Below are 57,671 nucleotides of genomic sequence, written 5' to 3'. Positions count from 1 at the left end.
TTTTCAGTTACCTGATGTCGGTTTAATTATTCGTAATGCTGGTGAAGGTTTTAACCTTGGTTCGTCATTCTTAGAGCCTGTAAAAGTTGATAACTACGAACTCGGCTGGAAAGGTAACTTTAATAACTTCTCGTCAAGCTTAGCGGTATTCCACTCTACTTCTGACTTAGGTGCTGTGCAATCATTCAACAATGGTTTAGTCCTCGCCCGAACCAAAGAGAAAGTTACTGGGGTTGAAGCAACGCTTGACTATCTTGATGATGCTAATGTTTGGGGAACTGGCGGTAGTGTTACGTGGATGAAAGGCCGTGAAAAACCTCAAAACGGTTCTGAACAAGACATGACAGGTTTCCGTATTCCACCATTAAAACTCACAGCTTATGTTTCTTATAGTCCAACTGAAACTTGGACGAACCGATTACAAGCAACTTACTTCGGTTCAGAAGATTACCGTCTAAATGGTGTAAATAGTTTTGGTCGCTACGATGTAAAATCTTATACCACAGCAGATTTGATCAGCAGCTTTGCGCTGAACAAGAAAGACACCATGACCATTGGTTTAGAAAACATGTTTAACCGCAAGTACTACCCGCTTTATAGCCAATTACTAAGAACGAGCGATAACACTAGCCACTTACTTGCAAATGGTATAACGCTTAAAGTGACTTATAGCCATAAGTGGTAAGAACTTTGGTTAGACCCTAATACAGTAAAAGCCCCAACTTCGGGGCTTTTATTATCTTGAGTATTTTATAAAAACATCGCTATAAAATATTGGAATTGCTTGTCTCTTTCATCTACATCGGTATGACTCTGCCTTTGAATAATAGCACCTTCAATCATCTGTAAAAATAGTTTAGCTTCATCATACGAAGTATATGCTTTAAGCATTCTTAGCTGACTATAGATTTCATTGGTGAGCCACATTCTATATCTCACCGCAGTTTGATAAGCGTTTGGATAATTATTTTTAGTTTCAAAAATGGTTTTCAATAACAGGTAATACGGCCCTTCTAAGTCAGTATGCAAGTCATAAAGTATTTTGAGTTTGTCTCTCACACTTGAGTCTTGGTCATATTCCACCGTTGCAACGACTTTGTCTTGAAGACGTTGTTTTTGCACAAGTAGACAGATTTCAATAAACCGCGCTTTGGACTGAAAGTAATGATAAAACGTCATTTTTGTAATTCCAGACTCTTTCACTATTCTGTCAACACCAACAAGGTGAAATCCGTATTGATGGAATAAATGAATTGCCTGATTCACAACTTTTAAAGCACGTGTAGAAAGTACTAAAGGTGACATATTTGTACCGTTTAAAATAATTTTTTGTTGTATGTAAAAGAGATAGAAATGCCGTCACTCTTAAATTGAGTGCTAAAAACGGGCATGCAGAAGCAGCACAATAAAGGTATGCTCGCCTATCTCGGGTTTATTGTTGCTATGATTTTTGAGTCGTAACGATTCTTAAGGTGCAGAAAACCTAGAGTCGATTAAACCGATTTCGAGAGTATTTAAATGGTATAAATAGAGAGAGTTTGGCAAAGGCCAATAAATGAGAAGAATTAGTACGCATAGCGGACTCCTAGATGAAATAGAAGTTCTACCAGATCACTGCTAAATGATTATGGTGGCAGAACGAAGAAGGGTTAGCAGACCAGTCATCTAGGAACTGGCACGCCCGAAGGCGTCCCTCCTCCGTCCTACCGCTACGAAGGGAGACGAACGAGTTCACCACCAAAAAATTACTTTTTTGATGATCTAGATGAAAACGGTCTGCTAAAACCGACTGGCAATGTAGGCCAGCCCGCAAAGGATAGTATTCGCTTTTGTTATCGTCAAGCGTAGGAAATGACAATCGTATTAAAGTAGAGCGGTTGTGGAATAAAAAAGCCATTACTAAATTGTAATGGCTTAGAAGATAAATAGTTTTCAATTACAATACTTTATTTAAGATAAATTTAATAATTATAACTTTATGTATATATTGCCTGATTTTTCTCTTTCCGCTCTCTTAAATTCGCCAACATTTGTTCCTCTGATAAATTTTTAGCCCATAATGGTCTTAATTGAAAATGAGGTTGATCAACAATTGTTTTCCAATTACCTCCCCATTCAAGACCTAACTGCATTCCTAAAGCTCCAACAGCTTTATACTTAGGAGAATCCTTTAAGTACTCTTTGCCTTCGAATACTCCTATATCAAATGCTATACCAAAATTATGATTCGAATGACCTCCTTTTGCCTTAGTTACTATGCCATCTTCTATATTTTCAGTTCGCCCTTGTGCATAAAGCTTATCTTGTTCCGCATATGTTCTTAATCCGCTAATAACTCTAATATCTATACCAACCTCTTTCGCTTTATGAATAAGAGCTCTAGCATATACTTGTACTTCTGGCTGTAGTGTAGCAATAACTTTTTCACTTTTTGCATCTACTTGATCTGTGGGAGACAGTGGCAATTCTTTTTTGAGAATATGTGTATAAATTGCTGACCATGTTTGAGGCCCTGCTAAGCCATCCACTTCAATACCTAATTTTTGCTGTATTTCCTTAATCATTTCTATGTTTTTCATTTTTCATGTCCTTATTAAATAAAGTTTTAATAATTTAATTACTGATTCGGCTTTTTACCTGTTCCACGAATATTAACAAAGCTTTTTAAAAGATCGAACCAGAACGGAGCACCAAATAAAACTGAACAAGCCGTTATAAAACAACCCATTATGAAACAAAAGAAACTTCGAGTGCTACTTATCACACTAATCCATGACCTCCCATCTTCACCCCATCCGATAGGTAACTTACTTAAGTTTCCGAAGTTATCTTGGACATTTTTTACTACATCCGCTGGTAACGAAGGTGGTGCATGTCCAGATGTATTAAGCAAAAGGTCAAGTTGGGATGAAGATAGATTCCAATAAATCTGACTTAGATTGAAAGTATCAACATTTAAAGCAAGAGCTATAACAAATGCTAGAAAAAAACTCCAAAACTGCATGCTTCGTTTATATTTACCAGATAATCGATTCATTGATACGTCAAACCATAGCATTAAATTCTTTTGTGCAGAGTCTGTCTTTTCATCAATATCACTAACTAAAGAATCTAAAAATGCTTTAACTGGGTTACCTTCTGGTAAATCTTCTAACAATTTATTAAGTTTTAACTCTCTTATATTCTTATTTGAAAGAATTTCATGTAATGCTTTCACAAAACATTTTGGATCAATATAAGATGGTATCTTATTTGGTTTATCATAGTTGATAGGATTAATTAGAGGATGTTGATATAAGTCATTTACCAGACCCTCTATTTGGAGATGATCTAACATTTTAGTTAAGCCGCTTCTTAGAGTCTTAGCTCTTATACTAAAAATGGTTGATATAGCTTCAATCAACGAACTAACAAATGCAGTTATTAATGCATATGTCAAAATTAAACCTATAATTGAATTAAAAACTGGCGAATTAAACATAATACACCTCTCAATTCCTAGAGAAACTTTCCAATTTATTATCAATCGCAAATCATTTTAAATACCTTTTTCAAATAAAATCTGAAATTTATTATCTTATTGGCAATAAAAAATACCATCAACAATAAATTGATTAAATTTATAAAATTAAACACTTTTAATATTCATTTAATTCCATAATATATTAAAATTAGAAGTGTTCAATTCTAAAAACCTCCACACATCTTAAATTTCATTTATTTTACCTAAACAAACCCCTTATTTATTAATTAAAAATTTCAATTAACAAAATCATTATATAAATACATATTATTAATTTATTCTCAAAAAAAATAATGTTAAATCCAAATCCGACAAACGGTAAAATATTTTTATACACACATTCTGAATTAATATTTTTAAGTTCTTTTTTTATTTTAAGTAAAAAAATAAAACAATTATTAAATAATAATTAAAAATACGATTCATTTATATTCTGACTAAAAACTAATGAGGAAAAATGACTCCAGCTTTCCCTAATCCATCAACTTTTTACGGCGATACAATCCACAATCCCCTGAAAATAGCGCTGCCAATAAACAAGTAATAATGGCGTAAGTGGCAACATTCATTCCAAATAGCTCTATGGCTAAAATAATAGACGTTAACGGTGCCTTACTTGCCCCTGAAAACAAACTGACCAACCCTAAGCCTGCAAGCAGTGAAATGGGTAGGTTTAAAACTGCACCTAAAGCATTACCCAATGTCGCACCAACATAAAACAATGGCGTAATTTCACCACCTTTAAAGCCTGAACCTAAAGTGATGGCGGTAAAAACAGTCTTGTTAAAAAAGTCGTAAAACTCAATCGGTACATAAAAAGATGCAATGATTTTATCTGTACCTAAACCGTTGTACTGCTGATGTGCAGTAAACAGCGTAAGTAGCATAATAATAATACCGCCAACCATTGTTCTTAATGGCAAATAGCGAATGTATTTATAAAATAGATCACTTGCCAAATGAATGGCAGCAATAAAGAAACGTGCAGCAAAGCCAAATACTAACCCCGCTGCAATTAAGCTCATGAGCGTGCCAAAATGAATGGCTGGAAACTCACTTATGACGTAAAAAACATGTGGATGAACAATATCGAATAGCTCAGGAATGGTCGAAGCAATCAGAGCTGACACAAAACATGGAAAAATAGCTGAGTATCTTAAATTACCTAAAGCGGTAATTTCTAAACCATAAATTGCACCAGCCATAGGCAAACCAAACACGCCAGCAAAACCAGCACCAATACTGGCGATTAAACAGATTTTGCGATTGTCTTCCGAGATTTTTAAAATATGGCTTAAGTGGTCAATTAAAGCACCCGAAAGCTGAACCGCTGGTGCCTCACGCCCTGCCGAACCACCAAATAACTGCGTTAAAATTGATGTAATAAAAATGATGGGGCTCATTCGTTTTGGAATGAAGGACTTGGGTTGATGAATCTCATCTATGAGTAAATGTGTTCCGCGTTCAATGGGCGATCCATATTTTTTAATGAGATAACCGATACCAAAACCCACAAAAGGCAAAAAGTAGATGAGCCAATGATGCAAACTTCTGACTTTATTTGAAATATCAAAAGCCACAAAAATTGAGGTCGATGCCAGCCCCGCGACGACTCCAATCACAATGGATATGACGAGCCAATAAACACTGTATTTTAGAATTTGATCATATTCAGATGAAGGTAGAATTTTCATTCGCTTTCTTCAATTCGCCTTTGAGTGAGTGCCAAATTCTCAAATTATTTTTTATGCAGCCAGCTCATTAAGTGAGAAATGCTTAAACTGGGCTAAAAATTAAAGCTCGCATAAGCGAGCTTTAAATACAGTGATCAATATTTATATCACTTAACTGTGATAAATATCTCATAACCAGTACAGGCTTTCAAGTTGAAATTGGTTAATGAAAGGTTAAAACCATCGACTCAATTAATTAATAAACAATCAATAAAGTAAATAATTAATTAATACTCGCAATCACGGTTTCAGCATGGCAGGTCGCACCCTTCTCTGCGCTAATCTGAATCACACCACTACGGTGTGCCAGTACCTGCACTTCCATTTTCATGGCTTCCATAATGGCAACCACTTGGCCTTCTGTTACTTGCTCCCCATTTTCGACTTTCCAAGCGCTAATCACACCATTAATAGGCGCAAGTAAATGCTCGGCACTTACTTCTGGCTCGGCTGTTTGCGCTTGAACTGCCGTTGCTGGGCCTTGTGCAAACATACCCACAGGTAAACCTAGACGGTGCAATTTGCCATCAATTTCAATGTAGCTCAGCAACATCGGTTGTTGATGGTTTGGAATACCGCGTTTAGTCGGCTTTAACTCTTGTTTAAAGTCATTTTCGATCCAACGCGTATGTACATTAAATTCTTTGGTAAAGTCAGGTTCATTGAGTACTGCACGGTGAAAGTCTAAAACTGATGCCACGCCTTCAATTTTAAATTGCTTCAAGGCACGTTTAGCACGAGCAATTGCAACTTCACGAGTTGGACCCGTCACAATCAGCTTTGCCATGAGTGAGTCAAAGTGACTAGATACCAATGAACCCGTGCAAACACCTGTGTCCACGCGTACTCCGTTACCAAACGGCGCTTCAAACAAACTCAACACCCCAAAGGCCGGAATAAACCCACGTGCTGGGTCTTCGGCATTAATACGAAATTCAATAGCATGACCTTGAGCTTTCGGTGTTTCTTTAATAGAAAGCTCATGGCCCTGTGCAACACGAATTTGTTCCACTACCAAATCGACTTTTGAAGTTTCTTCAGTCACTGGGTGTTCAACTTGCAAACGCGTATTTACTTCTAAGAATGAAAGCTTGCCATCACGACTAAGTAAGTATTCAACTGTTCCTGCACCCACGTAGTTTGCAGCCTGACAAATGTTTTTTGCCGAAGTTAAAATTTGCTGGTAAATCTCATCGCTAATAAATGGCGCTGGTGCTTCTTCGACTAACTTTTGGTTACGGCGTTGTAACGAGCAATCACGTGTACCCAGTACCACAATGTTGCCATGTTGGTCGGCTATGACTTGTGCCTCTACATGGCGCGGTTTATCAAGATATTGCTCGACAAAACATTCACCACGGCCAAAGGCAGCTTTTGCCTCTCGTACTGCCGACTCATAAAGCTCTTTGACTTCTTCGAGTTTCCAAGCGACTTTTAAGCCACGGCCACCACCGCCGAACGCAGCTTTAATGGCAATCGGTAAACCAAACTGTTTAGCAAACTCTAAAGCTTCATCTGCATTGTTGAGTGGATCTTGCGTACCTTGAACTAATGGCGCACCGACCGAAGCAGCAATTTTACGCGCTTCGATTTTATCACCCAGTTTTTCAATAGCACTTGGTGATGGCCCTACCCATTTTAAGCCTGCATCAATAACGGCTTGGGCAAACTCAGCACGTTCAGATAAAAAGCCATAACCGGGATGTACCATCGTCGCTTTTGATTTCTTAGCAACTTCAATAATGGCAGGAATATTTAGGTAGGTTTCACTGGCAGTCGCACCAGCCAAGCCCCATGCTTCATCTGCAAGTTCGACATGCATGCTGCCAATGTCATCATCTGCATATAACGCGATCGATGAAATGCCCATATCACGGCAAGCATGAATAATACGAACGGCAATTTCGCCACGGTTAGCAATCAATAATTTTTCTGTATTCATCATTCATTCTCAAAATCTGTAAATTCGGCAATTTTTTTAAATTTGATGCGGCAACCTGCCGGAATCTGTGCCACCAAGTCCCAATGGTGTTTAGCAACAGAGGCAATGACCGGATATCCGCCCGTTAAAGGGTGATCATTCATAAACAAAACGGGCTGCCCACTCGGTGGAATCTGCAAAGCACCAATGCATGTGCCTTCACTTTCTAACTCGTAGGTAATTTTGCGAGTTAAAGCCTGCTCACCTGAAAGTCTTAGTCCGACGCGGTTGCTTTCATTGCTTACCAGCCATTCTTGCTGACAGAGTAGTTCAATACTTTCTTGTTCAAACCAGTCTGTACGTGGGCCCATCACAATGTCTAGCTCGACTACTTCGCCAGCTTTTGGCAAATCACTTTTGCCCACTTCATTTACGCTAATGTTGGCTGTCTTCACCTTTCCTTGGTAAATGGTATCTCCAAGCTTTAAAGGCTCTGGCCCTAACACTGCCAAGCTGTCAAACGAAGCACTATTGAGTACTGGTTCAACGTCAATACCACCACGAACTGCCAGATAGTTTCTTAAACCTGCTGTTGGTGGCTGAATTTGAAATTCATCGCCTTCATCTAAATCAATCGGTTGATAGCTTGCAAAGTCTGCGGTTTGACCATCGGTAAATTTCACACGAATGTTTGAAATAGCCCCAGCCGCCGCAATAACGCCAGCATGCTGCATTTTGGCTTTTAAGCCGCCATTTAAAACTTCAATAACGGGTGTATTGGTTGGATTACCCACAATACGGTTAGCACTATGCATGGCAGACAAGTCCATTGCACCTGCACCCCCAACCCCAATATTGGTCTGGTTTAGGCGTCCTTCATCTTGAATGAGCATCTGTAAACTTGGCGCAGTGATCTTAAACAGTGGCACCGATTGTTTAGGTTCAACATTACGCGTAATTTGCTGCGGTACGGTCACTGTTATTGGGTTATGTGTAACATCCTCAAAATGTACAGTCATGCCCGGTAACAACAATGCAGGATTTTTACGCTCTAAATCCCACATTTTTTCCGATGTGGTTCCAATCAGCTGCCAGCCACCCGGACTGTCTTTTGGATAAATACCCGAGTATTTTCCAGCCAACCCCAACGAGCCTGATGGTATTTTTTTACGAGGAACAGTTAAACGTGGAATATCGGTAAAAGGCTTATTGGGACTGCTCATATAAGCAAAGCCTGGCGCAAAGCCAATAAAAGCCACATTCCATACGCTTTCGTGGTGTTTTCTAATTACATCAGCCACAGACAAACCTTGGAACTCAGCAACCTGCGCAAGGTCTTCGCCGTTATAGCAAATCGGCACAATCACTTCTTGGCCACTACGCTCAAATCCAGAATCAATTTTAAGGCTCTGAATTGAGGCAACCAGCGTTTTAAAGTTGGTTTGAATCTCGTTGAAAAAAACCAAAATTGTTTTGGCAGCAGGGACTAAGTCTTTAATTCCATTCAATTGCGTATTTTGCAATTTATTGTATAACGCCAAAGTTTCTTCTAGGCTCGCAAGCTCAATCAAGAAACAATCGGCGTTTACCGATAAAAAACGCATTTGCTTATCCTTTTAATTCTTCTTTAGTCCAATTAGCCAATCCAAGCGCGGTCAGGAATGTCGGTAATAAACATATGACCAGGTGCATGGCTAATCGCAAAAGGAATTTTCGAGTTCATCACCGCAGCTTGCGGTGTTACCCCACACGCCCAAAACACGGGAATTTCACCTGCTTCAATACGAGAAGCATCGCCAAAGTCTGGCTTATTTACATCCAAAATTCCTAAGCTTTCAGGGTGCCCAATATGTACAGGTGCCCCATGTACACTTGGCATACGTGCAGTAATTTTTACTGCTTCACTAATTTGATGAGAAGGAATTGGTCGCATGGAAACCACCATATTTCCTGAAATACGCCCTGCCGGTTCGCACTTTATATTGCTTAGATACATTGGCACATTGGTATCGTCATGAATATGACGAACTTCAATACCCGCTTCTTGCAAAGCTGTTTCAAACGAAAAGCTACAACCAATTAAGAAAGTCACCAAATCAGGATGCGCGTTATAAATTTCTCTTGCATCTGTCACTTCATCGACCATTTCGCCATCTTTCCAAATGCGATAACGCGGAAAGTCGGTTCGAATGTCTGAGTCTGCGGCAAGCTTAGTTGCATAAATACCTTCTTCGAGCACATCATGCACTGGGCAGCTTTGCGGATTGCGATGTGCATAAAGAAGGAAATCGTAAGCCCACTCTTTTGGCACCGAAATCATGTTGACCTGCGTCATGCCCGCAGCCATGCCCGCTGTTGGTTTATCGAAACCTGCACGGATTTTTAAACGCGCATCTAATGCGGCTTCAAGCTGAGCTGGGTCGACTTTAATATCCTTATACATGGTGCTCATCCTTATGCTTTGTTTACAAACGGGCGGATTTCAATATTGTTTTTTACAAGCTCGGCTTTAATTGCAGCCGACATCTCAAGCGCACCGTCGGTGTCGCCATGTAAGCAAATAGTGTCGGCTTGAATTGGGGTAAATACGCCATCAATTGACTCAACCCCACCATTTTTAAGCATAGACACCACACGGCTTGCTACAAATGCCGAGTCGTGTAAAACTGCACCTTCTAGACGGCGAGATACCAATGAGCCATCACTGTTATAAGCACGATCCGCAAATGCTTCAGACACAACCTTTAAACCCGCAGCTCGTGCCTGCTCGACTAAGTTTGACCCAGCCAAAGCCACTAAAACCAATTCAGGGTTATACAGTTTAATCGCATCAATTACTGCCGCTGCCTGTGCTTGGTCATGTGCAATCGTGTTATAAAGCGCGCCATGCGGTTTAACGTATTGCACTTTTGAGCCTGCCACTTTTGCCAAGCCATCTAGTGCAGAAATTTGGTAAAGCACATCGGCAATCAGTTCGTCACGTGACAAATCCATATTACGGCGGCCAAAACCTACAAGGTCTGGATAAGACACGTGAGCGCCAATAGTCACGCCAAGTTCAACTGCTTTACGAACCGTTTTTAAAATGCCAAGCGGGTCGCCAGCATGGAAGCCACAAGCAATATTGGCACTGGTCACGACTGGTAAAATCTGGTCATCATTACCCATTTTCCATGATCCAAAGCTTTCACCCAAATCACTATTTAAATCTACAAACATGGCATTATTCCTTTATTACTTTACACAGTCTGACTTAAAGCTTGGTCAAATAGTTAAACACTGTCGTAAATGACATATAGCCCATCCACCACGTCAACAGACATGTTAAACCACCCAAAATAAGTAACCATTTTGGATAGTTGTAATTACCCATTAAATCTTTACGGCATGCAGCAACGTACACAAAAATTGTAAGACCAATTGGCAACACCAAACCGTTAAAACCACCGACAAAAATGAGTAGACCTGCTGGAGTTGCACCCAATAACACATACAGCAATAAAGCCAATGCGATAAAGGTAATGGTCGTATAGTTGGTTTGTTTTGGAGTTAAATTCTTTTTAAATGCAGTAAAGAATGAAACCGAAGTATATGCTGCGCCGATGGTGCTACTAATACCTGCTGCCCAGAAAATTAAACCAAATAATTTAAAACCAAATGTACCCGCTGCATATTGGAATGCTTGAGCTGCCGGATTGGCATCATGGCTGGCTAAATCAATAGTTGCACCGCTCACTACTACACCTAAAAACGCTAAGAACAGCACATAGCGCATGATACCGACAACAATAATGCCCTTGGTCGCAGCTTTTGCAACTTCATCAATATTTTCAGGGCCAACCGCGCCTTTATCGAGTAAACGATGTGCGCCTGCATAGCAGATATAGCCACCAACCGTACCGCCAACAATAGTGGTAATAATGGCAAAGTCGATATGATCTGGAGCAAAAGTTTGATGTACAGCTTGCCCAACTGGAGGCATTACAATGACAGCAACAATAATAATCAGCAGGATTTTAAGCAATCCCAACACGATCATGCTTTTATCCATGGCAAGCGTTGCTTTTCTTGATGCAAAAATCAAAATCGCTAATGCACCACTTAAAATACCGCCCCACTTTGTGTCTAGGCCAAAAAGCGCATTTAAACCTAAAGCCGCACCCGCAATGTTACCGACACTAAAGAAAAAACCGCCCAAAATCACCAGAAATGCCAGTAAATAACCACTACCCGGCAATGCTTTATTGGCAATATCTGATGCACGCATTTGAGTCAGTGTCACTACTCGCCAAATGTTTTGTTGAACAACATAATCAATCAGAATGGAAACTAAAATTGCAAAGCCAAATGCAGCGCCTAACTTCACTGTAAATACAGCAGTTTGGGTTAAAAATCCTGGCCCCATTGCAGAGGTCGCCATCATAAAGATTGAGGCAACAATGGCCCATTGACGATCTGATAAAAAAGAAGATTTCAGTAAAGACATATTAATGCGTTCCTCATCCATTTGAGCTTAACAACGCTATTTTCAAGTTGAACCAAGAACATCATTTTTTGTCCCAAACGATATTCTTTAATCCTTTAAAATGACAAAGATTCCCTATTCCCCAATCAACTTAATCGGTGATCAAATCTTGTATCTCAAATAAAAACATAGCTCATCCCTACGGACAATAAGACTTTTTACATAAATTAAAATTTATAAGTATTTAATTTTTATTATTTTTTAATTTAATTAAAACTCAGGATAAATTTTACTTATCGAAGCACATAAGCTGCTTTTATGACTTTGCATACAAGCAGCGATAATTTAGAGAAGAAAAATGAGATGAAAAGATTACCAACTCTGCTTATTTTTTAATTTGCTCATTCAACCTTTTCATGGCACTCGCCGAGACTTTAACAGCGACCTCAGTTAATTTTTCTTTCAAGGCAACGTCATTTCCGTGAATATAAATAGACGTGAAATGAAAGGTTTTTAAGCGAATAGGTGTATCTAATATCTCCAATCGTCCGTCTGTAATTTCCTTTAAAGCCGTTAAAGTCGGTACGACTGCAATACCTAAACCTTGCTCAGCAAGACGCAATAAAGTCGCTAATGAATAACTGGTAATTGAAAGCGGCTCATCAATGCCCTGTTCTTTCATTTTGGCCTTTAATTCTTTATAGGGATAGGTAATTTTTGGATAAGTTAAAATGGTATGCGACATTAAGGCTTTAAAAGACATTTGCCCAATTCCACCTTTAAACGATGGTGCTGCCAAGAAACTCAGTTCAAAGTTACAAAGGGACTGCTCAATACATTCAAAAGCCAAGGTTGGGCCAAGTAAAAAGGCCATATCCAAGTCACCTGTACGAACGCCTTCTTGTAAATTAGGTGTCAGGTCAACCACAATTTCGACCGAAACTTTTGGAAATTCTTGTTGAACTTTTTCGATATATTCAACGAGCCACGTATACACAATAGTTTCGGAAACGCCTAAACGTATGGTTCCCGTCAGATGCTGGTTTTCGGTAAGCTCTGCGACCAGATCAGTTTCTAAACGCATAAACTTTTCAGCATATTTAAATAAGGTCATGCCTTTATGGGTCAGTTTAAACTGCCGCAAGCTTCGGTCTAAAACCTTAAAACCTAATTCATTTTCAAGAGATGTGATTTTTTGAGAGACAGCAGGCTGTGTCGTTTGTAATTTAATTGCCGCCTTATTGAAGCTATTTAACGTCACAACCCAATAAAATGCTTCAAGATTCTTTAAATTCACGTTTCATCCTGTCTTAAAAATTCCTTTACTTTTATAGTATGTAAGCTTTTAGCGTGTTAAGGCCAGCAATAAATAAATTTTTAACTAAAGTTAGTTATCCAAATTTTTAAATGCCTTGGAAAGCTGACTAATTGTTTTGATCTGCTTTGCATAACGGCGGCATGATCGGCATGCCAACAAATGCAGTTGTAAACTACTTTGCTCACGTAAAAAAAGCGGTCTATCTTGTTTTTCAGACAACAGTTGAGTGGCTTGTCGACATGTCAACATGAACAATCCTCCTTCAGTAACCATTTATTTTCTAAGCATTCCCGTAAACGGGTACGACTTCGATACATCAACACATTAAAATTTGAAATAGATAACTCCAGCTTGCTACAAATTTCGTTAGAACTCAGTTCCACCACTTCTCTCATCATAAAAACCTGAGCATATTTGGCAGGCAAATGATCTAAACAGGCTTCAAAAATTATCCAAAAATCTGACTGTTCCATCATTTCTTCAGGACTTTGCCATACTTGAGGTGCTTCATATTTATGCCAGTGTCCTGAAGCATCAAACAATTCATCAACACTGAGTTCGCTTTCCTCATCTTTAAATAATTCAGACATGGCAACCAAACGTGACTTTTGCCGAACCACATCAATAATTTTATTTTTTAAAATAGCGAATACCCATGTTTTGAACGCAGCCCGCCCTTTAAATGAATCTAAGTTTTGAAAAGCACTGGTTAAAGCCTCTTGCACTACATCTTCAGCTTGCGGAAGTGAGGATAACTGTAAAAAAGCAAATTTAATCATTTGCTGCCTTAAGTCTTGTAAAAAGGCTGGGTTATGCAGTTGATCCCCTAAGTCGTCATGACGTGATGCCGCGGCTGAAGTCATGCTTGTGCCTCTGTAAAATCATGGAGAGTTTGGATTAATTGTAGTCGAGATAAGAGGTTTTTGAGTTCTTGAATTTGCAGATAAATTTCAGACTCAGACAAGTTAGCGAGTATAGATTGAATAAGGGTGAAAATATCATGGTCAGTTAAGGTTATATTTTGCGTTAACTGTTCAATCAGCATAGCAAACAGTGGAGAGAGTTGTTCAATACATACTTTATCTTGTTCATCGCGCCAGACCATTACAGCGCCTGGTGCAAGTTCTACTTGTTCTGGAGTCATTAAAGTCGTCCACGTATAAACGGGATATTGATAAACCAATACCCATACTTTGGTGGTTAACTGCCAAGCATAATTTTCATGTAAAACAACATTTTCAATTTCAACAGTGTCTAAATATAATTCTAGCCATTCAAACTGTAATAACTCAGCCAACCAAGGATACTCTTGTAATATCGGATGCTGTTGCTCTGTTAAATACTCTCTAAACTCTAAAGAGATATCATTGTATAAAGGTGAGCGGCTTTTAGCTTTTTGAAAAAACTCTAACAGCAATTGTTGCCACTTTAACTCTGACAACATGGCACGAGCTACTGGATAAACTAAGTCAATAAATGAGCTGACATTATTAAAAAGTAAATCCCGATAAATTTGCATTCTTTGAGGAGGAAGTGCTTGAGGTCGTTCCAAATCAGGATTACGAATCCATTCACAAAACTGTTGCTGCATAGTTTGGAAGGATATTTGATTTCCCTTCATAGCCAGTCTCCTGTTGTTGAATGAGTTTGATTTTGGCGAGTTCCTCTTCTAATTCTTGCCATGATGGAATATTAAAATCGCGTTCTAATAATGTCGGTTTTATTCCGCATACTTGATAGGTATATCTCAACAACTCCCAAACACGGTCACAAACTTCCGCACCATGGGTATCGATTAATAAGTTCTTCTGAACTTTTTCATGTCCAGCAATATGTAAGTAACGAATTCGTTCCTTTGGCATGTTCTGAATAAATCCGAATGCATCACTACCATGATTGATACTGTTGACATAGACATTATTTACATCAAGAAGCAAATCACAGTCAGCATATTGAATCACTTCACGAATAAATTCAGCTTCACTCATTTCGGCATTCGGCATGACGTAAGTAGAAACATTCTCTATGACTAATCTTTTCCCTAAAATATCCTGTACACGCAAAATGCGTTCAGCCACATATTTAACAGCGGCTTCCGTCATGGGTATTGGCAACAAATCATATAAATAGCCGCCATCATTTGTATAACTTAAATGTTCAGAATAAATTGGTACTTCGTATTGTTCTAAAAAGCTTTTTACTTTACTTATAAATTCGAGATTAAGTGGATGCGGTCCTCCAATAGATAATGACAAGCCATGACAAATTAACGGTGCTTTTTCAGCACACTGTGCAAGTAATTTTGCATGTCGACCACCAAAACCTAGCCAATTTTCTGGGGCAACCTCAATAAAGTCGGGATATGTTTTTGCCGTTAGAAACGCATCTATAAAGTCACGTCTTAAACCAAGCCCTACACCATTCAACTGCATCATGGTGACTTCTCCTTTTGGAAATGATGCCGACACTTAATAGAAGGCCGACATCATCCATGATCAGATGGTTTACTTAGCGCCACACTTGCCATCAGCAACTTTTTTATCTGCACCGCACTTACCGTCCGCTGCTTTTTTAGTTGCACCACATTTACCATCTGCTGCTTTTTTAGCTGCTCCACATTTTGCTTCCGCAGATTTTTCATGTTTTTTCATTTTGTTAGCTCCGCATTTCGCTTCACCACATTTACCATCAGCTGCTTTAGTTGCATGTACTTCAGTTGTTGTATTGGTTGCTGCTACAGCCATTTGCGTAGCACCTGCAACTGAAAGTGCTAATAATGCTGCCACTGAAGTCATTGAGTTGAGTTTGTTCATTTTCGTATTCCTTTAATGCTAATTTCTCGGTTTGTACACATGTACATAAAGTTAGACGGACCAAATCCTTTTTTATTACACCGTAAATAAAAAAATTTTTTATGTAAGAAATACAGTTTCCATCCGACTAATTATTATTCAATCGCATTGGATGTGAAATTATCATGAAGAACTTTATTTATGGCTTATCTCAATATTATCAAAATCTCGGTAAGTCTTTACAACATATTGATGGCATTGCAGCACTTGCTCTTCGATTGTACCTCGTCCCTATATTTTGGATGGCGGGTACAAATAAATTGATGCACTTTAATGACATTGTAGAATGGTTTGGCAGTTCAGATGGAGGATTGGGACTTCCTTTCCCCTATTTAATGGCTGTGCTTGCAACGTCAACTGAACTGGTAGGTGCAATACTCTTAACACTGGGTTTGTTTACCCGTTTAATTAGTATTCCACTCATTATTACCATGTTGGTTGCAATATTTGCTGTACACCTCCCAAATGGATGGCAAGCAATCGCAGACCCGCATGCTCCCTTCGCGAACATGCAAGTATTGGCTTCCGCTGAAAAGTTAGATAAAGCTCGAGAAATTTTACAGAACTATGGCAACTATGACTGGCTTACATCGAGCGGCTCGTTTGTTATTTTAAATAACGGAATTGAATTTGCCGCGACCTATATGATTATGCTACTTGCCCTGCTTGTACTTGGAGGTGGCCGTTACTTTAGTTTAGATTATTGGATTAGAAATAAATTACGCTAATCAATTATTGCACCAGCAGTCATGTTTACAACCGTTGCGGTCATTGAGTTCGCATGTTCCGAGGCAAGAAAAGCAACGGTTTCTGCAACTTGTGAAAGTGTCGGTAGTCGTTTTAGCATGGTGCTCTGAGCAGCACCTTCAAGCTATTGCCCTATGCTGAGCCCCATGGCCTGTGCTTTAGACTCAAACAATTCGCGCGTATAAGAACCCGCTTGAACAGCATCAATGATTGCATGTGAGCGCACACCGAGTACCCGTATATTCTTAGGGCCTAGCTCACTGGCAAGCGCTTTAATAAATGTCTCAATACCAGCACAGCCCACAATATGTCCTAAATGTCCCGGTATTGCCATTCGTGCTGAAGGTGCCACAATTGAAATGATGGCTCCACCGCGCTCACCGCCCATAAAAGGCACCACAGCTTTAGAGATATTAAACTGCGCCGTTAGAAATGGATTTATTCCCCCGACAAACTCATCAAGGTTTAACTCTAAAATTTCTTTGCCTTGATTATGAATAAAACTGGTCGCATTGATGACGATATCTAAACCGTTCGCCTCTTGAGCAATTTGAGCAACTGCCTCACTGGTTGCTTGGCTATCTAGCACATCAACACTAACGCTATGTACCGCGCCTTCGTATTTTTGCAGATGTGTCGCAATGTTTTGCAGTTTATTTAAATCCCTTGCGCATAAATAAACATGTGCTCCTTCACGAAGAAAAACCTGCGCAATCGCAGTGCCAATTGCACCGCTGCCTCCAAAAATTACTGCTACTTTTCCCTTGAGCAACATACGGCATCCTCTTGTTATTGTGCGCCATAGTTAGGTTATGACACACAATCAAAAGTGATGCAATTTTATACAGTTTAAAGTTTGTATGAGCTTATGGCAGATGAACAAAAATAACGTCTAAGTCTTGTTTTGGTACAAACTTGGTTTTGGTCATTTGAAATTGAGTCGGACTAATTTTGTTAACTTTGCCATCCCAACAAAATGACACTAATTCGCCTTTATCACGTTCAATCGTTAACTTAAAGTTTTCAATAGGCTTTGCCCAGTTTGCACCTGTCGTCAAAATATAACCTAATGCACTAAACGGCGAATGTTCTGCCTGAGCTTTTTTAAGACCCTGCTTAAATTGTTTATCCATACAAAATTGCTTGCTATCTTCGTCTGGTGTGAGACCTACAGACCCGCCAACTAAAGGTTTATATTCATGGTGAATTTTAGTTAAGCCATTTGCTTTAAAGGTTTGCTTCCAGCTATAAATAACTTGAGATGACCACGGGATCACATCATCTTTTTCAAATTGAGCTAAAATTTTCTGCATTTGTGGTTTATTACATTTGTTTAGCTTATCTTGATAATTCAAATAATCATAGTTACTACGAATCCATGGATTCAGCATGTCTTTTTCAGTAAAGCCACATTGCTTAAACTCTTCGGTTACATCCATTAAAGGTGATTTTTCATCTTTTTGAATAAACGTTCTGACATGCATTTCGGGTTTTATATTTTGACCATCCACTACAATTTTAAAGCTTTTTAAAAGTGCTTCAGTATTTGCAAAATCTGCTTCAAAAAAGTTATCTACACGTGGTAGTGGAAACAAAACAGTTTCAGTGACATCCTTGTTGCTTAAATTTTTATATAGATAATCAACTCTAATTATCTTTTTACTAATAAATAAATCTTCACTTTGCATCGCAACTTGTGCGTTTTTTAAATACTGAATGCCACCTGTACCGACATAACCCGTCGAGTCATTGGCGAAGCTATAGCCTGAGAGTGGAACCAAAACAGCTAAAGTCATTGCAAGCTTTTTCATTTTAAAGTCTCTATATCGTTTTTCATTATGGAGTATCAATCTCATATAAATAATAACGGTTTAGCTGTGCCGCAGTAAGCATTACATAATGTTATTTAAGAAAAATAAGTAATGGATAAGAACGTCTTTATTCATATATAACTAGATTGCTTATTTTGAAGCTTTTTTTAATTTTCAATTTATTAACTTCAGAAACAATAAAAACCGCCATACACTCATAATGCTTATTAGCATCACACTAACATTCGCAAATATTAGTTACGGGTGTTACGACGGTTTTAAGAATAATTGATTAAAGTTTATTTTGTGGCGACTTCTTCATGACTATGGCTCTCTTCTTCATCTTTAGCCAAGAAGCAAACACCAGCAAAAATAAGAATAGCGCCAGTAACTTTTGTAAATGTTAGCGGTTCATTAAACAGCCAAATCGACAAAAACATCACCGTGATGAGTTCTAAATGTGAAGCTGCAAAAGCAGGCCCAATAGGCGCATGCTTTAACAAATTCATCCAGATAAAAAAGGCACCTATATATCCAATAAAAGCCCCATAAATCCAAGGATGCCCAAAAACTCTGATTAACCAGTGTACATCAAAAGTTAAAGGCATCGCATGAATGGAAGCTAGCTTAAAACTGATCTGAGCCAAAGTATCGAAGAGCATTAATATTAAAAAACCAATAATATAAAATTTTTTCATGCCCCAATCCCAACAATAGTGACACCAATCGCTATCAGAACTACACCAATTAATCGATTTCGAGTTAATTTTTCATTAAAAAACAAGCGTCCAGCAAGCATAATCACAACAATGTTGATACAACCTAACATGACCCCAACAGAAAGTGGAACCAGCGAGAGGAAAGCAAGCCAAACGACAAACTCAAAGATATAACAAAAAATACCGAGCCATATCCATGGACGTTTCGCCATGAACCACCAATGCTCAAGCCCTTCATTGGTTTTACTTTCGTGAGCAGCGGCCTTAAAAGCCAACTGCCCAACAGTATCAATCAAAATGGTTAGCATCCATACACTGAACACTACAATATTCATAAAAGCTCACCAATTTTTTCAGGTGAAGTTCTACGTTCTTGACGAGTTGATGGATGCTCTAACTGCTTTTTTGGATGTTGGTACTGTTCAATAAATCGAATGGATTCATCAATCACTTGTTTTCGATCATTATCAATCGTGATCATGTGATAACTGTTATAAAGCCAGATTAAGGTCTTAGGCCCCTTCACTTTGGCATAAATTAACTCACTATTTCTTCGGTGAGCAATATCATCATCATAGGCATGTAATAACAGACATGGAGCCGTAATATTTGAGAGATTTTTACGAACATTCCGCGAAAGACGCTGTAACTGGAACAATGAATGCCACGGGTTACCCGGCAAACCAGCTTCACTACTTTCGCCGCTGTTCATCGCCTGAACAATGCGCGAACGCAATACCTTATTTTTGATGCCATAAGGTTCAGCTTCGTCAAAAGTATTGTTACGACAAATATTTAAATAATGAACACTCGGCAGAACAATAGGTGCAAGCACTTTTGACCACAAAGGAATGCTCCAACCGTCGTATTGGAAAGTCGGACTATAGGCAATAACGCCAGCAACTGGATATGCCGATGCATATTTTAATGCCAGCAAAGAACCCATTGATAAACCGGCAACAAACATCTCATCTGTATGTTCTTTTAGCCTTTCTGCGGCTGCAACGACACTATTAAACCAATCTTCCCATTGGCTATTTACCAAATCTTCGACATCACCACAGTGTCCAGCCAACTGCACACCATATACGCTATATCCTGCCTGATGAAGTACTCGTGCAATTCCTCTCATTTCATTCGGTGTGCCCGTCAAACCATGAATGAGTAAAATACCAGTTCGGTTTCCCGATAAAAAAAATGAATTGTCTTTTATCATGTAATCACCGTTACTGGAGTATCTATTCCAAAATCACTACTGAGTAGCTTAGCCAAGGGTTGGCAAATTTCTACAAAGTTTTCAAACTTTGTGTGGAAAATCTGGTTTTCTTTGCAATGGTCTATTAGAGATTTCTTTGCAAAAACATAGTCTGCATTTCCCGCTAGACAATAATCTGAACGTCCATCGCCAATCAAGATAATATGCTTTTGAGGTTTTTGATTTGCAACCTTACATTTGCATGTTCCACTTTGACTTACGCAACTCGCTTCTTGATTTGGAAACTCTAATTTCCATGACCTTTCATCTGCCTGAATCAAATGATTTGCAATAATAGGTAAATGGTCTAACTGATATTTTTTTAAAATATGGCGAATAACAAAATCGAGCCCATCACTCACAATAGTCAACGGAATTTTATACTGAGCAGTGATCTTCACTAATTCGATGAAGCCAAGGTCAATTTCAATTTGATCAAGGCAATCACGCAGCTCATCAATAGAGACATCCAAGAGTTCAATCTGTTTTTGCATACAGACTTTGGAACCAATTTTCCCTTGCTCCCACTCTTCCTCAATTTCTTCCCAACCAGCTTTTGCATAAGTTTCAAGCAAATAGTCCGTTGTATCTTTTAAACTGATTGTTCCATCAAAGTCACATAAAATATGCCAAGGTACAGTGTGATCTGTATAGTAATGCTGGTCGACCATGAACATAAAATGCCTCACACGAATAATTTAAGAATTTTTATAAAAATCACGGTCTGACTTTAGGCGGGAAATCTTAAAAATTTCTTTAATTAGGAGTATTCAAAAAAATTTTGAATCCAGTATTATAAGATTCAACCAATTACAAAAGCATAAATAGTGAACAAATGAATTAGAAATTCAAAAATTCCATTTTTTAAATTTAATTTATTATTAATCAATTAATTAAAATAATTTTTTAATGAAATAAATATTTAATCCCCTTCACATAGACTATTTTTTATTCAAAATTAGAAGAATTTGACAGGAAAATACAAAATTAAGATTTTTTTAATTTTTTATTAAGATTTGTATAAGAATTAACTTTTATATTCAAAAAAATTTTGAACAGAACACAACCAAAAAACGATTATTTTTCACCCTACAAAGCTAGAAAAACTGAATATGATTAAACCATTGAAAAGAATCTCCATAGTAATAGTAATAAGCAGTAGCTGTTTTTACTGCTCTGCTTATGCACAAGAAAGCTCATCGCCAGATTTAACAATGGGTTTTAACTATTCTGTAAATTTTCAAGCTTATAAAGGTCATAAAACCTCTCAAACGCTTTTACCTGTTTTTTTCTATGACAATGACAAGTTTTATATTGAAGGCGATGATGCCGGTTATTACCTATTCAAAGATGACAAAAATCAATTACGACTCGATGCTCACTATGACGGCAACACTTATGATCCAAGCGGCGAACTCTATTTATTAGATAAACGCAAATGGTCTGTCCTAGCAGGTGCAAGTTATATGCGAATTACACCTTATGGTGGTTTTAAAGCACGGCTTAATACCGATACTTTATCCCGTAGTAAAGGAACCATTTTAAGAGCTTCTTACCTTGCTGAATTGGACAAAGGTAATTTAACCGTCTATCCAGAAGCTGGTTTTCAGTGGAACAACGCAAAATATAACCAATATTACTATGGCGTCAGTGATGCTGAAAGTAAACGTAGTGGTATCGCAGCATATGAAGCGGGCCAAAGTATATCGCCTTTTGTAAGCATGACAGCCAACTACAAACTTTCCAAACATGTGAATGCTTTTAGTTCTGTTGAATTTAATTATCTATCAAACGAACAGTTTAAAAGTCCGATGGTAAAAAAACACACAGATATTACACCAGCTGTGGGGCTTACCTTTACCTTTTAAACATGACAACTCTTTTCACTCAGCCTCTGTATCTAAAACATACATACTGAAAATACCAACCGTAAAAGGAATAGAAGTATGAACAACAATCATACATTCAAACAAGAACGCACTTCTGCAACTAGTTCTAATAACCGCGTTCCACTAGATGAAGCGCAACTTTTAGCAGATGAGGCAAAGTATTGTTCACACGGCGATACAGTACACTATGTAAACCCACCTAAAATTTTTACGGATTGTCAGGGTAGCTATATTTTTGATGACCAGAATATCCCATATCTAGACTTACAAATGTGGTATTCAGCGGTCAACTTTGGTTATAAAAACCCACGTTTAGATCAAGCGCTTATCGACCAAATTCATAAACTTCCTCAAATTGCCAGCCAATATTTACATCCAACTAAAATTGAACTCAGTAAAGTGATTGCTGAAGACATACTCAAAAAGACGGGTGTACAAGGTCGCGTTCACTACAACGTTGGTGGTTCTCAAGCAATTGAAGACTCTCTAAAAGTTGTACGTAACTTTACTAAAGGCAAAAGCCGTATGTTCGCTTTCGAGGGCGGTTATCATGGCCGTACTTTAGGTGCATCTTCAATTACTTCAAGCTATCGCTACCGTCGCCGTTATGGTCATTTTGGTGAGCGTGCCCAATTCATTCCATTCCCATATCCTTTCCGTCGTCCTAAAGGTATGACACCAGAAGAATATGCAGATAAGTTAGTTGCCGAATTTGCACGTCTTTTTGAAAATGAATACCACGGCGTTTGGGACCCTAAAGTTCGTGAAAGTGAATTTGCTGCTTTCTATATCGAAACAATTCAGGGTACTGGCGGTTATGTTATTCCACCGAAGAACTTCTACAAAGGTTTGAAAAAAGTTCTAGATGACCATGGTATTTTATTGGTTGTAGATGAAATTCAAATGGGCTTCTACCGTACCGGTAAACTTTGGTCTTTCGAACATTTCGATATTACGCCAGACGTTGTTGCATTTGGTAAAGCGTTGACCAACGGATTAAATCCTCTTGCTGGTATTTGGGCAAAAGAAGAAATGATTAATCCTGAAATTTTCCCAGTGGGTTCAACTCACTCGACGTTTGCGTCTAACCCGCTTGGTACTGCAGTAGGCCTTGAAGTCATGAACATGTTGGCTGAAAAAGACTATGAAAAACAAATCATGGAAAGTGGTGCTTATTTCCTAGAAGGTCTAAAAGAATTGCAATCACGTCATCCAGAAATTGGTGATGTTGATGGATTAGGACTAGCATTACGTGCAGAAATTTGTCAGGCTGATGGCTTTACTCCAAACAAAGAATTGTTGGATAAAATGGTTGATATCGGTCTTTCAGGTACTCTTGAGTACCAAGGTCAACAATGTGGTTTGGTGTTAGATGTAGGCGGTTATTACAAGAACGTAATTACTTTCGCACCTTCACTAGAGATATCAAGAGCCGAAATCGATCAAGCGATGGTATTACTTGACCAATTATTAGTTCGAGCTAAACGGGAAATATAAAATTACTTTATGACTATAAACCTGAATCAGTTAGAACCTCAGGCAGTGGTGGATGCTTTTTTAAAGCATCCACCTTTAAGTTTTCAGGTTCATTCGCCTAGCGATTTTTTACCTTATTTTTATACAGAGTTTGATTTATTAACGACTCTAGATACAGACCTTCTTAAAAAAATTAAAGCATTGCCAGGATATTCAACCTGGGGGAAAATTCTTCATTTTAAAACATGTTTTATCGGGACAACGGTCACAGAATACAGCTTATTACCTAGTGAACTTCCTCTAGACTCAATAGCAGATTTTTTAAAGAATAATGATCAAAACATTAAGTTAGGTATTATTAAAGATCTTCCGTTAGATTCACCTTTACTCAGCGAACTTGAAAATAATTACAGTCACAATTTTATTCAAGAAGCAGAAAAAAAAGGTTTTCTATCTGTAGAAGGACAAGCTTTAGCTTATGTCCCTATCGATTTTTCAAGCCGTGAAGAGTATCTCTCTAGATTATCTAGACCACGCCGTAAAAACTTCAAACGTAAACTCAAAAGTTTAAATGAATTAAACATTGAACAACTGTCTACGGGGGATGAACGCTTTAATGATCCTGAGTTTAGAACATATTTATATGAACTCTATCTGGCTGTTTATCACCAAAGTGAAATACATTTTGACCTACTCAGTCCTGAGTTTTTTTCTGAAATTCTTCAAGATGTGCACAGTGGCGGTAAAGTCTTTTTATATTGGGCAGATACAACCCTAGTTGGCTATAACATTTGTTATGAATACAAAGACAATCTGGTTGATAAATATATTGGGCTCAATTACCCGCTCGCAAAAGAATACAATTTATATTTTATTAGCTGGTTCGTAAATTTAGACTATGCATTAGCTAACAACCTTAAGTTCTACATTGCAGGTTGGACAGACCCTGAAGTCAAAGCTCAACTGGGTGCTAAATTTACATTTACCCGACATCTGGTATGGATACATTCACCTGCCTTACGTTTTATTTTAAAGAAATTACGTCCTTTATTTGAAGCAGATCATCAGTGGCATGTTAAACAGGAAACACGATCATGAGTTCAGTAAATAACAGAACACCTATCGTTTTAAACTTTGATGATTCTGCTGGTGATCCTGATGATGCAGTACGCGTTGATCTCACCTCATGGCAAGAAGTAATTCGCTTTGGTTGTAAATTAAAAGAGTTCGACGAGTTACGTACACATCTAAACCAACATTTACCTTCAAAGTTGGGTTGTGTCCTCTTAGGTAGTGGTGATTATCACCATGTTACCCAGCTTTTACTGGAAAGATTGCCATCTGCTGAGCCAATTCATCTGATTGTCTGTGATAACCACCCTGACAATATGCGTTACCCTTTTGGTATTCACTGTGGCTCCTGGGTGTATTGGGCAAGTAAGCTTCCACAAGTTGCCAGAATAGATGTACTTGGAATTAGCTCAAGTGATATTGGATGGCTACATGCAGTAGAAAACCATTGGTCACCGCTATATAAAGGAAAGCTGCACTACTGGAGCATCCAGCAAAATGCTTCATGGGTACGTTTTACAGGCAAAAAGAATGCATGGCAAAACTTCGATCATCCAGATGAGTTACTAACTGCATTTCTCACAGAAATAAAAGCATCGAACTTACCTGTTTATTTATCGATTGATAAGGATGTGCTTTCAAGCGAAGTCGTCATGACAAACTGGGATCAAGGTAAGTTTCTAGAGAAGCACTTACAGAGCTTAATTGAAGCATGCAAGGGCCGATTAGTAGCAGCTGATATTACAGGTGACGTTTCTGCCTATCATTATAAAAACTACTTTAAACGGTTTTTAGCAGCTTCAGATGGGCAACAAGAACCGACTGCCGAAGAACTCTCAAATTGGCAATTAGAACAGAAAGCACTGAACCTACGGTTAATTCATGCCATAGATTCAGCTTGGTCAAATCAATAAGAAAAAACCCACAAGCTGTGGGTTTTCTTTTAATTACTTCGCTGCGTTTACGCCAACAATAAATTGGCTACAATTCGAGCCTTCAGAAGCATTGCCTAATTGCTTTTCAGAAAACTTAAATTTTGTTGCCACAGAAGCATAATCTTTCTTAAGGGTTTGACCTGTAAGCTCACCTAACTCTTTTACTTGTTCAGGCTTTAAAATTCCGTGTTCAACTGCTTGATTGACCATTACACATGCTGTGGTCATCGCATCATAACGTGCGGCAGTTTTAGAATAACCTAGAGCACCGATCACACCACCAACAATTAAACCGACTACTACAGCCAAAGTTACATGCATTTTATTCATTTTAAATACCTAAAAATTTAACGAAAAGACGAGCACCTTAAGAGTTTGTGCTCAATTAGAATTAAGATAACTGCTTTTATTTGATACAAAAAGTTAGATTCTGTCAGTTTTATTGATAGTTGAGGTATCTGTTGAGTTTCAAAAACTTGTTGGGATTGCTTTGAGCTAACGTCAAGACTATATAGTGCTTTTAAAAAATAAAAGCCTAGTTAAACTACTAAGCTTTTAAATTAATTTTCATCCTAATATTCGATAAATTTTTTCTTAAAAAAATTAAGCCACTCATGATCTTCTTTTAGATCAGTTTCATAATCTACTGTTAAAAGAAAGACTTTTAACCTTAAAAAAATATAATATTTATCTTCTTTATAATTATAACTATCTATCTCCTTCCAATTACTTTCATTAAGTTCATTAAATACATTTAATATTTCTTTTTTATCAGAAACATTAAATAGTTTTTCACTCATTAAATCTAAAAAACTATTGATATAAATTTCCAAATTTTGATAACAACTTAAAAAATTTAATACTTCATAGTTACTATAATTACTTGTTAACTCCAATATTTTTAAGGATTTTTCTATTATATCTACATTTCTCATTTGACCACTCACTAAAGCTATATCAGCTGCATCTTTTACATAGTGGACACCTAATTCTAAGCGTTTATTTAATCCTAAAGGATTAATTCAACCTATTGGATTAGGTGTATAAACATAACCATTGTCCCCCAATAAACCAACAAAGTCTTTGAAAAAAAACGCCCTGCATACGGTGAATAATAACGATGATGGTTGTAATATAAGCCCTATTCCTACTCTACATATAATTCTATAATTTTTTAGTCTTCTGTTAAATAAGTATATAATTCATTCAACCATTAAAATAAATCATTTTCATCTTTAAAGTAAACATTTGACAATTTCGAAATATAATCTTTGTCAATATTTTTTATCTGTAAAATTATATTCATTTCGCGAATTAAAGAAGCTAATCTTTCAGATTTAGAAACTTTTTTATATTCATTAATTATTTCTTGATCGTTTAAATCTTCATAATCAGCATCACTAAACCAAGCTCCTAACAATTGATATGTTAAGGGGAAATGAATTTTAAAGTTTTCTTGCATTAATAAATTCCTATTCTAGGAGTGAAGTCAAAATTGTATATTTACCATTACCTGTAGTTGTCAGCACAAATTGGCATCATATTTATCACTTATAGTTGTTTACGTTCTATCAAGCCCCTCACCAGTCACATCTATTCCATTTCCTATTACCTTTTTATTACCAGAATACAATTTATTTAAAAATATTATTTGTCATTTCATCAATAATCATAAATTAACTATCTCCTTTAGGTTTAAAGTATTGTAATACCCATATCTTAGGAGGATGGATATTTAATTGATAATTAAAGTTGATTTCTAATTTTTTCGAGAATTCTATTGGATGATTAAAGATAACTTTCACAAGAGTTCTAATAATTACCTCAGATTTTCAATAGAATTTATTTTTGCTATAATCTCATCTTTAGTAAGTGAAAATTCCCCCTCTTCGCCAGTATCCATGCCAATCAATTCATCAATAAAATTTTGTAAATCCTCACTAAGTTCTAAATAATCCATATCAAGACGAATTAAATATGCTTCTTTAGTAACTATTCTATAATCGAACATTTCATTTTCTAGAATTAAATAAAGCTTATCTAATACTATTTTATCAATATTACGCAACATTATAGATGTATATCCTTTTTATAGCTCGTCTGTTTTATTTCGCTTTACTTTAATATATTTAATTTTATTAGTGGATATAGCTTCAACAAAACGATCATGAGCTATACCAACCAATCTGCATAGAAATGAGATATTTTTCTAAATATCTTATAAGTTAAAAAAAATATCTCAACTTAATTATTAATAGTAAAATAGAATTCATTTCAAAAACACACATACTTTTAAAATTTATATTTTATTTTACCACCCCAAATTTATTTAAAAGAAGTTGTTACTTTATTTTCAAACTTATTAAGTGTTTTAGATTTAAAAAAAAGCCATCTACATTTATAACATAGATGACTTTCAAAAAATTAAACTATAAAATTAAATTACTCATACATTGTAGCCGCTAATAAAATTTTGCCCAAAATTTTCCAGTCTAATTGATTATTTTTTATTTTTTCCAAAGCCTCATAATCTCTTACATTTTCAAAATATCCATCCATATCATCCACCCAACTATTAATCCCCTCAAGATAATCGGCTAAATTATCATTTTCCCATTGATTTGTTGAAAGATCACTCACTAACAATTGTACAAATTCCAAAAAATCTTCTTTAGTATTGATTTTTTGGAATTTCTCATTCAATTTATTCACTATTTTACCACCGTAGATTGTCCATTGCCTAATTTTAACCTCATTGAGGTCCCACCATTTTTGATTGGCATTTTTCAAATTTTTGGGTCCACTTCTTGAGCATAAGCTCTGTTTTTGCTCTACACATATTCTATAATTATTTAATCTTCAATTAAATAATTATATATTTCACTGAGCCATTTCTAGGTCTTGACCATTCACTATTAAACTTTGTAAATGACCGCTACCATATGAAATACTATGTTTTGGTATCCCAAGAAATTTATTTCAAGTTCAAATTTATTAACAGTATCTACAATTTTTTGTTTACTACGTAGATATAAGTTTTATCAGTATCTCTAACAATATAATTAGACAAGTAGATTTTTTAAGAGCTCAGAAATCACCTTATTAAGCATCTTATTTTAAAGTAGTACTTCAAATATATAGAAGTACTACTTTTAATTTTGGAATACCCTTTATACCTTAATCATAAAAAAATTCTAAAAAATAGTCTACATCCAATACTACATTCTCTTTTATAAGGGTTTTCTTTAGTTCGTCTAAGAAACCTGTTTTATATCCTCCATTTTCACCTCTAGGGTTAGAGTCATATAGATCAATAATTAAATTCTGCACAATATTAATTTGCGAAAAAAATTCAAATAAATTTTTAGCAATGATATGTAACTCATCGCCTGAAATACATGCTCCTATCTCGCCACTATTATGATTTATGTATACGACATTTACATCATGCTGTGTTAAGAATACTGTAGCACTTTCCCCATCAAATATATCTTCAAACATATATTGAATATTTTCTAACGAATCTTTTCCTAAAAAATCATTTATATTTCCTCCTAGATCAATATTAAAATCATTTTCAGGAATATAATTTAAATAGCTTTTAAATAGACCATCATTAACAGAATTATCCCGACTAATAAGGAATCTTTCACCATAAATTATTTCATTACATTCATCAATTTTCTCTATTAATTTCTCAAAATAAACTTGCACTATTAAGAGCCCTTATTTAACATAATTAAATACTATCAAATATTTTATCTAAAAATACTCAAAACTTTATACAATTAAAAATATTCAAATGGATATCTTTCATATAAACCTTCATTAATAGAATTAACTAATTTCTTAAATTGATCTTGTTCAACTTTATTAAGCTCTTCGTGCATATCCAATTCTTCCTCAAGTTTTTGATAAGCGAATGCCATTTTAAGAAGCTCTTCAAAATTAATTTTCATATCTAAAAACTGATTAATATTCAAATACTCCCCTTGGTTATGATCATAAAACAAGATATTATTTTTTTCCTTACCTATAAACCATTCATCACCTTGACCGGTACGACCAATTATCCAAACTTTCTCACTAATTTCAGGATAATTTTCATGAAGATATTGATTTTCTTTTAATGCTGTTTCATATCCAAAAATTATAATATCGGGTGTAATTTCTATTTCTTTAAATTTACCTAAAAAAGATAAATAATTACCATCAAGCTGAGGTAGTTTGCTAAATTTCGTTATTTCGCTACTTCTTTCAATTAATTTCGCTTTAATTTCTTGATCTGTCATTAATTTATCGAACATTTCATATACCTTTTAACTTACTGTAATTGACAAAAGTTTGCACCCTTAACAGCTGTAGCATTGTGCTTTCCAATACGCTCTTTCCTTGCTAATGCTCTCAAGCGTTGTTCCAAAATTTCCTTCGATTCAGCTTGTGATAAATTCATAGCTTCAACTTGGTTTAAAATTCCTCCCCAAGTTTTATTCCAATTCTGACCAGTACGCGAACTGTTAGTATGAATACCAGGAGATTTAGTATGCTTTTCTTTTGGAAGATTATAATAAAAAGCCTCATTTGTTTAATAATGAGGCTTTATTTACGTCTTGAGAATTACTTCACAATACTATTCATTAGAAAAAACAACCAACCTTCCTTCTGGCAAATGGCCATCCCAACCACAGGGAAACCCATCATTTAAATATACTTCTAGAATATCTTTCCAAATTTTAGGAAAATAATCATTTGCATAGCATTGAAAAATTATTTCTATATCTCGATACATTAACTCAATTAATAAACAAGACTCATCATATTCCCATTTTTCGACTGCTCCATTAAAGTCTTTTTCATGAAAGCCAAAAAAGTTATTTTTTTCTAATTTAGCTGAAATTCTTTGGCTCCATTCAAAGCTTTCTGGAAAAACTTCATATGAATTTGAAACAGTTTCCCACTCATCAAAACTATCAAAGTCATCATTCGTAGCATAATTGATACCAACCTTAGCATCAGTAATGATTTTATAATCTCCACTCATCTGAAATGGTTTATTAAAGAAATTTCCTTGTACTAAGAATGAAATAAAATCATTAGCCTCTTTAGTCACTTGATCCCAAGTCTTCATTTATTTTCCTTTCATATGGTCTCTTATCGTATTAGTGCCTTCATTCCTCTTCAAGAATATCAAATGAATGTAAATTTATATTATCCAAACTCGCTAATTGTTTTTTCATAAATTCATACTTACTATTCTTTTCTTTATTTTTTCCATTTAAAAAGCCCAATTTCAAAATAGTTTCTATTCCACCGTCATTTATTTGTAGATCACCATCAGGTAACTTATTTTGCAATATTTTAAAATTATCACACAATAATCCCTCATAAGAGTAATAATTTCCCAAATAATCACTGCTATGCTCAACAAAAGAAATATCAAATTTTTTTTTCAAAAATTCGAACTAAATCAATTGGATTTAAGTTTGTCGTATATGCTAAAAAAAAACTCTTTTTCATTTTACACCTTACATACAGTTTGCTGGAATTCGTGTACCTTCCGCTTTAGTTTTGGCACTTTCTGGACTATCAAATATCATAACATTTACATCCCGTCCTCCCACGAGTTTTGACATCTTTTGAAGTACGCCATTAATACCTAATTTATTTGCTTCGACTGAGTTTATCTCAATAGGTAATGTACGATTACCTTTTGCTATACCCATTTTTTTGCTTTTTCAAATAATTCTGGTTGAACCACAGCTATGTCAAAATCACTTACTCTTCCATCATCAAAAGTTTTACCCGTCTCAAAACTTCTACCACTATGTGCACTTCCTTGCATATACATCGTCGCACCTTTAAATCCTAATTTAGAAAACCCTGCCTGCATCGCTTGTCCAAACTGCTTTAATTGGCCAAAGCTTTTAAAGCCTTTAGGTATTTTTTGACAGTTTAATCCTAGTGGATCCACCCATTCTGTAGGACTTGGGGCATAAGCATAATTATTACTCTCCCCAGCAACCCTATTGGATCTTTACTTACAAACCTACCTACATATGGGGAATAATAACGATAACGGTTGTAATGAAGCCCTGTTTCTTGATCAAAATACTGGCCTTGAAAACGGATATTATTTGAAATAATTTCACTATTTTCGAAGAAATTCGACTTGGCTTTCTCTGTTTTACACTAGCCCCATGCTTTATATTCGGCTTTCCAAATAATTGCACCTGTATGGTCAGTCATTTCTTGCGGTGTGCCTAAATGGTCGCAGTGATAGAACCATACATCATCAAATTCTTTACCTTGTTTTTCAGTTTTCCAAAGCGGGTCACGGTGTATGTTATAAGGTCGATTTGACCAATCTGGAGTTTGGTGCAATTCTATTGGACTTAAATAAACAGCTTGTAGCATCGGTACAAAACTGTCTTTTTCATAGATGTAATGCTTGGTCAACTGCTCTGTGGACTCATAAGCAAGCGTATCGCCATCCCATCCATAAATGATGTTCTGCTCTTGACCTGTATGGTGATGCTTACTCCGCTTTTGAATACGGCGGCCTAATGCATCATAGCGATATTCTGCCATATATTGACTATTACGGCTCTTCACCATACGGCTATAAACATCCCACTCAAGGTTTAAATCACCTTGGCTCGTTTTTTGTCTTACGAGTTGTCCATAAGCATCATATAAAAAATTATTAATTTTAGTATTCCAAGAAATTCATTTTGAATTTAAGTTTATTAACAACATCTACAAATTGTTTGCTCACTACGTAGACATAAGGTTTATCAGTATCTCTAACAATAAAAAAGTCATCTATTACAAGATCATTTTTTATAAAGTCATCTTCATCTAATAAATTATTTTTTCTTTTAATATACATCGCATAAATATCTGCTTCTTGATTTCTTACATAACATTGATAGAAATCACATTCATCTGCAAGAACTTCCTTCATTTTATTAAAAAATCTTTTTGAAAAAAGTAAAATTCCTGAAGATGAATAATAAAAATCTGTCTCCAACATTTCATTCAATTGATCAGAAAAAATATTGTCATAATCTAAATTTATTCTAGGATTTTTTAAAAATTGATTACTTAAGTCAAATTTAAAATAATCAACAATAACTTCTTGCTTCCCTTTCAAATCAAAAGAAAAATCTCTATCAATATACTCAGACGGATAAATTTTATAAAAATTCACAAACCTACCTTTAAAAACACCTTATTTAAAAGTAGCACTTCGAAATAAATATATAGAAGTACTACTTATTCTTTGAATAGCACTTACACTTTAACTGTGGATTTTATAGCCTTACTGGTGTTCACGTACTAAATTATAGGCCAAACCAACTCATTTATTTCTTCATCACTCAAATACAAAGAATTAAATAAATCATCTGGATCACGCCATTTTTCTATATCTAACAAATATTCTTTTTCATATGAGAGAGATATCTACTAAATTGGCCATACAAATTTATTCACCTCATCTTCGCTCAAAAACATAAAACTGAAATCATCAGAATCTCTCCATTGAGCCAAAGTAAGTTCAAAAATATTTATACCTTGATATTTATTTTTTTCAATTTCTTTTTTAACGAACTCACTGATAAAAAAAGTATCTTGAGCAGAATCCATATTATCAATTTTCAATATATCAATATCTAAATCACTTAAAAACTCTGCCTTTTCTAAAACTAAAAAATCATTATCCAATCTATAAGTTGACTTATTTAAATCTAAGACATTTTTAAAATCAAAAATTTGATTAAATCTAAAAATATAATAATTTTTGTTATTTATTTTTTCCAAACTCTCACTCAACACTTCAACCCTTATAAAATCAGAATTAATATATTTTCCAAAAATATTTTTAAAAATATCATCAACAACATATATATTTTCATTTATATTTCTAATACTTATTTCTATTTTTTTACTTTTTAAGATAAGTACACCTTCGATAGGTAAATCACAGTTTTTGCTAGTTTTATAACTATACCACGGTAAAGATCCACATTCGATATTTTGGCTAGCTTGCTCTTTATTCATATATAGAACAGCATCATCCACAAGTGAAATTGGACAAAGACTACTTTGCGTCGCACTTAAAACAAAATACTTCATATTTATTTAATCCTAACTTAATCTGATTGGTTTTGTACCAGGTGTTATTAAAACAAGTCTCATACTTGACTGTAAATTTGCCACTTTATCTCTAGCTTGAGAAGCGGTTATTTTCTTACTTTCAAATTCTCTCTGTATTTGTCCTAACTTTTGATTAATACCTGCAGAATAAATTGGATGTGACCCACAATGATATAATTGGCGCTTCATTTGTTTTGCCTTAGCTTCACTGTCAGGCATTAAAACGCCATTTTCTGCTTTATCTCTATTTCCGCCAATACCAATATCATCTAAAAAATCTTTGCGCTTGGCCCAAATTTCTTCAGGAATAATATGATGAGCTTGTAAATGATCACCTTTTACTCCTCCTAAATTTCTGTTTAAGGTGGTACTACATAATCCCTTACTATCTATCCATGTAATCGGGTTCTTAGCATATACATAAACATTATTACCACCCAACAATCCAATCGGGTCTTTACTGACAAACCTACCTACATATGGGGAATAATATCGATAACGATTGTAATGTAATCCTGTCTCTTCATCAAAATACTGTCCTTGGAAACGGATATTATTTGAAATAATTTCGCTATTTTCGAAGAAATTCGACTTAGCTTTCTCTGTTTTACACTCGCCCCATGCTTTATATTCGGCTTTCCAAATAATTGCACCTGTATGGTCGGTCATTTCCTGCGGCGTACCTAAGTGGTCACAGTGATAGAACCATACATCATCAAACTCTTTACCCTGTTTTTCAGTTTTCCAAAGCGGGTCACGGTGTATGTTATAAGGTCTATCTGACCAATCTGGTGTTTGATGCAATTCTATTGGACTTAAATAAGCAGCTTGTAGCATCGGTACAAAACTGTCTTTTTCATAGATGTAATGCTTAGTCAGTTCCTCTGTAGACTCATAAGCAAGCGTATCGCCATCCCATCCATAAATGATGTTCTGCTCTTGACCTGTATGGTGATGTTTACTCCGCTTTTGAATACGGCGACCTAAAGCATCATAGCGATATTCTGCCGTATATTGACTATTACGGCTCTTCACCATACGGCCATAGACATCCCACTCAAGGTTTAAATCACCTTGGCTCGTTTTCTGTCTTACGAGTTGTCCATAAGCATCATATTGGTATTGTTGATCTAGATATTCTTTAACTACATTATTAACCAAACGATTATAACCATAGCCTGTTTCATCTAACTTTTGTGAGTGGCTTTGAGCCTTCTGACTATGATACGAATCTAGAATGTTACTAGCAGGGTCAAAGTTAAACGTTTCTTTTCCAAGTTTACTGCTCGCTTCAAGTAAACGCCCTACAGGATCGTACTTATAGGCAATATTGCCACGGCGTGTATCTCTAATAGACGTTAGCTCACCTGTTTTGTCATATTGATAAAGACGCTGTACCAGTTGACTGGTCTGCTCTAATGCATTGTTGTGCGGCTTATATTGGTTTTGATAGCCATTTTCATGTTCACTCAACATCATTTGGCTTTTCAAACGACCAGCCAAGTCATATTGCTGTTCTTGACTCACTCCGTTGGCATAGTGACGTGCAATTTCTCGGTGTAAATCATCACGCTCAAAGCTAATAAGGTCTTGACCATTCACTATTAAACTTTGTACATGACCGCTACCATAGGTCAACCAGTCAATAATCTGACCGTCTGGACGAGTTGTTTTGATTCGATCATTAATTTCGTCGTATTGGTGTTTCCACACCGCGGTTTTATTGATTTTATAATCTTGCTGGTGTTCCCGTACTAAATTGCCAGCCGCATCATAAAACCATTGTAAATTGCTTTGAGCATTTTTAGCTTGAATGATTCGCCCCATATAATCATAGGCAAATTCTTCAGTCTGTTTTTCTTCGAGTTCTAAACCATAGTGACCATAGCCCGCAGTACGCTGTTCTAAACGCCCCATACTGTCAAAAATAAATTGTTGAATTCGGTCTTTCGGTGCAACTCGGTCTTTGAGGTCTTGTCCATAAGCAGATGCGACTTCAATACTGGTTGCCAGTTGGCCCGAATTTTCATCGTAATGGTAAACCGTTTCTTTACCATCAAAGTCAATTTCTTTAACGAGTCGGCTTGCGACATCATAGAAGAATTGGTAACTGGCACCGTTTTCATTAATGAGTCGGGTTAGACGTCCCAATCGATCCCATTTATATTTTAATTTGTGGTTTAAAGCATCTGTACGAGACAGAATTAAACCCGCCTCATCATATTCATAGCGAGTGATGTTCTGTTTAGGATCTACATGTGCCAGTAAACGCCCTTCCGCATCATGAATGAAGTGTTCTTCTGTTCCATCAGCATGTTTAATCTTTTCAAGTTGACCAAAAGCATTCAGGGGTAAACCCTTTATAATTGGTTCCCGATTTTCTAAAGTAAGTTCAGTATAAAAATACTCAACTTTTTGGTTTAATGCATTTTCAATGCTGATTACACGACCACGCTCATCATATTGCCACTTGGTCTCTTTACCTGAGCAATCTGTATAACTAATTAAATTCCCTTGATCATCATATTTGAGTGACTTACTTCCACCTTTAGCATCTGTAATAGAAGTGACTAAGCCCATGGCATTGTAAGCATAAGCAGTTTCATGCTTAAGTGGATCAATTTCTTTGATCAGGTTTCCAGAACCATCATATTGCTTAAACCAACGTCCCTGTTCGGCATCAACCATACCAGTGAGTTGATTTTTTTCATCATATTCAAAATAACTTGTCGCACCATCATCTTGAGTTGTAGTCAAGACATTACCGCGCTCATCATAAGTGTAAGAAGTTTTCGAACCGTCTTTAGCAATATGGAGCGTTATATTTTTCGCATCATCTCGAAAGAACCACTCTTCAAAATTATCAGGATAAACAATACGGTATGTATAACCATCAATATCGTAGTAATGTTCAGTGCTATTCCCTTCAACATCTAACACTGTGGTTTTTCTGATATCTTTATCCCACTCCAGCTTTGAAGCACGACTAGCATTGTCGGCCCATTCTTCAATGGCTTTTGAAGTAGGTAAAATACCATCCCATTTTAGGTTCATCCCACGATGTGTAAGATCTGTATAACGTGTAATTAAATGATGGGTATATTGATAATAATAAGAAGCTGCAAACTCATTTGTTGCCTGGATCAAGTCACCTTGTTGATCATAGTCATAACTTGCCAAGACACGATCTAATTGGCCATTTTTGATGGTCCAAATATCGGAAACCAAACCTTGAGGAGTTAATTGCAAAGCTAAATGAGCCAGCAAACTCTCGTCCTGTTTAAATAAAATATCCGATAAAATTGTTTTATTATCGATAGAAACATGGTCATAACGTAAAGCGACTTTGAAACCATTTTTACGTTCGATATAGGATAGACGATAGTCCTCACCGTATTTTTCATAATAGCGTTTCTCGTCTTCACCATAGGCAATTAAATGAAGCTGGTCTGATAAAACTGTATAAGTGTATTGCTCAATTGGATCATAAATACTTTGACCTTTCTTTAGGTCAGGCAGATCAATTGCCCGACCATCTAAACCAATGTATTCAAGCCCATTTAAATAGTCTTTATGGTCTTTTTTCTTTGGACTATATTTAAATTTACGAGAAATTTTTGTAGTAAATGGAGTAACCCAACGTGCTCCAAATATCGAGTCATCCATCTGGTAAAGGTTTGAAGCATAGGTACGGCCAATACTATCCTGAATTATTCCACCAAGTTGTGCATCAACATGAGTAAAGAACTCGGTACCCATTGCAAAGGTAATTGAACCACCAGTTCCACCCATACAGTTTTTACACTGATTGGCATTGTTCTCTGAATGAGCTTGTTTATTTGATTTGTCAGTCGCAGCCGATGGATGAGTTGCATTGGCCTTTGTCGTTTCTTTAGCCTTAATCTGAGCCTTCTTTTGCCGATGTTTTGCAGCAACCATTCCCATAATGCTAAATAGCCAACCAATCGTCCATAAAGTATTCGGGTCACTTAAACCATTTACTTTTCCTTGAGCAACTTGCCCTATAGATCTTATTTTTGCACCTAAAGCTAACACTTTGGCTCTTGCTTCATCGGAGACTGCCAAATTGGCTAGGTTGACATACCCTTTACCTACAGTTTTTGCAACGTTCTCGGTAGCATATTTTGCATTATTTACTATACGAGTTCCGTCAAGTTCAAATATTCCTTTTATAACTCCTAAAGACTGTTGACCCGCTCGCTTAAGGTTTGGAAGTCCGTTTAAAGAGCCGCTGACTAATTTCTTAAAGCCGTCATCAATAGTTTTTGTTAATAAGACAATCCAGTTACCAACTTCTTTTAATACCTGATTAAGTAAACTCTGTCCTTTCTTAGCAAAGTTTTCTAAAGTCCCCGCTACATTTTCAGCAATAATGGTAGTTAAAAATACACTTGCGCTGTCTTTAAACCCTGTACTTAAAGCTTTTTTTACTTCTTGAGAAGTTAATGTTTTTTTACCTAATTTTTTTGCTTGTGCTTTAATAATTTGTTCTGATTCATTCTTTACATAAAATAATGCTGGCCGTGCTGCACCACGCACAGAAGGTCCAACCGGTCCCATTGGTACCAATCCAATAACATCGATTCCTAAATTCAACCAATCAAAAATCTCAACTTTATCAACACCTTTATTGAGCATACTTATGATATCAATAATGATATCACCAACAGCAAAGGCACTTCCTAAAACAGGTACACTTCTACAGATTGTCTCTAATCGGTCAACTGTAACCACACCATTTGTATATTCCCTAAACCATTTATCAACTGCTGATTTCTTTGCTGTTAAATCTTTGGGACTAAAAGTATTTAAAGGAGCAACCACTGAATTTTGTGACATGTTCTTCTCAAATTATACAAACGTTTCAAAAGGTGATCGGATTTCTGTTATTGCTTTTTTGTCAGAGCTTGCTTGAGCCAATCTTCTGAGTGGATTACTCTGCTGACTTGAAGGCATAAAGCTATTTTGACTAACAAATGATTGACTTAACTTAGATCCATCACTCCCTCCTAAAACCTGTTCCATCGCCATTGGTAATAATGCTTTAGCACCTTGATCTCTGATTTTTTTAACCGATTCAATCTTCTGCTGTACAGATTTCACATTGCTCGCAAGTTGGCTCAACTTTTTAAAGTCATTTTTCAATGTTTCAGTTAACCCTTTACTGCCAGATGCAATACCAATGCTGCCTTCTACATCATTTTGATTTGGCCACTCTACCTTGCGTTTAAAATCACTTGCCTCATCCCAAGGATTACGAGGGTCTGGATCGAACAGAACTTTCACTGAGCCCGTTGCCAAACCTGAAACACGAGCAAAACCTTTATCGTCTAGCTTGCCATTAACGACTTTACCCAGATTATCAGTTACGGTATAACCAGCTCCTTTAACAAAAGCTCCATGTGAGTAGTCGTGCAAAAGCTCAAGTACACCTTGTGCACGTTTTGGTGGTGGTGGCAAACTAGATTGAACACTTGCCGATGCGCCGCCTTGGAACACATGCTGTCCCGCATTGACCTGAAATTTCCCGCCAGTTTTCGGAAAGATTCCTGAACCATTTAAGGTAATTTGTGAACTTGCGCCAGTAATTACAATTTCTTTAGGACTACTAATTTCAATCCGATCTTCTGTCGAAGAAATGGTAATACCTTTATTAGCAAGCACATCTAAAGCATCTGACTGGGCTTGTATTTCTACCTTGCCTTGTGCAGCGACTGCTTTTAGTCCACTTTGCACAGCAAAGAGACTGAGCCTATTTTGGGCATGTGCGATGACATTCTTTTGAGTACTTATATTAATGCTGTCTCCAGCAATCTGATTAATTTGTGCATCAGCCGAGATATGAATATCTTCAGATGTACTCAAAGCTATGCCATCTGGAGAACTTAAAAGCAGTAAAGCTTTTTCAAATTTAGCGATTTGCTGCTGAATTTGTGAGGCAAAATCTTTTAACTGTTCAATCGACTCTATTTCATCGGTTTTCTGGTTTTTAGCGATGTCACTCAGTGCTTTACTGTTGGTTTGACTATCTTCAAGTTGCTTTTTCGCAACTTCGGCATCGAGGTGTTCGCCTTTGGCATTATCCTGTTTATGGGTGGATACCAATAAGCCTTGTCCCGCGCGTAAAGCTCCCCATTGGTCCGTACGCAGTTCAAAACCTTCTCCGCGATCTTCACTTTCCGCTTTATCTTTAGGATGACTCAATTTCCCCAGATTTAACTGGCTTGCACCATGACTGCTTTGGAGTTGGGTACTAATTTGTCCCGGTGTATCATCAAATCTGAGTTGTCCAAAACCACCACCCGACACTTCTTTGGAACGGATACCACTCAGCTTTTTAGTATCAGGAAGCTTACCTTTGTTATCAAACTTGGTTGGTTGGCGCTGTGCCTCATGAATTCGACCCATCACAAATGGTCGGTCGATATCGCCATTAAAGAAGTCAATAACAACGATTTCACCGATACGCGGTAAAAAACGTGCACCGTAACCTTCTCCAGCCCACGGCGTTAGAACGTCAATCCAAGCAGAATCGGTGTCATTATTGTTGGTTCCAGCACCACCATCATGGCTATGGTCATCACTACGGGTAAACAGGAAACGGACTTTAATACGTCCCCATTCATCTACATAGATTTCTTCACCTTCAGGACCCACCACTTTTGCACGTTGTGGATGGGTAACCGGACTATGAATTTGTGGGTTATACGCTGGAGTAGTTGGAATATGACGACGTTGTAAAATCAGCTGATTCGCTTGGCGTTCATCAGTGTTCTCGGGGTTTTGTATTGACCAGTTACTTTGCGCCAATAGACCATTAATTTGGTCATTTAAATCTTTAGGTAAATTATTCTGATTAAAGAAGTTTTTAGAAACAATCAAAAAGCTTTTATCTGAGCTTTCATGCTGGTCTATTTCTGGGTGTTCATTTAATTCGAAATAGTAACCCACATAGGCATCGCGGACTGTCGTTTGCGCAATAAAGCGTTTCGCCTGTGCCTCGTAGTAATTGTGAAGGTTCTGGTTTAAGCGTTCGACTTGTTGATTTCCAGATTTAGTTACACCATCCTCACCCTTTAAGTCACCAATCCATGCAGGCGCATAGTTCCAAGCTTGCTCTAAGCCAAGTGTAGCATTGTCATATTGTTCGCTATGCTGATGCTTACTTTGAACGCTTCCAATCCCTTCTTCTTGTTCTAATATTTCTGCTTGCCAACGTTGTATATGCATAACGTTAGGTTGAAGAGAACGCTCGGCAGTTAAGCGAGTCATGCTGTCGTATTGTTCGACCGCACTACTACGGTGGTAACGAATCGTTTTACGGTCTAAAGGCTGATATTGGCTATTGGCATCAATCAACTTAAGTTTTTGAGCTTGAATAGATGTATCTGTACTTGGAACAATATGCTGAGCTTCATCAATGAGCCAACTGATATTTTCACTACGAAGTAAGCGTGTGAGGAAGTCCCAATCACTTTCATTATGTTGCATAGCAAAAGGACGAACATCATAAGTTTGTGTTAAACCGCTTAAATCTAAACTTAAACTTGCAGCAAATAGCGGATTTTTAACTTGCCACTCTTTAAATAATATTTCCCATATTTCAACCACGCTTTTATTCATAAATACGCGCGAATTGCGGCGATATTTCCATAATGCGGTTGGATCTTCTAAGGTCAGCTTATATAAAGTTAGACTTCCATCTGACTGGCCTTGCTGAGCATGAGTAATAATGCCTGTAACGCGGGTTAATTCACCTCGCTCCGTCACTATATCTACAGCGGCCTGAACACCAATAAAAGATTTTAGTTGAATCGTTGCATTGGTTGATAGGCATAAAAGTTCTGCTTTTAAGCCATCATTAAGTGCATGTACGCCATCAATTCTTTGCAGAAAGACTTGGTCATTCAATATCGGAGACGTAAATTGAATATGAATAGCTCGTTTCTGTGGGCTAATGCCCAAACTATCTAAAACTTGATGAATACTGTTCAACATCTTTATAGGACTGAATTATATTTAGCGGTATTTTACAAAGCACGTACAGATCTGTCTATTTAATTAATAATTAATTTTACATTTAAATTAAATATTAAAATTTATTCTATTTAACAGAATAGAATCTAGCCCTAGCATGATCAAAAGACTTGTTAATTTTGCTATATTAAACCTCATTTATAAAGCATTAATTTTTAAAAATAAGCCAATAAATCAACTGTTTAAAAATGTATAAGCAATAAATAGGCTTATACATTTTATTGGTCAATTCAAATATCAATAACAATGTAATATACTGTTATTTATATAATTTTTAAAATTCAAAAATAGATCTACTATTATTGAAAAATACTTATAAATTACTTTCCATGCAAAGATTCAATTTAAAATAGTTTAGATATTTTAAATTATAATTAGAAACAATTTTTAACATTTCTTAACACGCCTCTAATTTCAAATAAATGACATTAGAAATCGATCAAACAACTGTTCTTTCACATTTGAAATATCTGAGCTTAAAAGCTGAATAATGGCACCATCGATCATATATAAAAATAATTTGGCATCATGAAATGAGACCTCCCTATTAAGTACTCTGAGATGGCTATAGATTTCATTGGTCAGCCATGTTCTATATTTAATGGCAGTTTGGTAGGCGTTGGAGTAGATATTTTTAGTTTCAAAAATGGCTTTAAATAGCAGGTAATACGGCCCATCTAAGTCTGTATGTAAGTCATACAGTGTTTTGAGTTTGTCTCTCACGTTTGAGTCTTGGTCATATTCCACCGTTGCAACGACTTTGTCTTGAAGACGTTGTTTTTGCAAAAGTAGGCAAATTTCGATAAACCGCGCTTTGGACTGAAAGTAATGATAAAACGTCATTTTTGTAATTTCAGACTCTTTCACTATTCTGTCGACACCAACAAGGTGAAATCCGTGTTGATGGAATAAATGAATTGCATGATTCACAACTTTTAAAGCACGTGTAGAAAGTACTAAAGGTGACATATTTGTACCGTTTAAAATAATTTTTTGTTGTATATAAAAGAGATAGAAATGCCATCACTCTTAAAATGAGTGCTAAAAACAGGCGTGTAAAAGCGGCACAATTAAGGTGTGCTCGCCTATCTCAGGTTTATTGTTGCTATGATTTTTGAGTTGTAACGATTCTTAAGGTGCAGAAAACCTAGAGTCGATTAAACCGATTTATAGGATGTTGAAATGGTATGAACAGAGAGATTTTGGCAAAGGCCAATAAATGAGAAGAAATAGTACGCATTAGCGGACTCCTTGTGTGTAAAGAAGTTCTACCAGATCACTGTCAAATGATTATGGTGGTAGAACGAGAGAAGGTTGACAGACTGACACACAAGAATCAGCACGCACAAGGCGTCCCTCCCTCGCCCTACCGCTACGAAGGGGGACGAACGAGTTCGCCACCAAAAAGAGAACTTTTTGATGTCTTGTGTGTTAAATCGATCTGTCAAAATCGACTGGCAATGTAGACCAGCAGGCAAAGGATAATCGGAGAGATTTGGGGTGTCAATGTGATATTGGCTAGAAAATGGATAAATAATTTTTTGTTTTTCATTAGATTAGATTCGTTAATCTATTGAATAGAATATATTATATTTGCTTAACGCACATTAACTTATAAATATGAATACGATCTCAGCTACTCTTTTACGTGAACACCCAATTGAGGGATGCATTAAAGATGCAAATGGCAATTTAAAACCATTTCCTATTCTCGCAATTGATAATGTTCCATTAAATATATGGATGCATCAAAATGCGCGCGTTATTGACGACATGAATGATTTAGTTCCAGCGCAAGGTTGGTTATATGATTATGATAGTGAGTTAGCATTAAGTAATGCATGGAAACTTCTTAAACCACAAGCTTATGAAAATGTATCTATTTCAACAGTGGTTCCAATCTTAATTTGCCCTGATGATTTAGATCTAGTGTGCAATGTGGTTATGGTTGAACAAATTGTTTCAGCAGATCAAGTCGTATGGGCTCGTTTTGGTTACGCATTTAACCATATTCATGATGTGGTGACATCCGTAGTCTGGGAAACCTCGACTTCTGTTCCTCAATTAAGTTTTCCATTGAGCGAATTTGAAAAAGCATATAATGATTTAAAAGAATTAGACAAAAAATGGAGTGAAGGTTTTATCTAAGTTTTTTAAATATGACCACATATTGAAAGATGCTGCTCTTACCTTCTCTAAATATCATGTAATAAATTTAGGTTAAATAAATGTCTAATAGTTATAAATTTCAATTAAAAATGGAGCTAGATCTAAAATTAATTACACCTGAAGAGATTCTGAACTGGGCCGTGCATGCATTAGAAAATGATCCAACAAATGAGCTAGCTTTAGACATCTGTTTTTTATCAAACACTGAGCAAATATTACAATATTTCAGACTCACAGAAAAAAGTGAATTTAGTGAAACTTCGGTAGATGAAATAACAAGGAAAGTTTTAGAAAATTATATTTTTAAGCACTTAAATACTTGGAATTATAAAGACCAGATAGATTCTTTCTTTCAAAATACTCATTACCTGATTCATTATTTAGAAAATGCAGAACTAGGTTTGTTAATTCGATCATATGAGAGTCAACTAGATGTGGCATTTCTAGGTTACTCACAATTAGAGCCTGAAACATTATGGGAAAATTTTAAATTAGAGTTAAAAGAACACCTTTCATCTTCGACTAATTCCGACAATTAAAATATGATCATTAATAGATCCCCAATTAGCTATTTTTTATATTGAGTAGATTCTTAATAATTATTTTCTGATTTAATTGATAGTGATACACCGATAAAATGGAAATATATTTCATTATTCATTTTATCGGCTTAAATGCTAATTTAATAGTTTTATTCAAATTCCATCTTATTTTTTAACATAATTTGGAAAGTCTTTTAAAATTTCTTTGCATAATTGAGCTTTAGGGGTTTCATCCTCACGCTCTTCGAATTGACTAATACCAAATTTTAAAACCTCTTCAGCATACTCATTACCTAGCTCATGAATCGTACATTTTTTTGACATCTCGCATGAATTCTTTTGAATAATACCGATAATTACAGTCATATTGCGCGCGGCTTAAAAAACCGTGTAAAGCTACAACTTGCTCGCAGTATGTTGGTTCTTCCCCATTTTTAGGTTGCATTGCATAAACTGATGTTCCTAAGAAAACAGTAAAAACCATAATTAAAAAATTCCGCATTATTTCCCCAATGAAGTTATTAAAAAGTATTATTGATAATGTGATGCACGTATTAAATAATAATTATTGATAAAAATCTATTCATTATAAAAAATTTACAATTATTACTTGATGCTTATTAGGCTAAAAATTGATGTTTTAGACATATGAGTCAATTCAAGAAAATTTGATTAATAGCAATTGTTCTTAAACATACAGAAGATTATAAAAATATCTAACATGGAGTTAGACACTAGAAAAACAAACTTCATCAAATGAAAGAGCAAATATGATGAAAAAAATTTGCTCTGATACTATTTTAATTAGAAATATATATGCAGCTACATATTGACAGAAATCCCACTATTTTCTAAAATAATTATGAAGGTGACAGCGACCTATGCGGATCAGTGGATCGAGTTTTTCTTGTGAGACTCCCGTCGTTGGAATAGCTGTTACATTAAGCCCGTCTAATAGCGGGCTTTTTGTATTTTAAGATATATTTTTAATTCTGTAATACATAGCAACGAACATCTGTAATCAGGAAAGAAATGTTAAGTCTATTATTATAATTAAAATCAAAACTAAAATATGATCATCAATAGATCCCCAATTAGCTAATTTTTATATTGATTAGATTCTTAATAATTATTTTCTGATTTAACTGATAGTTATATGAAGTGATACACCGATAAAATGAATCATAAAATCCATTTTATCGGCTTGCCTACAGAGGTTTTTTAAGATTCCATTTTATTTTCTAATATAGTTTGGAAACTCTTTTAAAACCGTACTACATAATTGGCCTTTCATATCTTCACGTTTGCGTGCTTCAAATTGGTCCATACCTAATCTCATAACTTCTCTACCATACTTTTCACCTAGTTCATGTTTGGTACATTTGTCGGCTTCATGAACTAATTCTTGTGAAGTATAGTGATAATTACAATCAAGTTGAGCACGGCTTAAAAAACCATGTAGTTGTACTGCTCTCTCGCAAGTTGTTCGCTGTATATAAGTTTTAGGCTCTTGTTCGGCATAAGCTGATGTTCCTACCAATAAAGTGAAAACTGTTACTAAAAAATTACGCATTATTTCCCCGATAAAATTATTAAAAGTATAAGTGGCAATGTTGCGGGTGTATTAAATAATAATTGTTTATAAGTGTCTATTAATAATAAGAAAGTTAGATAAATACTCTTATCTTTTGAATATTTCATCACCTTATTAAAATTATGGAATTAAGTTTAATGAATAAGTGATATAAGTTTTTATAATTATCTTTATTAGTTCAATTAAATATTTATTCTAGTTAGCTAGGCATTCTATTAAGCTTAATAAAAGAGATTATAAAGCTATATAAGAATAGTTATAAAATAAAAATGAGAATTAACTTCATTAAATCAGTGCATTTAGTCTTTTGAAAGAGTATGCGATAGACATGCAAATAGATTTTTTAAATAAAATTAAGATATATGTGAAAGTTGTTTTTAAAGCAATTTTCGAAGCAAAAAATACGCATATTTAAATTTTTATAAGATCCGCAAAGAGCACTGTTTAGTCACCCTTACTGAAACAGTGCTCTTTACTCTTTTATTTATTCGACATGTTCATCATTTTAGAGTGATCCATATTCATCATCTGTGAATGGTCCATTTCACTCATTTTAGAATGATCCATTTGAGACATATCTGCCATATTGCCATGCTCATGCTGCGTATGGTCTTGCTGCATTTTTCCATCATTCTTCATACTACAAGGTTTTGTGCATTTTTCTTGTGCCTTCAAATTTGTCTTGATTTCCGCATCCACATCCACTGCTTGCTTAGCATCTCCTGCCCAAGACTGAGTTCCAGCGATTAAAGTGCCAACACACATAAGCGTTGTTAAACTACGACGAAATAGAGTTTTCATTTTTAGATCCAAAAATTAACTTTATCTAAATACCCTATAGGCTTCCAACGGACATCTAGGTGACCTGAAAATGACATTTTTGTAATCTACGCCGAATCATGTGTTTATAACGTTATTATATTCTCAATGAATGATATGAGATTTTTATAAATGAGAATCTTATTGGTTGAAGATGAAATAAAAACAGGTGATTACCTTAAACAAGGTTTATCTGAAGCTGGATATATTACCGATTGGGTAACTGATGGATTATCAGGTAAACATCAAGCGCTTGTAGAAGAATATGACTTGATTATTCTGGATGTGATGTTACCGAAGTTAGATGGTTGGAACATCATTAACGATATCCGAAAAAGCGGGAAAACCATGCCCATTCTTTTTCTTTCAGCACGTGATCAAATTGAAGACCGAGTGAAAGGTCTAGAATTAGGTGCCGATGACTATTTAGTAAAACCTTTTGCTTTCGCGGAGCTACTAGCCCGTGTAAAAAGCCTACTCCGTCGGGGCCAGCAAAAAGAAGACAGCAATATTATTAGCATTGCTGATCTTGAGCTTGATTTACGCAAGCGCCGCGTCACTCGAGCGGGTCAACGTATTGACTTAACAGCTAAAGAGTTTGCATTGATGGAATTATTCATGCGTAGACGTGGAGAAATCTTACCTCGTGCTCTTATTGCATCTCAAATATGGGATATGAATTTCGATAGTGATACCAATGTGGTCGAAGTCGCGATTAAACGCTTAAGAAATAAAATTGATAGTAATTTCAGTCCAAAGCTAATCCAGAACATACGTGGAATGGGTTATGTTTTAGAGGTTGAAGATGCCTAACAAACTGTTTAATGCGATCAGTTTTCGTATTGCAATTCTTTTTTCTTTTTCTACCATTATTATCTTAATGATTATGGGATTAGTGATTCATCAACTCGTCATGCACCACTTCGAAACGCAAGATAGAACTCAATTAGAAGGTAAAATTCAACTTGTAGAAAACTTACTTGAGCAAAATTATCGCAATTCATCTGAACTAAATTTATATTTAAAAGATGCCTTAGTAGGACATCATGATTTAATCGTACAGATTGAACGCCCCACGGGCCAAATTATTTTTAGCTCATCGCCTACCGTGATTAAAAGTAAAACACTAATCAAATCTAAACATGGACAGTGGCTTGAATGGAAAGTCCAAAATAAAATTTATCATGGCTTAGTTTATAAAAAATCTTTCGATCAAAATAGCGCTATTCCATCGGCTCAAATTATTGTAGGTATTGATACATCTGAACACATACATTTCTTGAATGATTTTAGACGTCAGCTTTTATCGATTGGTGTAATCGGTACAATTTGTTTAATGCTGTTAGGTTGGTTTGCTGCTTGGCGAGGCCTACGCCCAGTTCAAAATATGGCAAAGGTTGCAGAAGGTATTTCGGCTCAACATCTTTCTGAAAGATTAGATGTCAATAAAACACCAACTGAATTGAAATCGTTAGCTATTGCATTTAACGATATGTTAGACCGACTAGAAACAGCGGTAGGTAAACTCTCGGATTTTTCATCTGATCTTGCGCATGAAATTAGAACACCGATTAATAACTTGATGACTCAAACTCAGGTTTGTTTATCGCGTAGTCGAGATATCACCACCTATCAGGAAATTCTATTTTCAAATTTGGAAGAGTTTGAACGTTTAGCCCGAATGGTTTCCGATATGCTGTTTCTTGCCAAAGCAGAACATGGCTTACATATTGCAAACTTACAGGAAGTAAATCTATTTAAAGAAATCTCGGGATTATTTGATTTTTATGATGCGATTGCTACTGAAAAGGGAATGTCACTAGAACAAACAGGTCAAGGTTATGTTAAAGGTGATCCTTCAATGTTACGTCGTGCGTTTAGCAATCTTTTATCAAATGCAATCAAATATGGTAAATCAGATTCAGTCATCAAAATTAAATGCCAACAAAATAATGACCAAATTGAACTCACAATTGAAAATGAAAGTCCCCCCCTATCACAAGAACAACTCACTCGATTATTTGATCGTTTTTATCGTACAGATACATCAAGACAGCGAGTTGAGGAAGGTACAGGTTTAGGTCTAGCAATTGCCAAATCTATTCTTGATGTACATGGAGCGACCATACAAGCCAACTATGATGATGGACATATCATTTTTAAAATTATCTTTAAAAGTTAAGAGTATTTTTACTTTCAGATATTTCTTCAAATCATCTAATTAAACAAGATGACTAACTCTGAAAAAGTCTTTGTTCATAATAAATTATCAGTTTTTAAAATGACAAAAATGTAATTTTGAAGTCATCAACGTGATTCTTTTTATGCTGAATAATAGACGTATCAAAAGTGTGATTAATCAAGTACGTCCTTGATTTTAATTCGGTCACAATCCAGTCAAATATTAGTTCTAAGAGGATGAAAAATGAAGCTTGTTTATAATAAAATGACTGCTCTACGCAATGTTTTAGTAGGAGCAACTATGCTTGTTTCTGCGTCGAATGTATTTGCACATGTGAAACTTGAAAGCGCAATACCCGGTATTAATGCTTCTATAGTCAACCAGCCTAAAAATATAACACTCAACTTTGCTGGTGAAGTGATGTTAATGAACGTTAAGTTGCTTGATGCTCAACGTACAGATATCCCTTTAAATTACCAAGTAAGTCATGATTTAAAAAAATCATTTAAATTTGCTGTACCTCAACTTAAGAAAGGAAAATATACGGTAGCTTGGAGCACAATGGGTTCTGATGGTCACAACATGAGTGGCGAATATACTTTCACTATCAAATAAATCAAAAAATAAAAATTAAGAATCAGCATGCTATTAGCTCAATAGCATGCTGATAAAGTGAAGGAGCGAAATATGATTTCTGAAACTTGGATATATGCTACTTGGTTAATTAAGGTCTTTTTATATCTGGGTGTTTCATTTGTTATTGGGGGTACCTTTTGTTATTTATTGCTTGGTCACTATGAGGAACTGAAACGCATTATTATTAAATATATCGCGATTGGTACAAGTTTAGGGCTTGTCTCTAGTGTTTTAGGTTTCTTCATTCTTATAGGAAGTTTTGCTAATACGGGTCTAGCTGGTATGTGGAATAGTAACTATATCAACATACTCATAAATACCCCTATTGGGCATGCTCATATCATTCGATCACTTAGTTTTCTGCTTTTATTCATCTTTATGCTAGTAAAATTAAACAGTCGTACTTACCAAATTTCTAAAATTGAAGGAACAATTTTCGCTCTCTTACTCATCCCAATTATTTTAAGTTTCTCTCAATTAGGTCATATCACAAATTTATCCTTATTTGCTCAAGCTTTACTTTCAATACATGTATTTGCGATGTCTTTATGGATGGGCTCACTCTATCCCTTATGGAAAACAAGCAGAATAATAAATGGTTTACCGCTAAAAGAAAGTATGCACTTATTTGGAAGAATTGCAGGTGTTATTGTCGGAGTTTTACTTCTCTGTGGTGTAAGTATTGCCCTACTATTACTTAAAAATTTAAATATATTGCTTCATACCCCTTATGGGCATGGGTTCACTATAAAACTGCTCTTTGTACTATCTATTTTATTACTAGCAGCCTTTAATAAATGGTATTTCACCCCTCATTTACAGCATCCAAAATTTGCAAACCAGTTGGGCTATGCCATTTTATTTGAAATGGCATTGGGTTTAATCATAATCTTAACAACAGGTTACATCACAACTGTCGTTGGTATTGAATAAAAATAAATACAAATTTAGAGAGTGAGTGTCTAATAGTTTTGATAGCTTAATTAAATTAAGTAAACGTTCAATTTTGGTCAGAGTAATAGTTCTTATTAGATCCGCAAAGAGCACTGTTTAGTCACCCTTACTGAAACAGTGCTCTTTGCTCCATCACAACTCCTATCCAGTAGAGTCCGATGCATAGAAATAGTGTATGGCTGTCTCACTTAAAATGTTGACTGTATTTTCAGTTTTTTTAAATGATATCAGCATAAAAATCACGTATATTAAAAATTAACAGAAGAATCTTCTTTGGTTTATATTTTGAACAGCACAGAATACACACTAGATCGCATAGATCGGAAAATATTATCTGCCCTTCGTGGAAATGGCCGATTAACAGTTGCACACCTCGCCGAAGAAGTTGGGCTTTCATCCTCGCCCTGCTGGACTCGGCTCAAACGTTTAGAAACTCTAAAAATTATTGAAGGCTATACGGTAAACGTAAACCCAAAAGCCATTGGCATTCACGAGTTATTCTTTATTGAAATTACGCTAGAACGCCACGACGACGAAATGCTAGAAAACTTTAGTGAAGCTTTGGCAGATATTCCTGAAGTGGTCGAGGCGCATTTAGTTACGGGTGACTATGATTACTTGGTGAAAGTGGCCGTAAAAGATGCCGAACATTACGAACGCTTTTTACGTAAAAAGCTTTATTCGATTAAAGGTATCCGGCATACACGTTCAACCTTTGCTTTACGACCACTTAAATCTGCTAATACTGCCGACTTAATGTTGATTGAATAATTGACTTATATAAGCCACTTTAGGTGCTTCATTGTTTTAATTTGATTTTATTCAATGTTGCACATAAAGCCTTCTTATCGGCTTCTTTTAGCTGAGGGTGCTGAACTGGCCACATATAGCTACAGCCATGCGGTGCCTTGTTATTATTTTTCTTGAGTTCATAGGCAATATTTTTTAAAAGTTCGGTGTTTAAAGAACTAATTTTTAAACGCACTTCGCTTAAGTCCTGAGGCTTCCAGTTGGTTTCAGGGCTAGACAACCAATCTGCTCTATATCGGTACTGAATAGCTTTGGCTACATTCATTTGTGTCACTATAAACGGCTTTACCGTTTCGCTATTCAGTCCAAAAGACTCGGCCTCAGAAAGTGATTGGTCAAGTACTTTCTTTTCTTGAGCTAAATCTTCAATCGGTAAATGCTGCTCTGCTTTATAGCCTGCGACATCTTTCATATAAGATAAGCGCTCGTTAACTAAACGCGCGGTTTGATCATATTGATATGCTTGTGCCAATGAAGAAAAACACATCAAAGCTGCCACTGTAGTCGCTACTTTAACCGTTTGTTGAGCGTTCTTAATATTTAACATTTAAGTACCTATCGAAATTATTGTTGTGCTGTCATTCCAAAGCAGTACTCTATTTTAAGAACACTCGAAAGTAAAATCTCACGATATGCTAAGTTCTTGGCTCCATGCAGAGTCAGATTGGTAATAGATGTGCTGGCACACTTGTTTTACAGATGAAATAAAGTGCGGGTTTTGTCCATCCCATTTTTCTACCATGCAATACGTCACATGTATGCCTTTGGGCTGAAACTCTCTTGCCAATGATTGCGATAACGCACGAATACCCGCAAACATACTTTGGCTTAATACATCGTGGTGAGGTGAATTGTGAGATGGTGCTCCAAGAAAAATAACTGTACCTCTTTGCTGCTTTAGCATCGGTTTAAGCACTAATTGCGACACGCTCACTGCACTTAAACCTGTAGTCTGCCAACTGTGCTCAATTTCTTCTAAAGATAAAGATTCAATATTTGGCGCAGATGAAAAATTTGGCTGAAAGACACATAACTCAATGGTATGGCGATGCTCTGTTATATATTTCAGCAGACTTTTTAAATGCTTAGTATTTACCAAGTTTAAGCGAACACTTGTTATGCCATCATTTACAGAGCTAACTTGTATGTTCTGAACAATTGAATCATGTACGACTTGATAAACGTGTAATGGAGATTGGCTGTGTTTATCTAAAATTACAAAACTTTGATCAGCTAGTTCTATATCATGGCCTGCAACCACTACACAGCCCTGCTTTTTTTGAAACTTCTGAAATATTGTTTTTAGCATATAAGTCTCTCAAAATTTTTCTTGGTATGGGCGTAAATCTAACTCGTGTGTCCAGAGTTCAGGACTTTGTAGGTAAAGCATCCAATAGTTTTCTGCTATTGCATTAAGATTAAGCCCACCCGTCCCACGTGTAAGGCGTGCTAAACGGCCTAGACCAAATAAAGCTTTATTCACTCTATCCCCATCAACCATTCCATCAATAATGACATGCGCAATATGAATGCCTTGAGTTTTATATAGTTGAGCTAGATTTAATGCATAAGCTCGTAAAGCAGATTTGTCCATCGTAAAAGCAGCGAAAAAGGGTTTTCCACGTAATGAAGCACTCGCCCCAGTAAAAATAAGCGTACCGTGTTTTTGTTCTTTAAAAATTCTTAAACTGCTTTGAGAAACCAAATAAGCCGATAAAAATGTGGATTGCCACATTTGATTGAAAAATGAGAGTGGACTACGTAAAAAAATTGAGGGAATATTTCCTCCTACATTATGAATAACAGCAGTAATACGTTCGTTTTGACTAGTAATGGTGTCAAACAAGGCTTGTACTTGATGTATATCTTCAGCATCTAAACGAAATGCGGTAGCCTCACCGCCTTTTGTATGAATTTCGGCAGCGACTGCTTCAATTTTCTGGAAAGTTCGCCCAGCAACGTAAACTTTTAATCCTTCTTTTGCAAAACGATGACAAACGGCTGCACCAATCCCCTGTGAAGCTCCGACACCAATAATAACTGCACAATCTCGTGTTTTACTCGGTGGTTCTAATGACATAGTCGTTTCACCCTGTTTGTTTTTTATACCATAAAGCAATAAACGGACGATTCAAAATTTCTTTACTAAACTTTTTACTTGTTCGAACGACTTCACCAAGTTGAGCAACTACAGCAATGTCTGCAATCGTCTGGTGATCTCCAACCAACCATTCACTTTGTGATAACACCTGCTCAATACGGTCTAGATGTTTAATAAACTCTGCTTCAACATCTTCGGCTTTCATTCGGCCTAAACCCTGAAAGAAAAGCTGTGTTTTTAATTCGGCTAAAATAAAAGCTTTTACCATTGGCTTTTCATACGCTGGGCGCCCAATGCTACTAATACGGATGGCTTCCTCTAAAGCCTCCGAGTCATTTACCCTTAAATACACTTCATAAAAATAAAGAGACTCATCTGCCCAGTCTTCCCACAGTTCGGCAAGTGCCTTCTGATTTGGATCTTCGGGATAAAGTCGCGGTGTATCTGGATAGGCTTCATCTAAATAACGAGCAATACGCGTACTGTCTTGTATACGTTGTCCTTTATCATCAATAACGGGGACTTTACCCACTTTACTCAGCAAAGGAACTTTCGCTCCAAGAATGCCGTTATAGTTCACTGTATTAAATAGAATTCCCTTAAGTTTCAAAGCCCTTGCAACTTTTTGACAAAAAGGAGAAATTTCCCATTGGTGCAAAATAATATCCGACATTTATTCACCTTTATTTTTAATTGCCTGTTTTACTGACTAGTTCTATTTTGGAACTAACAAATAAATATACAGAATACCTTTTTAAGTCAAACCATTTTTGATGACGGTCAAGTTTCGAAAACTAAGAATTATTTGATTTTTATTATGATTAAAAAGAGCTTTGAGTATTTACGTTATCTTTTAATTTATAGACTTTTGCAAAGCTATGTACCACAAAAATAAGATACATAGCTTTGATATTTTTCTTATAAAGCAACACCACAAATATCTTTTGCCCCTGTTGGGTAAGTAAACTGCATTTTTGATTTATCTGTAATCAATTGAAGTCCTACCGTTTTCCCAGTTAAGGCAGAGTTGGCAAAATGGTTTTGATTAATTACCCCTGTGAAGCTCATATAGCTTAATTTATTTTCCATAGTAATATTGAGATAACCATAGTTAGTACCATTAACTATATAACCCACCTGTTTAGTATTTTGATTTACATAAATACCTACTCTAACTTTTCCATCAGCTGGAACTTCTACGGGATTAGTATTTCTAGCAGCACTTAAAGGTGCTAGATACCCAGTACCATCTGATTTATTAGTCACACCAAGCACATTAATCGAATCACCATTCATAACACCAGAATAATTATTACCTTTAGTAAAAGCTATATTTAAAGCTAACTCAATTTTGTTCTGTGAAGAACCCGTAATTAAAAAACCGTACTCGTACATTTGAGAGGCAGCCCCAAGATTGACCTGTAAGTTGCTAACATCAAAAATAAATTCCTGTACAAAGATATCTGAACTAGCAATAGGTTTATCTACTAAAATAACGTTATCGGGTGTTTTTGTATGATATTGAGTTTTAAATTGGGTATATTTTTTAGATGTTAAATATATGTCGACGTTTTTATCTGAGTAATAGCGTATAAGATCATAACCTGATTGGTTTGCATTATTTATATTAGAGACTTGCTCTATATAACGTTGCAACCCTGTAGGTGAATTCAATGATGCTTCTAAAGTTTTTAAATCTTGTACACTAGCATCAAAGTTATACGTACACTCAGCAAAAGAGTTATTCATACCCGAAACACCTACTATTGTTGCTAAAATTATCTTTTTCACGTCATTATCCTTTTTTATATTTGAACGTTTAGTATATATAAATACATAAATAATTTAACTAAATCCGATAAATGGCATACTTCTTACTTCCTAATAATTAAAAAAACTAAATCTTATAATTAATAAAGCACTATCTCTTTTAAAGAAATAGTGCCTGAAATAATTAATAAGTCACTGTAACAACAACATTATCGGAGTAAGCACCTGGCCTACTTGCAATGGTAGTACCCTGCGGAATTTTTCCATAAACGGTTGTAGTTTGAGCGTTACCTGATCCAGTGCCAGACACTCCACCTGCTCCACCAATACTAGCTACCCCACCTGTAGCATCCCACACCGAACTATAGTTAGAATCTTTATATAACTGATAGGGAATAAACTCATTATTACTATTGGCCATACGCCTGAACCCTCCGCTTATACGGTTATTGCCATCCCCTAAATAAATCGTATATGGGGTTCCAGAGTTACAGGTCGTATTTACAGCACCTTGAGTCGTGTAGTCACGTTTAGTAATACCAATATCATTAATATTGCCAAAATCGACAGTTGAAGTTGAGTTTAATTGGCAAAGCGTCGGCACTACAAAGTTTGCTGTCAAAGTTACATTTCCAGAACTCCAACTAATGACATCCCCTAAACATAACGCCGCTAGAATGTCCATATCCCAAAAGAGTTGAACCGTAGTTGTATAGGTTCCTTGAGGATATGCAATGAGCGATCCCGTTTGGGCGGGTACTTTCACATTTACCGAATAGCTAAGAACATTGTTTGAAGCGACAGTTACCACTGGACCATACCAAACATTGGAAGTTTGGTTAGTGGTAGAGGAACCGGCTCCACCTACAGTTGCAGTGACTGTATACGGTAAAGATACGCTATTATTCGCACTGGTTGTTCCTGTAAATACTGTCTTCATACACATAAATGGAGAGATCTGAATTATTCCTCCATTCGTGCAAGTAATTGTTCCCGAAAAGTTTACAGTTGCATCACTATTAATATTTGCTGCTGTGTAAATAAACGTATTATTTGTGGTTCCAGCTACCGTACAAGCAGCATGCGTTGGACTGAAAAATGCATAAACGAGATAAAATAAGCAAATACCTATAAAGTATTTTAAAGATAAGAAAATTTTTTTATAGCTCTCTATTTGAGCCTTATTCATAATATTTAATGACATATATAAGGTCCCAATTTCTTAGTTGAGTACTGATTACTGTTATAAGTGAAGTCAACTTGGCATGAACCATGATCAAGAAGATCTACTTCAAGTTTGTTTTGTTGTAATAGGTTGGGAACAAATACTTCACCGTCATAGCCCACTACAGCATCTTGTTGCCCATTAATTCGAACGCTATAACCCGGTAATAATGGTGAGTTGTTTTTATCAACCACTCTCACTAAACCTGAAATAACCTGATGAGCACCAAAGTCGACTAAAGTCCCTTGGCGATAGCCTACTACTGTTTTTTGATCTGTAGATTTAACATTCCAATTTAAAGGCAGATATGATGGATCCAAATAAATATGGTTCTCTCTATACGGCATAAGGCTTGGTATAAGAAACCTTCCAGACTTGTCCGTTGTTCCTAGATTTATCCCACCATTTAAAATTTGGCTTTGCGGTCCGGCATTGGTGACAACAGCATAACCATCTCCAATTTCATTGGCCGCAAATATACGGCCTGCTGCTGCAACTAAAGATCCTGTCGCTGAAAGTGCAACTTGGTCATTATCTCCAATTCTGTTATAGCGACCTGTCAAGTACGCAGCCCGTGCTCGATAAGAGCCATAGACCGATGCATTGTTAGCATATGCATCTTGATCCCGTTCAACATAACCACCCCATCCAAATGAACCAATTTGCGGTTCCGATAGAACAAATACTTCTTGCCGATAAGTCAATCTGCCACTATCACTAGATACGCTAGAAATTGCATTAACTCTGGTAGATGGTGTATAGCGAAGTGCAAAGTAAATGCCATAGTCCTTATGGTTTTCATAGTCTTTATAAGCTGAACTATAAAAGCCCCAGTTCTTGTTCAAACTTCCGCTTAAGTTGGCAGACAGTAACTTATACGAGTTATCACTGTATTTGATCTGGTTATAGCCGACATAAACACCATAACCTGTATAAAAG

General features: G+C 36.0%; 56 protein-coding genes and 4 pseudogenes (1 of these 60 running past the window's edge). 13 read left to right on the top strand and 47 right to left on the bottom strand.

Annotation, left to right across the window (positions count from 1 at the left end; genetic code table 11):
• Positions 1 to 685: the end of a TonB-dependent receptor gene (locus ABFY81_RS17615; RefSeq protein ID WP_347914293.1), read on the top strand. 1,550 nt of this gene lie to the left of the window's left edge; 685 of the gene's 2,235 nt are visible here — the last part of the coding sequence; its start codon lies beyond the left edge, outside the window; its stop codon occupies positions 683 to 685.
• A 65-nt stretch (positions 686 to 750) separates the two neighbouring features.
• Here ABFY81_RS17615 and ABFY81_RS17610 read toward each other — a convergent pair whose 3' ends face one another.
• The 15 genes from ABFY81_RS17610 to ABFY81_RS17540 form a co-directional block, all read right to left on the bottom strand.
• On the bottom strand, positions 751 to 1,305 hold the full coding sequence (locus ABFY81_RS17610; protein ID WP_347914292.1) for a TetR family transcriptional regulator: 555 nt from the start codon (positions 1,303 to 1,305) through the stop codon (positions 751 to 753).
• A 671-nt stretch (positions 1,306 to 1,976) separates the two neighbouring features.
• Positions 1,977 to 2,579 (bottom strand): M15 family metallopeptidase, encoded by a 603-nt coding sequence (locus ABFY81_RS17605; RefSeq protein ID WP_107972326.1) that lies wholly within the window; start codon positions 2,577 to 2,579, stop codon positions 1,977 to 1,979.
• 38 nt (positions 2,580 to 2,617) lie between these two features.
• Positions 2,618 to 3,481, bottom strand: coding sequence for a hypothetical protein (locus ABFY81_RS17600; protein WP_347914291.1), 864 nt, complete (start codon positions 3,479 to 3,481; stop codon positions 2,618 to 2,620).
• 515 nt (positions 3,482 to 3,996) lie between these two features.
• On the bottom strand, positions 3,997 to 5,217 hold the full coding sequence (locus ABFY81_RS17595) for a chloride channel protein (protein WP_039255009.1): 1,221 nt from the start codon (positions 5,215 to 5,217) through the stop codon (positions 3,997 to 3,999).
• A 262-nt stretch (positions 5,218 to 5,479) separates the two neighbouring features.
• Positions 5,480 to 7,198 (bottom strand): biotin carboxylase N-terminal domain-containing protein, encoded by a 1,719-nt coding sequence (locus ABFY81_RS17590; protein ID WP_347914315.1) that lies wholly within the window; start codon positions 7,196 to 7,198, stop codon positions 5,480 to 5,482.
• Entirely contained in the window at positions 7,198 to 8,781 is a 1,584-nt protein-coding gene (locus ABFY81_RS17585; RefSeq protein ID WP_347914290.1) for an urea amidolyase family protein, read from the bottom strand. The genes ABFY81_RS17590 and ABFY81_RS17585 overlap by 1 nt, the downstream gene beginning before the upstream one ends.
• A 32-nt stretch (positions 8,782 to 8,813) precedes the next feature.
• On the bottom strand, positions 8,814 to 9,629 hold the full coding sequence (locus ABFY81_RS17580) for a putative hydro-lyase (protein ID WP_347914289.1): 816 nt from the start codon (positions 9,627 to 9,629) through the stop codon (positions 8,814 to 8,816).
• Between the two features lie 2 nt (positions 9,630 to 9,631).
• On the bottom strand, positions 9,632 to 10,396 hold the full coding sequence (locus ABFY81_RS17575; RefSeq protein WP_005303907.1) for a 5-oxoprolinase subunit PxpA: 765 nt from the start codon (positions 10,394 to 10,396) through the stop codon (positions 9,632 to 9,634).
• A 34-nt stretch (positions 10,397 to 10,430) separates the two neighbouring features.
• Positions 10,431 to 11,684 carry an NRAMP family divalent metal transporter gene (locus ABFY81_RS17570; RefSeq protein ID WP_077164203.1) on the bottom strand — a complete coding sequence of 418 codons (1,254 nt, stop codon included), beginning with the start codon at positions 11,682 to 11,684 and terminating at the stop codon, positions 10,431 to 10,433.
• 343 nt (positions 11,685 to 12,027) lie between these two features.
• Positions 12,028 to 12,939 carry a LysR family transcriptional regulator MumR gene (mumR, locus tag ABFY81_RS17565; RefSeq protein ID WP_004702525.1) on the bottom strand — a complete coding sequence of 304 codons (912 nt, stop codon included), beginning with the start codon at positions 12,937 to 12,939 and terminating at the stop codon, positions 12,028 to 12,030.
• A gap of 90 nt (positions 12,940 to 13,029) precedes the next feature.
• Positions 13,030 to 13,209 carry a zf-HC2 domain-containing protein gene (locus ABFY81_RS17560; protein WP_004702527.1) on the bottom strand — a complete coding sequence of 60 codons (180 nt, stop codon included), beginning with the start codon at positions 13,207 to 13,209 and terminating at the stop codon, positions 13,030 to 13,032.
• Positions 13,203 to 13,823 (bottom strand): RNA polymerase factor sigma-70, encoded by a 621-nt coding sequence (locus tag ABFY81_RS17555; protein WP_086497297.1) that lies wholly within the window; start codon positions 13,821 to 13,823, stop codon positions 13,203 to 13,205. Before ABFY81_RS17555 ends, ABFY81_RS17560 begins: the two co-directional genes overlap by 7 nt.
• Positions 13,820 to 14,581: a putative DNA-binding domain-containing protein gene (locus ABFY81_RS17550; RefSeq protein ID WP_347914288.1), complete on the bottom strand. Its 762-nt coding sequence runs from the start codon at positions 14,579 to 14,581 to the stop codon at positions 13,820 to 13,822. The genes ABFY81_RS17555 and ABFY81_RS17550 overlap by 4 nt, the downstream gene beginning before the upstream one ends.
• Positions 14,532 to 15,395 carry a DUF692 domain-containing protein gene (locus ABFY81_RS17545; RefSeq protein ID WP_347914287.1) on the bottom strand — a complete coding sequence of 288 codons (864 nt, stop codon included), beginning with the start codon at positions 15,393 to 15,395 and terminating at the stop codon, positions 14,532 to 14,534. The genes ABFY81_RS17550 and ABFY81_RS17545 overlap by 50 nt, the downstream gene beginning before the upstream one ends.
• A gap of 69 nt (positions 15,396 to 15,464) precedes the next feature.
• Positions 15,465 to 15,773 carry a hypothetical protein gene (locus ABFY81_RS17540; RefSeq protein WP_004702533.1) on the bottom strand — a complete coding sequence of 103 codons (309 nt, stop codon included), beginning with the start codon at positions 15,771 to 15,773 and terminating at the stop codon, positions 15,465 to 15,467.
• Positions 15,774 to 15,937: 164 nt separating this feature from the next.
• Here ABFY81_RS17540 and ABFY81_RS17535 point away from each other — a divergent pair, with 164 nt between their 5' ends.
• Positions 15,938 to 16,540, top strand: a complete 603-nt coding sequence (locus ABFY81_RS17535) for a DoxX family protein (protein WP_347914286.1) — start codon at positions 15,938 to 15,940, stop codon at positions 16,538 to 16,540.
• Here ABFY81_RS17535 and ABFY81_RS17530 read toward each other — a convergent pair.
• The 6 genes and pseudogenes from ABFY81_RS17530 to ABFY81_RS17505 all read right to left on the bottom strand — a co-directional run bounded on the left by ABFY81_RS17530 (position 16,537) and on the right by ABFY81_RS17505 (position 21,021).
• Positions 16,537 to 17,334 (bottom strand): annotated as a pseudogene (locus ABFY81_RS17530) (SDR family oxidoreductase). The gene ABFY81_RS17535 and the pseudogene ABFY81_RS17530 overlap by 4 nt on opposite strands.
• Before the next feature lie 91 nt (positions 17,335 to 17,425).
• Positions 17,426 to 18,370, bottom strand: a complete 945-nt coding sequence (locus ABFY81_RS17525; protein WP_347914285.1) for a DUF4424 family protein — start codon at positions 18,368 to 18,370, stop codon at positions 17,426 to 17,428.
• A 299-nt stretch (positions 18,371 to 18,669) separates the two neighbouring features.
• A complete protein-coding gene (locus ABFY81_RS17520) occupies positions 18,670 to 19,068 on the bottom strand; it encodes an EamA family transporter (RefSeq protein WP_049064871.1) in 399 nt (132 codons plus the stop codon).
• Positions 19,065 to 19,424 (bottom strand): EamA family transporter, encoded by a 360-nt coding sequence (locus ABFY81_RS17515; protein ID WP_077168278.1) that lies wholly within the window; start codon positions 19,422 to 19,424, stop codon positions 19,065 to 19,067. Before ABFY81_RS17515 ends, ABFY81_RS17520 begins: the two co-directional genes overlap by 4 nt.
• Complete coding sequence (locus ABFY81_RS17510) at positions 19,421 to 20,305, bottom strand: alpha/beta fold hydrolase (RefSeq protein WP_347914284.1); 885 nt, start codon at positions 20,303 to 20,305, stop codon at positions 19,421 to 19,423. Before ABFY81_RS17510 ends, ABFY81_RS17515 begins: the two co-directional genes overlap by 4 nt.
• Positions 20,302 to 21,021 carry an MtnX-like HAD-IB family phosphatase gene (locus ABFY81_RS17505; RefSeq protein ID WP_240060877.1) on the bottom strand — a complete coding sequence of 240 codons (720 nt, stop codon included), beginning with the start codon at positions 21,019 to 21,021 and terminating at the stop codon, positions 20,302 to 20,304. The genes ABFY81_RS17510 and ABFY81_RS17505 overlap by 4 nt, the downstream gene beginning before the upstream one ends.
• Before the next feature lie 537 nt (positions 21,022 to 21,558).
• On the opposite strand from ABFY81_RS17505, the gene ABFY81_RS17500 reads away from it, so the two are divergent.
• The 4 genes from ABFY81_RS17500 to ABFY81_RS17485 all read left to right on the top strand — a co-directional run bounded on the left by ABFY81_RS17500 (position 21,559) and on the right by ABFY81_RS17485 (position 25,694).
• A complete protein-coding gene (locus ABFY81_RS17500; RefSeq protein WP_347914283.1) occupies positions 21,559 to 22,212 on the top strand; it encodes a MipA/OmpV family protein in 654 nt (217 codons plus the stop codon).
• A 78-nt stretch (positions 22,213 to 22,290) separates the two neighbouring features.
• Positions 22,291 to 23,730: an aminotransferase class III-fold pyridoxal phosphate-dependent enzyme gene (locus ABFY81_RS17495; protein WP_077168274.1), complete on the top strand. Its 1,440-nt coding sequence runs from the start codon at positions 22,291 to 22,293 to the stop codon at positions 23,728 to 23,730.
• A 9-nt stretch (positions 23,731 to 23,739) separates the two neighbouring features.
• Positions 23,740 to 24,807 (top strand): GNAT family N-acetyltransferase, encoded by a 1,068-nt coding sequence (locus tag ABFY81_RS17490; protein WP_347914282.1) that lies wholly within the window; start codon positions 23,740 to 23,742, stop codon positions 24,805 to 24,807.
• Positions 24,804 to 25,694 (top strand): hypothetical protein, encoded by an 891-nt coding sequence (locus ABFY81_RS17485; protein ID WP_347914281.1) that lies wholly within the window; start codon positions 24,804 to 24,806, stop codon positions 25,692 to 25,694. Before ABFY81_RS17490 ends, ABFY81_RS17485 begins: the two co-directional genes overlap by 4 nt.
• Before the next feature lie 33 nt (positions 25,695 to 25,727).
• Here the strand turns inward: ABFY81_RS17485 and ABFY81_RS17480 are convergent, their stop codons facing one another.
• The 16 genes and pseudogenes from ABFY81_RS17480 to ABFY81_RS17405 all read right to left on the bottom strand — a co-directional run bounded on the left by ABFY81_RS17480 (position 25,728) and on the right by ABFY81_RS17405 (position 42,899).
• Positions 25,728 to 26,045 carry a hypothetical protein gene (locus ABFY81_RS17480; protein ID WP_347914280.1) on the bottom strand — a complete coding sequence of 106 codons (318 nt, stop codon included), beginning with the start codon at positions 26,043 to 26,045 and terminating at the stop codon, positions 25,728 to 25,730.
• 242 nt (positions 26,046 to 26,287) lie between these two features.
• Positions 26,288 to 26,650, bottom strand: coding sequence for a hypothetical protein (locus tag ABFY81_RS17475; RefSeq protein ID WP_347914279.1), 363 nt, complete (start codon positions 26,648 to 26,650; stop codon positions 26,288 to 26,290).
• Positions 26,651 to 26,928: 278 nt separating this feature from the next.
• Positions 26,929 to 27,177: a contact-dependent growth inhibition system immunity protein gene (locus tag ABFY81_RS17470; RefSeq protein WP_347914278.1), complete on the bottom strand. Its 249-nt coding sequence runs from the start codon at positions 27,175 to 27,177 to the stop codon at positions 26,929 to 26,931.
• A gap of 357 nt (positions 27,178 to 27,534) precedes the next feature.
• Positions 27,535 to 27,786 (bottom strand): hypothetical protein, encoded by a 252-nt coding sequence (locus ABFY81_RS17465; RefSeq protein WP_151742110.1) that lies wholly within the window; start codon positions 27,784 to 27,786, stop codon positions 27,535 to 27,537.
• A 371-nt stretch (positions 27,787 to 28,157) separates the two neighbouring features.
• On the bottom strand, positions 28,158 to 28,505 hold the full coding sequence (locus ABFY81_RS17460; RefSeq protein ID WP_347914277.1) for a hypothetical protein: 348 nt from the start codon (positions 28,503 to 28,505) through the stop codon (positions 28,158 to 28,160).
• A gap of 387 nt (positions 28,506 to 28,892) precedes the next feature.
• Positions 28,893 to 29,429, bottom strand: coding sequence for a hypothetical protein (locus ABFY81_RS17455; RefSeq protein ID WP_347914276.1), 537 nt, complete (start codon positions 29,427 to 29,429; stop codon positions 28,893 to 28,895).
• 74 nt (positions 29,430 to 29,503) lie between these two features.
• A complete protein-coding gene (locus ABFY81_RS17450) occupies positions 29,504 to 30,022 on the bottom strand; it encodes an SMI1/KNR4 family protein (RefSeq protein ID WP_347914275.1) in 519 nt (172 codons plus the stop codon).
• 323 nt (positions 30,023 to 30,345) lie between these two features.
• On the bottom strand, positions 30,346 to 30,843 hold the full coding sequence (locus tag ABFY81_RS17445; RefSeq protein WP_347914274.1) for a hypothetical protein: 498 nt from the start codon (positions 30,841 to 30,843) through the stop codon (positions 30,346 to 30,348).
• Between the two features lie 40 nt (positions 30,844 to 30,883).
• Positions 30,884 to 31,168, bottom strand: coding sequence for a hypothetical protein (locus ABFY81_RS17440; RefSeq protein WP_347914273.1), 285 nt, complete (start codon positions 31,166 to 31,168; stop codon positions 30,884 to 30,886).
• Positions 31,169 to 31,428: 260 nt separating this feature from the next.
• Positions 31,429 to 31,686, bottom strand: coding sequence for a hypothetical protein (locus ABFY81_RS17435; RefSeq protein ID WP_347914317.1), 258 nt, complete (start codon positions 31,684 to 31,686; stop codon positions 31,429 to 31,431).
• A pseudogene (locus ABFY81_RS17430) lies at positions 31,669 to 32,408 on the bottom strand (RHS repeat-associated core domain-containing protein); the annotation flags it as partial. The pseudogene ABFY81_RS17430 and the gene ABFY81_RS17435, both read right to left, overlap by 18 nt.
• Positions 32,409 to 32,586: 178 nt before the next feature.
• Positions 32,587 to 32,925, bottom strand: a pseudogene (locus ABFY81_RS17425) (hypothetical protein); the annotation flags it as partial.
• Positions 32,926 to 33,182: 257 nt separating this feature from the next.
• Positions 33,183 to 33,851 (bottom strand): hypothetical protein, encoded by a 669-nt coding sequence (locus ABFY81_RS17420; protein ID WP_347914272.1) that lies wholly within the window; start codon positions 33,849 to 33,851, stop codon positions 33,183 to 33,185.
• Between the two features lie 12 nt (positions 33,852 to 33,863).
• A complete protein-coding gene (locus ABFY81_RS17415) occupies positions 33,864 to 38,732 on the bottom strand; it encodes an RHS repeat-associated core domain-containing protein (RefSeq protein ID WP_347914271.1) in 4,869 nt (1,622 codons plus the stop codon).
• Positions 38,733 to 38,744: 12 nt separating this feature from the next.
• Entirely contained in the window at positions 38,745 to 41,891 is a 3,147-nt protein-coding gene (locus ABFY81_RS17410; protein ID WP_347914270.1) for a type VI secretion system Vgr family protein, read from the bottom strand.
• A gap of 453 nt (positions 41,892 to 42,344) precedes the next feature.
• Positions 42,345 to 42,899 (bottom strand): helix-turn-helix domain-containing protein, encoded by a 555-nt coding sequence (locus ABFY81_RS17405; RefSeq protein WP_347914269.1) that lies wholly within the window; start codon positions 42,897 to 42,899, stop codon positions 42,345 to 42,347.
• 651 nt (positions 42,900 to 43,550) lie between these two features.
• On the opposite strand from ABFY81_RS17405, the gene ABFY81_RS17400 reads away from it, so the two are divergent.
• Positions 43,551 to 44,078 carry a hypothetical protein gene (locus tag ABFY81_RS17400; RefSeq protein WP_347914268.1) on the top strand — a complete coding sequence of 176 codons (528 nt, stop codon included), beginning with the start codon at positions 43,551 to 43,553 and terminating at the stop codon, positions 44,076 to 44,078.
• A gap of 80 nt (positions 44,079 to 44,158) precedes the next feature.
• Positions 44,159 to 44,638, top strand: a complete 480-nt coding sequence (locus ABFY81_RS17395) for a hypothetical protein (RefSeq protein WP_347914267.1) — start codon at positions 44,159 to 44,161, stop codon at positions 44,636 to 44,638.
• A 168-nt stretch (positions 44,639 to 44,806) separates the two neighbouring features.
• Here ABFY81_RS17395 and ABFY81_RS17390 read toward each other — a convergent pair.
• The 3 genes and pseudogenes from ABFY81_RS17390 to ABFY81_RS17380 all read right to left on the bottom strand — a co-directional run bounded on the left by ABFY81_RS17390 (position 44,807) and on the right by ABFY81_RS17380 (position 47,036).
• Positions 44,807 to 45,143: pseudogene (locus ABFY81_RS17390) on the bottom strand (hypothetical protein).
• A 732-nt stretch (positions 45,144 to 45,875) separates the two neighbouring features.
• Complete coding sequence (locus ABFY81_RS17385; RefSeq protein ID WP_191001454.1) at positions 45,876 to 46,214, bottom strand: hypothetical protein; 339 nt, start codon at positions 46,212 to 46,214, stop codon at positions 45,876 to 45,878.
• Positions 46,215 to 46,715: 501 nt separating this feature from the next.
• On the bottom strand, positions 46,716 to 47,036 hold the full coding sequence (locus ABFY81_RS17380) for a hypothetical protein (protein ID WP_151761280.1): 321 nt from the start codon (positions 47,034 to 47,036) through the stop codon (positions 46,716 to 46,718).
• 150 nt (positions 47,037 to 47,186) lie between these two features.
• On the opposite strand from ABFY81_RS17380, the gene ABFY81_RS17375 reads away from it, so the two are divergent.
• From ABFY81_RS17375 to ABFY81_RS17355, 5 genes are all read left to right on the top strand, one after another.
• A complete protein-coding gene (locus tag ABFY81_RS17375) occupies positions 47,187 to 47,867 on the top strand; it encodes a heavy metal response regulator transcription factor (protein ID WP_134261766.1) in 681 nt (226 codons plus the stop codon).
• On the top strand, positions 47,860 to 49,236 hold the full coding sequence (locus ABFY81_RS17370) for a heavy metal sensor histidine kinase (RefSeq protein WP_347914266.1): 1,377 nt from the start codon (positions 47,860 to 47,862) through the stop codon (positions 49,234 to 49,236). The genes ABFY81_RS17375 and ABFY81_RS17370 overlap by 8 nt, the downstream gene beginning before the upstream one ends.
• Positions 49,237 to 49,479: 243 nt before the next feature.
• Complete coding sequence (locus ABFY81_RS17365) at positions 49,480 to 49,851, top strand: copper resistance CopC family protein (protein ID WP_134261768.1); 372 nt, start codon at positions 49,480 to 49,482, stop codon at positions 49,849 to 49,851.
• A 72-nt stretch (positions 49,852 to 49,923) separates the two neighbouring features.
• Positions 49,924 to 50,805, top strand: coding sequence for a CopD family protein (locus ABFY81_RS17360; protein WP_200002337.1), 882 nt, complete (start codon positions 49,924 to 49,926; stop codon positions 50,803 to 50,805).
• Positions 50,806 to 51,111: 306 nt separating this feature from the next.
• Positions 51,112 to 51,597, top strand: coding sequence for an Lrp/AsnC family transcriptional regulator (locus ABFY81_RS17355; RefSeq protein WP_347914265.1), 486 nt, complete (start codon positions 51,112 to 51,114; stop codon positions 51,595 to 51,597).
• Between the two features lie 28 nt (positions 51,598 to 51,625).
• Here ABFY81_RS17355 and ABFY81_RS17350 read toward each other — a convergent pair whose 3' ends face one another.
• From ABFY81_RS17350 to ABFY81_RS17320, 7 genes are all read right to left on the bottom strand, one after another.
• On the bottom strand, positions 51,626 to 52,183 hold the full coding sequence (locus tag ABFY81_RS17350; RefSeq protein WP_039254073.1) for a chorismate mutase: 558 nt from the start codon (positions 52,181 to 52,183) through the stop codon (positions 51,626 to 51,628).
• A 78-nt stretch (positions 52,184 to 52,261) separates the two neighbouring features.
• Positions 52,262 to 52,945 carry an SDR family NAD(P)-dependent oxidoreductase gene (locus ABFY81_RS17345; protein ID WP_347914264.1) on the bottom strand — a complete coding sequence of 228 codons (684 nt, stop codon included), beginning with the start codon at positions 52,943 to 52,945 and terminating at the stop codon, positions 52,262 to 52,264.
• Positions 52,946 to 52,954: 9 nt separating this feature from the next.
• Entirely contained in the window at positions 52,955 to 53,716 is a 762-nt protein-coding gene (locus ABFY81_RS17340; RefSeq protein WP_347914263.1) for an SDR family NAD(P)-dependent oxidoreductase, read from the bottom strand.
• Between the two features lie 7 nt (positions 53,717 to 53,723).
• Positions 53,724 to 54,410 carry a glutathione S-transferase family protein gene (locus tag ABFY81_RS17335; RefSeq protein ID WP_347914262.1) on the bottom strand — a complete coding sequence of 229 codons (687 nt, stop codon included), beginning with the start codon at positions 54,408 to 54,410 and terminating at the stop codon, positions 53,724 to 53,726.
• 245 nt (positions 54,411 to 54,655) lie between these two features.
• Positions 54,656 to 55,528 (bottom strand): DUF4882 family protein, encoded by an 873-nt coding sequence (locus ABFY81_RS17330; RefSeq protein ID WP_347914261.1) that lies wholly within the window; start codon positions 55,526 to 55,528, stop codon positions 54,656 to 54,658.
• Between the two features lie 163 nt (positions 55,529 to 55,691).
• Positions 55,692 to 56,711, bottom strand: coding sequence for a spore coat U domain-containing protein (locus ABFY81_RS17325; RefSeq protein ID WP_347914260.1), 1,020 nt, complete (start codon positions 56,709 to 56,711; stop codon positions 55,692 to 55,694).
• A partial coding sequence (locus ABFY81_RS17320) for a fimbria/pilus outer membrane usher protein (protein WP_347914259.1) occupies positions 56,702 to 57,671 on the bottom strand: 970 nt, incomplete at its 5' end. The genes ABFY81_RS17320 and ABFY81_RS17325, both read right to left, overlap by 10 nt.

The sequence above is a fragment of the Acinetobacter sp. WA-87 genome, from assembly GCF_039938935.1.
Classification (GTDB): domain Bacteria; phylum Pseudomonadota; class Gammaproteobacteria; order Pseudomonadales; family Moraxellaceae; genus Acinetobacter; species Acinetobacter seifertii.
Note: the sequence above shows the minus strand (reverse complement) of the source record. Positions and strands in the feature narration are given on the sequence as shown.

What these genes read in the sequence shown, in the direction of transcription:
- ABFY81_RS17610 (WP_347914292.1), bottom strand. Translation starts at nt 1,305, where the DNA reads ATGTCACCTTTAGTACTTTCTACACGTGCTTTAAAAGTTGTGAATCAG.
- ABFY81_RS17605 (WP_107972326.1), bottom strand. Translation starts at nt 2,579, where the DNA reads ATGAAAAACATAGAAATGATTAAGGAAATACAGCAAAAATTAGGTATT.
- ABFY81_RS17600 (WP_347914291.1), bottom strand. Translation starts at nt 3,481, where the DNA reads ATGTTTAATTCGCCAGTTTTTAATTCAATTATAGGTTTAATTTTGACA.
- ABFY81_RS17595 (WP_039255009.1), bottom strand. Translation starts at nt 5,217, where the DNA reads ATGAAAATTCTACCTTCATCTGAATATGATCAAATTCTAAAATACAGT.
- ABFY81_RS17590 (WP_347914315.1), bottom strand. Translation starts at nt 7,198, where the DNA reads ATGAATACAGAAAAATTATTGATTGCTAACCGTGGCGAAATTGCCGTT.
- ABFY81_RS17585 (WP_347914290.1), bottom strand. Translation starts at nt 8,781, where the DNA reads ATGCGTTTTTTATCGGTAAACGCCGATTGTTTCTTGATTGAGCTTGCG.
- ABFY81_RS17580 (WP_347914289.1), bottom strand. Translation starts at nt 9,629, where the DNA reads ATGAGCACCATGTATAAGGATATTAAAGTCGACCCAGCTCAGCTTGAA.
- ABFY81_RS17575 (WP_005303907.1), bottom strand. Translation starts at nt 10,396, where the DNA reads ATGTTTGTAGATTTAAATAGTGATTTGGGTGAAAGCTTTGGATCATGG.
- ABFY81_RS17570 (WP_077164203.1), bottom strand. Translation starts at nt 11,684, where the DNA reads ATGGATGAGGAACGCATTAATATGTCTTTACTGAAATCTTCTTTTTTA.
- ABFY81_RS17560 (WP_004702527.1), bottom strand. Translation starts at nt 13,209, where the DNA reads ATGTTGACATGTCGACAAGCCACTCAACTGTTGTCTGAAAAACAAGAT.
- ABFY81_RS17555 (WP_086497297.1), bottom strand. Translation starts at nt 13,823, where the DNA reads ATGACTTCAGCCGCGGCATCACGTCATGACGACTTAGGGGATCAACTG.
- ABFY81_RS17550 (WP_347914288.1), bottom strand. Translation starts at nt 14,581, where the DNA reads ATGAAGGGAAATCAAATATCCTTCCAAACTATGCAGCAACAGTTTTGT.
- ABFY81_RS17545 (WP_347914287.1), bottom strand. Translation starts at nt 15,395, where the DNA reads ATGATGCAGTTGAATGGTGTAGGGCTTGGTTTAAGACGTGACTTTATA.
- ABFY81_RS17540 (WP_004702533.1), bottom strand. Translation starts at nt 15,773, where the DNA reads ATGAACAAACTCAACTCAATGACTTCAGTGGCAGCATTATTAGCACTT.
- ABFY81_RS17535 (WP_347914286.1), top strand. Translation starts at nt 15,938, where the DNA reads ATGAAGAACTTTATTTATGGCTTATCTCAATATTATCAAAATCTCGGT.
- ABFY81_RS17525 (WP_347914285.1), bottom strand. Translation starts at nt 18,370, where the DNA reads ATGAAAAAGCTTGCAATGACTTTAGCTGTTTTGGTTCCACTCTCAGGC.
- ABFY81_RS17520 (WP_049064871.1), bottom strand. Translation starts at nt 19,068, where the DNA reads ATGAAAAAATTTTATATTATTGGTTTTTTAATATTAATGCTCTTCGAT.
- ABFY81_RS17515 (WP_077168278.1), bottom strand. Translation starts at nt 19,424, where the DNA reads ATGAATATTGTAGTGTTCAGTGTATGGATGCTAACCATTTTGATTGAT.
- ABFY81_RS17510 (WP_347914284.1), bottom strand. Translation starts at nt 20,305, where the DNA reads ATGATAAAAGACAATTCATTTTTTTTATCGGGAAACCGAACTGGTATT.
- ABFY81_RS17505 (WP_240060877.1), bottom strand. Translation starts at nt 21,021, where the DNA reads ATGTTCATGGTCGACCAGCATTACTATACAGATCACACTGTACCTTGG.
- ABFY81_RS17500 (WP_347914283.1), top strand. Translation starts at nt 21,559, where the DNA reads ATGGGTTTTAACTATTCTGTAAATTTTCAAGCTTATAAAGGTCATAAA.
- ABFY81_RS17495 (WP_077168274.1), top strand. Translation starts at nt 22,291, where the DNA reads ATGAACAACAATCATACATTCAAACAAGAACGCACTTCTGCAACTAGT.
- ABFY81_RS17490 (WP_347914282.1), top strand. Translation starts at nt 23,740, where the DNA reads ATGACTATAAACCTGAATCAGTTAGAACCTCAGGCAGTGGTGGATGCT.
- ABFY81_RS17485 (WP_347914281.1), top strand. Translation starts at nt 24,804, where the DNA reads ATGAGTTCAGTAAATAACAGAACACCTATCGTTTTAAACTTTGATGAT.
- ABFY81_RS17480 (WP_347914280.1), bottom strand. Translation starts at nt 26,045, where the DNA reads ATGAATAAAATGCATGTAACTTTGGCTGTAGTAGTCGGTTTAATTGTT.
- ABFY81_RS17475 (WP_347914279.1), bottom strand. Translation starts at nt 26,650, where the DNA reads ATGAGAAATGTAGATATAATAGAAAAATCCTTAAAAATATTGGAGTTA.
- ABFY81_RS17470 (WP_347914278.1), bottom strand. Translation starts at nt 27,177, where the DNA reads ATGCAAGAAAACTTTAAAATTCATTTCCCCTTAACATATCAATTGTTA.
- ABFY81_RS17465 (WP_151742110.1), bottom strand. Translation starts at nt 27,786, where the DNA reads ATGTTGCGTAATATTGATAAAATAGTATTAGATAAGCTTTATTTAATT.
- ABFY81_RS17450 (WP_347914275.1), bottom strand. Translation starts at nt 30,022, where the DNA reads ATGTTCGATAAATTAATGACAGATCAAGAAATTAAAGCGAAATTAATT.
- ABFY81_RS17445 (WP_347914274.1), bottom strand. Translation starts at nt 30,843, where the DNA reads ATGAAGACTTGGGATCAAGTGACTAAAGAGGCTAATGATTTTATTTCA.
- ABFY81_RS17420 (WP_347914272.1), bottom strand. Translation starts at nt 33,851, where the DNA reads ATGAAGTATTTTGTTTTAAGTGCGACGCAAAGTAGTCTTTGTCCAATT.
- ABFY81_RS17415 (WP_347914271.1), bottom strand. Translation starts at nt 38,732, where the DNA reads ATGTCACAAAATTCAGTGGTTGCTCCTTTAAATACTTTTAGTCCCAAA.
- ABFY81_RS17410 (WP_347914270.1), bottom strand. Translation starts at nt 41,891, where the DNA reads ATGTTGAACAGTATTCATCAAGTTTTAGATAGTTTGGGCATTAGCCCA.
- ABFY81_RS17405 (WP_347914269.1), bottom strand. Translation starts at nt 42,899, where the DNA reads ATGTCACCTTTAGTACTTTCTACACGTGCTTTAAAAGTTGTGAATCAT.
- ABFY81_RS17400 (WP_347914268.1), top strand. Translation starts at nt 43,551, where the DNA reads ATGAATACGATCTCAGCTACTCTTTTACGTGAACACCCAATTGAGGGA.
- ABFY81_RS17395 (WP_347914267.1), top strand. Translation starts at nt 44,159, where the DNA reads ATGTCTAATAGTTATAAATTTCAATTAAAAATGGAGCTAGATCTAAAA.
- ABFY81_RS17385 (WP_191001454.1), bottom strand. Translation starts at nt 46,214, where the DNA reads ATGCGTAATTTTTTAGTAACAGTTTTCACTTTATTGGTAGGAACATCA.
- ABFY81_RS17380 (WP_151761280.1), bottom strand. Translation starts at nt 47,036, where the DNA reads ATGAAAACTCTATTTCGTCGTAGTTTAACAACGCTTATGTGTGTTGGC.
- ABFY81_RS17375 (WP_134261766.1), top strand. Translation starts at nt 47,187, where the DNA reads ATGAGAATCTTATTGGTTGAAGATGAAATAAAAACAGGTGATTACCTT.
- ABFY81_RS17370 (WP_347914266.1), top strand. Translation starts at nt 47,860, where the DNA reads ATGCCTAACAAACTGTTTAATGCGATCAGTTTTCGTATTGCAATTCTT.
- ABFY81_RS17365 (WP_134261768.1), top strand. Translation starts at nt 49,480, where the DNA reads ATGAAGCTTGTTTATAATAAAATGACTGCTCTACGCAATGTTTTAGTA.
- ABFY81_RS17360 (WP_200002337.1), top strand. Translation starts at nt 49,924, where the DNA reads ATGATTTCTGAAACTTGGATATATGCTACTTGGTTAATTAAGGTCTTT.
- ABFY81_RS17350 (WP_039254073.1), bottom strand. Translation starts at nt 52,183, where the DNA reads ATGTTAAATATTAAGAACGCTCAACAAACGGTTAAAGTAGCGACTACA.
- ABFY81_RS17345 (WP_347914264.1), bottom strand. Translation starts at nt 52,945, where the DNA reads ATGCTAAAAACAATATTTCAGAAGTTTCAAAAAAAGCAGGGCTGTGTA.
- ABFY81_RS17340 (WP_347914263.1), bottom strand. Translation starts at nt 53,716, where the DNA reads ATGTCATTAGAACCACCGAGTAAAACACGAGATTGTGCAGTTATTATT.
- ABFY81_RS17335 (WP_347914262.1), bottom strand. Translation starts at nt 54,410, where the DNA reads ATGTCGGATATTATTTTGCACCAATGGGAAATTTCTCCTTTTTGTCAA.
- ABFY81_RS17325 (WP_347914260.1), bottom strand. Translation starts at nt 56,711, where the DNA reads ATGTCATTAAATATTATGAATAAGGCTCAAATAGAGAGCTATAAAAAA.